The 56103-nt window shown below is 71.1% G+C and carries 51 protein-coding genes (1 of these 51 cut by a window edge); 36 read left to right on the top strand and 15 right to left on the bottom strand.

The genetic code is table 11. The annotated features are described in order from the left end of the window. Window positions 1-1317, top strand: partial view of a coniferyl aldehyde dehydrogenase gene (locus MQC88_RS10710; protein WP_243321836.1) — the 3' portion only. Its footprint begins 105 nt before the window's first position; only the last 1317 of its 1422 coding nucleotides appear in the window; its start codon lies off the left edge, out of view; it ends in the stop codon at window positions 1315-1317. Between the two features lie 6 nt (window positions 1318-1323). On the opposite strand, the gene ltaE is transcribed toward MQC88_RS10710, so the two are convergent. Continuing rightward, window positions 1324-2340 (bottom strand): low-specificity L-threonine aldolase, encoded by a 1017-nt coding sequence (gene ltaE, locus MQC88_RS10705; RefSeq protein ID WP_243321834.1) that lies wholly within the window; start codon window positions 2338-2340, stop codon window positions 1324-1326. An 84-nt stretch (window positions 2341-2424) separates the two neighbouring features. Between ltaE and xth the strand changes: the two genes are divergently transcribed. Beyond that, on the top strand, window positions 2425-3198 hold the full coding sequence (gene xth, locus MQC88_RS10700) for an exodeoxyribonuclease III (protein WP_243321832.1): 774 nt from the start codon (window positions 2425-2427) through the stop codon (window positions 3196-3198). A gap of 96 nt (window positions 3199-3294) precedes the next feature. On the opposite strand, the gene MQC88_RS10695 is transcribed toward xth, so the two are convergent. Continuing rightward, the gene (locus tag MQC88_RS10695) at window positions 3295-3561 is read right to left on the bottom strand and encodes a GlsB/YeaQ/YmgE family stress response membrane protein (protein ID WP_243321920.1); all 267 of its coding nucleotides are present in this window, start codon (window positions 3559-3561) and stop codon (window positions 3295-3297) included. Window positions 3562-3691: 130 nt separating this feature from the next. Further along, complete coding sequence (locus MQC88_RS10690) at window positions 3692-5071, bottom strand: AMP-binding protein (protein WP_243321830.1); 1380 nt, start codon at window positions 5069-5071, stop codon at window positions 3692-3694. A gap of 86 nt (window positions 5072-5157) precedes the next feature. Between MQC88_RS10690 and MQC88_RS10685 the strand changes: the two genes are divergently transcribed. The 10 genes from MQC88_RS10685 to rpmG all read left to right on the top strand — a co-directional run bounded on the left by MQC88_RS10685 (window position 5158) and on the right by rpmG (window position 12182). Beyond that, on the top strand, window positions 5158-5766 hold the full coding sequence (locus MQC88_RS10685) for a 4'-phosphopantetheinyl transferase family protein (RefSeq protein ID WP_243321828.1): 609 nt from the start codon (window positions 5158-5160) through the stop codon (window positions 5764-5766). A 113-nt stretch (window positions 5767-5879) separates the two neighbouring features. Then, window positions 5880-6530, top strand: coding sequence for a 16S rRNA (guanine(527)-N(7))-methyltransferase RsmG (rsmG, locus tag MQC88_RS10680; protein ID WP_243321826.1), 651 nt, complete (start codon window positions 5880-5882; stop codon window positions 6528-6530). 158 nt (window positions 6531-6688) lie between these two features. After that, window positions 6689-7510 (top strand): ParA family protein, encoded by an 822-nt coding sequence (locus MQC88_RS10675; RefSeq protein WP_243321824.1) that lies wholly within the window; start codon window positions 6689-6691, stop codon window positions 7508-7510. Further along, on the top strand, window positions 7507-8439 hold the full coding sequence (locus MQC88_RS10670) for a ParB/RepB/Spo0J family partition protein (protein ID WP_243321822.1): 933 nt from the start codon (window positions 7507-7509) through the stop codon (window positions 8437-8439). Before MQC88_RS10675 ends, MQC88_RS10670 begins: the two co-directional genes overlap by 4 nt. Before the next feature lie 26 nt (window positions 8440-8465). Continuing rightward, window positions 8466-9404 (top strand): class I SAM-dependent methyltransferase, encoded by a 939-nt coding sequence (locus MQC88_RS10665; RefSeq protein WP_243321820.1) that lies wholly within the window; start codon window positions 8466-8468, stop codon window positions 9402-9404. 29 nt (window positions 9405-9433) lie between these two features. Then, window positions 9434-10399, top strand: a complete 966-nt coding sequence (locus MQC88_RS10660; RefSeq protein ID WP_243321819.1) for an NAD-dependent epimerase/dehydratase family protein — start codon at window positions 9434-9436, stop codon at window positions 10397-10399. Next, window positions 10396-11139, top strand: a complete 744-nt coding sequence (locus MQC88_RS10655) for a glycosyltransferase family 2 protein (RefSeq protein WP_243321817.1) — start codon at window positions 10396-10398, stop codon at window positions 11137-11139. The genes MQC88_RS10660 and MQC88_RS10655 overlap by 4 nt, the downstream gene beginning before the upstream one ends. Window positions 11140-11183: 44 nt before the next feature. After that, complete coding sequence (locus tag MQC88_RS10650; protein WP_425491622.1) at window positions 11184-11510, top strand: lipid-A-disaccharide synthase N-terminal domain-containing protein; 327 nt, start codon at window positions 11184-11186, stop codon at window positions 11508-11510. Between the two features lie 260 nt (window positions 11511-11770). After that, a complete protein-coding gene (gene rpmB, locus MQC88_RS10645; RefSeq protein WP_243321812.1) occupies window positions 11771-12007 on the top strand; it encodes a 50S ribosomal protein L28 in 237 nt (78 codons plus the stop codon). Window positions 12008-12017: 10 nt separating this feature from the next. Then, window positions 12018-12182: a 50S ribosomal protein L33 gene (rpmG, locus tag MQC88_RS10640; protein ID WP_117203566.1), complete on the top strand. Its 165-nt coding sequence runs from the start codon at window positions 12018-12020 to the stop codon at window positions 12180-12182. Window positions 12183-12471: 289 nt separating this feature from the next. Here rpmG and acs read toward each other — a convergent pair whose 3' ends face one another. Beyond that, window positions 12472-14376, bottom strand: a complete 1905-nt coding sequence (gene acs, locus MQC88_RS10635; protein WP_256451772.1) for an acetate--CoA ligase — start codon at window positions 14374-14376, stop codon at window positions 12472-12474. Between the two features lie 152 nt (window positions 14377-14528). On the opposite strand from acs, the gene MQC88_RS10630 reads away from it, so the two are divergent. Next, a complete protein-coding gene (locus tag MQC88_RS10630; RefSeq protein ID WP_243321810.1) occupies window positions 14529-16625 on the top strand; it encodes a M13 family metallopeptidase in 2097 nt (698 codons plus the stop codon). 216 nt (window positions 16626-16841) lie between these two features. Here the strand turns inward: MQC88_RS10630 and MQC88_RS10625 are convergent, their stop codons facing one another. From MQC88_RS10625 to MQC88_RS10610, 4 genes are all read right to left on the bottom strand, one after another. Further along, complete coding sequence (locus MQC88_RS10625; RefSeq protein ID WP_243321808.1) at window positions 16842-17207, bottom strand: EF-hand domain-containing protein; 366 nt, start codon at window positions 17205-17207, stop codon at window positions 16842-16844. A gap of 5 nt (window positions 17208-17212) precedes the next feature. Further along, entirely contained in the window at window positions 17213-18436 is a 1224-nt protein-coding gene (locus MQC88_RS10620) for a DesA family fatty acid desaturase (RefSeq protein WP_243321806.1), read from the bottom strand. A gap of 258 nt (window positions 18437-18694) precedes the next feature. After that, complete coding sequence (locus MQC88_RS10615) at window positions 18695-20050, bottom strand: hypothetical protein (RefSeq protein ID WP_243321804.1); 1356 nt, start codon at window positions 20048-20050, stop codon at window positions 18695-18697. A gap of 58 nt (window positions 20051-20108) precedes the next feature. After that, a complete protein-coding gene (locus tag MQC88_RS10610) occupies window positions 20109-21209 on the bottom strand; it encodes a serine hydrolase domain-containing protein (RefSeq protein ID WP_243321803.1) in 1101 nt (366 codons plus the stop codon). A 114-nt stretch (window positions 21210-21323) separates the two neighbouring features. Here MQC88_RS10610 and mutM point away from each other — a divergent pair, with 114 nt between their 5' ends. From mutM to MQC88_RS10595, 3 genes are all read left to right on the top strand, one after another. Then, the gene (mutM, locus tag MQC88_RS10605; RefSeq protein WP_243321801.1) at window positions 21324-22190 is read left to right on the top strand and encodes a bifunctional DNA-formamidopyrimidine glycosylase/DNA-(apurinic or apyrimidinic site) lyase; all 867 of its coding nucleotides are present in this window, start codon (window positions 21324-21326) and stop codon (window positions 22188-22190) included. A 64-nt stretch (window positions 22191-22254) separates the two neighbouring features. Continuing rightward, window positions 22255-22827, top strand: coding sequence for an ECF-type sigma factor (locus MQC88_RS10600; protein WP_243321799.1), 573 nt, complete (start codon window positions 22255-22257; stop codon window positions 22825-22827). A 172-nt stretch (window positions 22828-22999) separates the two neighbouring features. Beyond that, the gene (locus MQC88_RS10595; protein ID WP_243321797.1) at window positions 23000-25804 is read left to right on the top strand and encodes a serine/threonine-protein kinase; all 2805 of its coding nucleotides are present in this window, start codon (window positions 23000-23002) and stop codon (window positions 25802-25804) included. On the opposite strand, the gene MQC88_RS10590 is transcribed toward MQC88_RS10595, so the two are convergent. Continuing rightward, on the bottom strand, window positions 25801-26436 hold the full coding sequence (locus MQC88_RS10590) for a thymidine kinase (RefSeq protein WP_243321796.1): 636 nt from the start codon (window positions 26434-26436) through the stop codon (window positions 25801-25803). The genes MQC88_RS10595 and MQC88_RS10590 overlap by 4 nt on opposite strands. Before the next feature lie 67 nt (window positions 26437-26503). Here MQC88_RS10590 and MQC88_RS10585 point away from each other — a divergent pair, with 67 nt between their 5' ends. The 4 genes from MQC88_RS10585 (at window position 26504) to plsB (ending at window position 33825) form a co-directional block, all read left to right on the top strand. After that, window positions 26504-28483: a UvrD-helicase domain-containing protein gene (locus tag MQC88_RS10585; RefSeq protein WP_243321795.1), complete on the top strand. Its 1980-nt coding sequence runs from the start codon at window positions 26504-26506 to the stop codon at window positions 28481-28483. Between the two features lie 70 nt (window positions 28484-28553). Beyond that, entirely contained in the window at window positions 28554-29450 is an 897-nt protein-coding gene (locus MQC88_RS10580) for a 5'-nucleotidase, lipoprotein e(P4) family (protein ID WP_243321792.1), read from the top strand. 662 nt (window positions 29451-30112) lie between these two features. Beyond that, window positions 30113-31063, top strand: coding sequence for a hypothetical protein (locus MQC88_RS10575; protein ID WP_243321790.1), 951 nt, complete (start codon window positions 30113-30115; stop codon window positions 31061-31063). Then, complete coding sequence (gene plsB, locus MQC88_RS10570) at window positions 31063-33825, top strand: glycerol-3-phosphate 1-O-acyltransferase PlsB (protein WP_243321788.1); 2763 nt, start codon at window positions 31063-31065, stop codon at window positions 33823-33825. The genes MQC88_RS10575 and plsB overlap by 1 nt, the downstream gene beginning before the upstream one ends. A gap of 8 nt (window positions 33826-33833) precedes the next feature. Here plsB and MQC88_RS10565 read toward each other — a convergent pair whose 3' ends face one another. Next, window positions 33834-34052 carry a YdcH family protein gene (locus MQC88_RS10565; RefSeq protein WP_243321786.1) on the bottom strand — a complete coding sequence of 73 codons (219 nt, stop codon included), beginning with the start codon at window positions 34050-34052 and terminating at the stop codon, window positions 33834-33836. Between the two features lie 197 nt (window positions 34053-34249). On the opposite strand from MQC88_RS10565, the gene ttcA reads away from it, so the two are divergent. From ttcA to MQC88_RS10545, 4 genes are all read left to right on the top strand, one after another. Beyond that, window positions 34250-35131: a tRNA 2-thiocytidine(32) synthetase TtcA gene (ttcA, locus tag MQC88_RS10560; RefSeq protein WP_243321785.1), complete on the top strand. Its 882-nt coding sequence runs from the start codon at window positions 34250-34252 to the stop codon at window positions 35129-35131. 202 nt (window positions 35132-35333) lie between these two features. Beyond that, complete coding sequence (locus MQC88_RS10555) at window positions 35334-36263, top strand: recombination-associated protein RdgC (RefSeq protein ID WP_243321784.1); 930 nt, start codon at window positions 35334-35336, stop codon at window positions 36261-36263. Between the two features lie 175 nt (window positions 36264-36438). Then, entirely contained in the window at window positions 36439-37215 is a 777-nt protein-coding gene (locus MQC88_RS10550) for a M48 family metallopeptidase (RefSeq protein WP_243321782.1), read from the top strand. A gap of 25 nt (window positions 37216-37240) precedes the next feature. Continuing rightward, window positions 37241-37378: a hypothetical protein gene (locus tag MQC88_RS10545; protein WP_243321781.1), complete on the top strand. Its 138-nt coding sequence runs from the start codon at window positions 37241-37243 to the stop codon at window positions 37376-37378. Window positions 37379-37568: 190 nt separating this feature from the next. On the opposite strand, the gene MQC88_RS10540 is transcribed toward MQC88_RS10545, so the two are convergent. After that, on the bottom strand, window positions 37569-38447 hold the full coding sequence (locus tag MQC88_RS10540; RefSeq protein WP_425491621.1) for an alpha/beta fold hydrolase: 879 nt from the start codon (window positions 38445-38447) through the stop codon (window positions 37569-37571). Window positions 38448-38464: 17 nt separating this feature from the next. Continuing rightward, window positions 38465-39457 carry a ferrochelatase gene (gene hemH, locus MQC88_RS10535; RefSeq protein ID WP_243321776.1) on the bottom strand — a complete coding sequence of 331 codons (993 nt, stop codon included), beginning with the start codon at window positions 39455-39457 and terminating at the stop codon, window positions 38465-38467. 210 nt (window positions 39458-39667) lie between these two features. On the opposite strand from hemH, the gene MQC88_RS10530 reads away from it, so the two are divergent. From MQC88_RS10530 to MQC88_RS10510, 5 genes are all read left to right on the top strand, one after another. After that, window positions 39668-40600: a lipid-binding SYLF domain-containing protein gene (locus MQC88_RS10530; RefSeq protein WP_243321774.1), complete on the top strand. Its 933-nt coding sequence runs from the start codon at window positions 39668-39670 to the stop codon at window positions 40598-40600. Window positions 40601-40681: 81 nt separating this feature from the next. Next, the gene (gene tatA, locus MQC88_RS12995) at window positions 40682-40939 is read left to right on the top strand and encodes a Sec-independent protein translocase subunit TatA (RefSeq protein WP_256451771.1); all 258 of its coding nucleotides are present in this window, start codon (window positions 40682-40684) and stop codon (window positions 40937-40939) included. Between the two features lie 25 nt (window positions 40940-40964). Further along, window positions 40965-41321 carry a Sec-independent protein translocase protein TatB gene (gene tatB, locus MQC88_RS10520; protein ID WP_425491617.1) on the top strand — a complete coding sequence of 119 codons (357 nt, stop codon included), beginning with the start codon at window positions 40965-40967 and terminating at the stop codon, window positions 41319-41321. Next, on the top strand, window positions 41311-42072 hold the full coding sequence (tatC, locus tag MQC88_RS10515) for a twin-arginine translocase subunit TatC (RefSeq protein ID WP_243321772.1): 762 nt from the start codon (window positions 41311-41313) through the stop codon (window positions 42070-42072). Before tatB ends, tatC begins: the two co-directional genes overlap by 11 nt. Before the next feature lie 37 nt (window positions 42073-42109). Further along, window positions 42110-42808, top strand: a complete 699-nt coding sequence (locus MQC88_RS10510; RefSeq protein ID WP_243321770.1) for an RDD family protein — start codon at window positions 42110-42112, stop codon at window positions 42806-42808. Here MQC88_RS10510 and MQC88_RS10505 read toward each other — a convergent pair. Then, complete coding sequence (locus MQC88_RS10505) at window positions 42805-43671, bottom strand: BPSS1780 family membrane protein (protein WP_243321767.1); 867 nt, start codon at window positions 43669-43671, stop codon at window positions 42805-42807. The genes MQC88_RS10510 and MQC88_RS10505 overlap by 4 nt on opposite strands. Window positions 43672-43693: 22 nt before the next feature. Continuing rightward, window positions 43694-44410 (bottom strand): glutamine amidotransferase, encoded by a 717-nt coding sequence (locus MQC88_RS10500; protein WP_315857097.1) that lies wholly within the window; start codon window positions 44408-44410, stop codon window positions 43694-43696. A gap of 175 nt (window positions 44411-44585) precedes the next feature. On the opposite strand from MQC88_RS10500, the gene glyQ reads away from it, so the two are divergent. From glyQ to MQC88_RS10475, 5 genes are all read left to right on the top strand, one after another. Beyond that, the gene (gene glyQ / locus MQC88_RS10495; RefSeq protein WP_243321765.1) at window positions 44586-45488 is read left to right on the top strand and encodes a glycine--tRNA ligase subunit alpha; all 903 of its coding nucleotides are present in this window, start codon (window positions 44586-44588) and stop codon (window positions 45486-45488) included. After that, on the top strand, window positions 45485-45820 hold the full coding sequence (locus tag MQC88_RS10490) for a cupin domain-containing protein (protein ID WP_243321763.1): 336 nt from the start codon (window positions 45485-45487) through the stop codon (window positions 45818-45820). The genes glyQ and MQC88_RS10490 overlap by 4 nt, the downstream gene beginning before the upstream one ends. A gap of 19 nt (window positions 45821-45839) precedes the next feature. Continuing rightward, window positions 45840-48026, top strand: a complete 2187-nt coding sequence (glyS, locus tag MQC88_RS10485; RefSeq protein ID WP_243321761.1) for a glycine--tRNA ligase subunit beta — start codon at window positions 45840-45842, stop codon at window positions 48024-48026. 155 nt (window positions 48027-48181) lie between these two features. Then, window positions 48182-49939 (top strand): autotransporter assembly complex protein TamA, encoded by a 1758-nt coding sequence (locus tag MQC88_RS10480; protein ID WP_243321759.1) that lies wholly within the window; start codon window positions 48182-48184, stop codon window positions 49937-49939. A gap of 86 nt (window positions 49940-50025) precedes the next feature. Then, on the top strand, window positions 50026-53916 hold the full coding sequence (locus MQC88_RS10475) for a translocation/assembly module TamB domain-containing protein (protein ID WP_425491620.1): 3891 nt from the start codon (window positions 50026-50028) through the stop codon (window positions 53914-53916). Between the two features lie 154 nt (window positions 53917-54070). On the opposite strand, the gene MQC88_RS10470 is transcribed toward MQC88_RS10475, so the two are convergent. Beyond that, window positions 54071-55033, bottom strand: coding sequence for an integron integrase (locus MQC88_RS10470; RefSeq protein WP_243321916.1), 963 nt, complete (start codon window positions 55031-55033; stop codon window positions 54071-54073). A gap of 260 nt (window positions 55034-55293) precedes the next feature. Between MQC88_RS10470 and MQC88_RS10465 the strand changes: the two genes are divergently transcribed. Together MQC88_RS10465 and MQC88_RS10460 are read left to right on the top strand one after the other, a co-directional pair. Then, window positions 55294-55608 (top strand): hypothetical protein, encoded by a 315-nt coding sequence (locus MQC88_RS10465; RefSeq protein WP_243321754.1) that lies wholly within the window; start codon window positions 55294-55296, stop codon window positions 55606-55608. A gap of 256 nt (window positions 55609-55864) precedes the next feature. After that, the coding region (locus tag MQC88_RS10460) for a DUF4160 domain-containing protein (RefSeq protein WP_243321752.1) at window positions 55865-56103 on the top strand (239 nt) is incomplete at its 3' end.

Genomic DNA, 56103 nt, shown 5'->3' with positions numbered 1-56103 from the left:
GACCTGCAACGGTTGCGGGCCGCCTTCGCCGCGCGGATCGATTCGATGGACGCCGCGATCCGCGCCGACTTCGGCCATCGCTCCACCCACGAGAACCTCGTTTCCGAGGCGATGATCGTGCTCGCCGAGCTCGACCACGCGCTGCGCCACCTGCGCCGCTGGGCACGGCCGCGGCGGGTGGGCGTCGGCTGGCGCTTCTGGCCGGCGCGGGCGCAGGTGCGGCCGCAGCCGGTCGGCGTGGTCGGCATCATCGCGCCGTGGAACTATCCGGTGAACCTGGCGCTGGTACCGCTGGTCTCGGCGATCGCCGCCGGCAACCACGCCTACGTCAAGCCGTCCGAACATGCCCCGCGCACCGCGCTGTGGTTGCGCGAGCTGCTGGCCGACGTCTTCCCCGGCGATCGCGTCGCGACCGCGCTCGGCGGGCCCGAGGTCGGCGCCGCGTTCGCCGCGCTGCCGTTCGACCACCTGCTGTTCACTGGCTCCACCGCGGTCGGCCGCAAGGTGATGGCTGCGGCCGCGCCCAACCTGACACCGGTGACGCTGGAACTGGGGGGCAAGGCGCCGGCGATCGTGTGTCCGGATTTCCCGCTGGACAGCGCCGCCGCGCGCATCGCCAGCGGCAAGTGGTTCAACGCTGGCCAGACCTGCATCGGCGTCGACTACGCCCTCATCGACGCACCGCGCCGCGATGCCTTCGTCGCCGCGCTGCGGGCCCAGGTCGCGGCGCGCTACGGCGATTTCGCCGTCGCCGACGATTACACCCGGATCATCAACGACGCGCAGTTCGCGCGCCTGCACGGCTACCTCGACGAGGCCCGCGCCCGCGGTTGCGACGTGCTCGAGCTGGCCACCATCGATCCGCAGCGCGCGCAGCGCGAACGCCTGCTGCCTCCGACCCTGGTACTGGACCCGCCGGACGATTCGGCACTGATGCGCGAGGAGATCTTCGGGCCGATCCTGCCGATCCGGGGCTACCGCACGCTCGACCAGGCGCTGGCGCTGGTCAATGCGCAGCCACGGCCGCTGGCGCTGTATCCGTTCTCGCGCGACCGCGCCACGGTCGAGCGCATCCTTGCGCAGACCTCGTCCGGCGGCGTCACCGTCAACGACACCCTGGTGCATTTCGGCGTCCACGACCTGCCCTTCGGCGGCATCGGCCCCAGCGGCATGGGCGCGATCCACGGCAAGGCCGGCTTCGATGCCTTCAGCAAGCAGTTGCCGGTCTTCCGGCAGTCGCGGCTGGCCGCCAGCGACTGGATCAAGCCGCCCTACCGCGGCTGGGTCGACCGGCTGGTGCGGTCGCTGGCGCGCTAGCCCGATTCAGCCGGCCGCCCACGCGCGGAACCCGTCGACCACGCGTTGCGCGCCGGCGTCATCCACGTCCAGGTGCAGCACCAGCCGCAATTGCGGCGCATCGCCGATCGACAGCCGCACCCGCCGCGACTCCATTCCCGCACGCAGGGCCGGCAAACGCTCGCGCGCCACTTCGACGAACACCATGTTGGTGTGCTGCGCGACCGCCGTGACGCCCGCCACGCCGCGCAACGCATCGGCAAGCCGCGCCGCGCGCGCATGGTCGTCGGCCAGGCGCGCGACGTGGTGGTCGAGCGCATGCAGGCCGGCGGCGGCGAGGATCCCGGCCTGGCGCATGCCCCCACCGACCACCTTGCGCCAGCGTCGCGCGACCTCCACCAGCGCGCCACTGCCCACCAGCACCGACCCCACCGGCGCGCCCAGGCCCTTGGACAGGCACACCGAGACGCTGTCGAAATGGCGGGTGATGTCGCGCGCGGGCACCTTGCCGGCGACCGCGGCGTTGTACAGGCGCGCGCCATCCAGGTGCAGCGCCAGGCCATGGCGGTCGCACAGCGCGCGGGCAGCGGCCAGGTAATCCAGCGGCAGCGGCCGCCCGTGCCAGGTGTCTTCCAGGCACAGCAGCCGGGTACGGGCGAAGTGCGGGTCGTCGGGCTTGATCGCGCGTTCGACCGCGTCCAGCGGCAGGGTGCCGTCGTCCGCCTGCGGGATCGGCTGCGGCTGGATCGAGCCCAGCACCGCCGCGCCGCCGCCTTCGTACTTGTAGGTATGCGCATCCATGCCGACGATGTACTCGTCGCCGCGCGCGCAGTGCGCCATCAGCGCGACCAGGTTCGACTGGGTGCCGCTGGGCAGGAACAGGCCGGCGGCGAAGCCGAGCTCGTCCGCCAGCCGCGCCTGCAGCGCGTTGACGGTCGGATCGTCGCCGTAGACATCGTCGCCGACCTGCGCGTCGAGCATCGCCGCGCGCATCGCGGAGGTGGGGCGGGTGACGGTGTCGCTGCGCAGGTCGATCCAGTCCATCGGTGCATGGTAATGCGAGTGGACGGCATTACACTCGCGGCACGCCGGGCCCGCCCGGGAAGGCCCGCCGACACGGGATCACCGATGAAGATCGCCAGCTGGAACGTCAACTCCCTCAACGTCCGCCTGCCGCACCTCACGCAGTGGCTGCGCGACTTCGGCCCGGACGTGGTCGGGTTGCAGGAAACCAAGCTGGAGGACCACAAGTTCCCGGACGACGTCCTCGCCGGGCTTGGCTACCGCAGCGTGTTCGCCGGGCAGAAGACCTACAACGGCGTCGCCCTGCTCGCCCGCGACCGCGCGATCGCGGAGGTGCAGGCCGGCATCCCCGGGTTCGACGACGAGCAGAAGCGCGTGATCGCCGCGACCGTGGACGGCGTGCGCATCGTCAACCTGTACGTGGTCAACGGCCAGGACGTGGGCACCGAGAAGTACGCCTACAAGCTGCGCTGGCTGGAGGCGGTGCGCGGCTGGCTGGCGGAGGAACTGCGCGCGCACCCGCGGCTGGTGGTGCTGGGCGACTTCAACATCGCCCCCGACGACCGCGACGTGCACGATCCGGCGGTCTGGAACGACGGCCATATCCTGACCTCGAGCGACGAACGCGCCGCGCTGCAGCGCCTGTACGCCCTCGGCCTGCACGATGGCTATCGCCTGCACCACGCCGATGCCGGGGTGTTCAGCTGGTGGGACTACCGGCAGGCGGCGTTCCGGCGCAACCTGGGCCTGCGCATCGACCTGACCCTGGTGTCGGACGCGCTGCGCGGCGCGACGGCCGCGGCCGGGATCGACCGCACCCCGCGCACCTGGGAGCGCGCCAGCGACCACGCCCCGGCGTGGGTGCAGGTCGGCGACTGAAGGAAACGCGCGGGAAGGCGCCACGCGCAAGGCAAACAATGAAGGCCCGGCGATACCGGGCCTTCATCGTTGCCGCGGACTACCGCGGCGTGCGCGTCAGCGCACGCGGCCGCGCCGGAACAGATTGATGATCGCCAGCAGGATGATCGCGCCGATCAGGGCGGCGATGAAGCCCATGATGTCGAAACCACCGGTGCCGGTGGAACCGCCGATCAGCGGTGCGATCAGCCAGCCACCGATCAGCGCGCCGATGATGCCGACCACGACGTTCAGGATGATGCCCTGCTGGCCATCGGTTTTCATGATCATGCTGGCCAGCCAACCGATGATGCCGCCTACGATCAGCCAAATGATGAGACCCATCATGTTGTTTCTCCTTGGACTGTGAATGCCTGGACCCGCTCCCCTCGTGGGGCAGCGCCAGTCTGTCCAGACCGGCGTGATGGCGGCGTCAGGGATGAATGCGGTTCGATGGCCGCATTTCCAAGAAGAATCAGTCGTTTGCGCCGTTCAGCAGGGCGAGCAGCGCCGCCCGCGGCAGCTTGCCGGTGGCGTTGCGCGGCAACGCCGGCACGCACTTGAGCGGGCGCGGCAGGAATACCGGGTCGATGCTGCAGCGCAGTGCCTGCAGGATCGCCGGCGCGTCCAGCTGCGGCGCGACCGCCAGCGCGGCGATCCGTCCAATCCCGTTGCCGGCGCCGGGCTCGAGTTGGAACACCGCGCCGTCGAGCACCCCCGGCACCGCCTGCAGCTTGCGGGTGAGGTCCCCGAGCGAGGCGCGCTTGCCGGCGATCTCGAGCAGGTCGGCGTTGCGGCCACGCAGGACGAAGCGGCCCTGCGCGTCGACGATCTCCACCAGGTCCGCCAGCGCCACCGGCGCCGGAAGGTGCGGCGCGTGCACCAGGCTGCCATCGGGTTGCGGCTGCACGCGTACCCCCGGCAGCGGCGTCCACGCCTGCTCGCGCGCGCTGCGCCGGCGCGCGATCACGCAGGTCTCGGTGGAGCCGAACAGCTCGCGTACCTCGCAGCCGAAGCGCGCTTCCGCGGCGGCGGCGAGTTCGGACGGCAATGGCGCGGTCGCCGACACGATCCCGGCCAGTGGCGGCAAGGCGATGCCCGGATCCGCCGCGCAGGCTTCGACAAGCGCGCGCAGGTGCACTGGCGTGCTCACCAGCAGTCGCGGCGCCGGCGCGTCGTGCAGGGCGCGGACGATGTCGTGCGGGAAGAACGGCCGCGCCGCGTGCACGGCGACATCGGCCAGCAGCGGCAGCAACACAGACAGTTCCATCCCGTACATGTGCTGCGGCGGGACCGTGGCCACCAGGTGCACGCTTGCGTCCGCGGGCCACAGGTCGCGCAAGGCGGCCAGGTTCTGCGCGGTGCTGGCGCGCAAGCCGGCCCAGGCCTTGGGGTTCGGCACGGGCTCGCCGGTGCTGCCGGAGGTGAAACCGATCGCGGCCAGTGCCGCCGCATCGACCTGCAACGCGGCGCCGTCGCTTTCGGGCAACGACTCCGGCAACCGTCGGTAGCGCGGCGGTTGCGGCTCCAGCGCCTCGTCGCCCAGACAATAGCTGTCGGCGTGGCGCTGCAGTTCGTCGACGATCACCGCCGGCGCGCGCGAGGGCGGCAGCAACGTCACCTGGCCGCGCACCGCGACCGCGCAGAACGCCACCAGGAACCGGTAGCGGTCCTCGCACAGGTTGATCGCGTGGCGGCCCTCGGGCAGCCAGGCTGCGAGCGCGCGCACCTGGCGCAGGAAGGTGTGCAGGCCGATCGGGCCGGCGGGGCCGAACGCAATCGTGCGCGCCGCCGTGCCCCCGGCCAGCGCCGTCGCGTCGATCGTGCCCGCACCGTCTTCGATGACTGCCGACATGGCGTCCCTGTCGTTGTGTGGCGACCGCAGCGCCCCCAGCGGTTACTTTACGCTGGCCACCTCGCGCCAGGCCAAACCCCGCCTTCATGTCCCTGTCCGCCCCCGTCCCCGCCGCGCCGCAGTGGCACTGGTTGCCGTGGCAACCCGGTGCGCCGGCCGAGGAAGCGGCGCGGCGCTGGCTCGCGCCGCAATTGCAATGCGCGCCGCAGGCGATCCCGCTGCTGCGCGACCTGCACGGACGACCGCGGCTGGCGCTGTCGCCGGATGCCGACGTCGGCTGGAGCCACAGCGGCGAAGGCCTGCTGCTGGCGTTCGGCCGCGGGATGACGGTCGGCGTCGACCTGGAACGCGAGCGCCCGCGACCACGGGCCCTCGACCTGGCGCGGCGCTTCTTCGACCTCAGCGAGGCGCAATGGCTGGAAGCACAGGTCGACGAAGGCACCCGCGCGGCGGCCTTCGTGCGCCTGTGGTGCGCCAAGGAAGCGGTGCTGAAGGCGCATGGCCGCGGCCTGGCGTTCGGCCTGCACCGGCTGGTGTTCGCCGAGCGCGACGGCGTGCTGCGACTCGTCCACGGCGACCCCGCGCTCGGCGCCGCCAGCCAATGGCAACTGCGCGAATTCGTGCCGCACCCGGGCTACCGCGCGGCCCTGGCCTGGCGCCCGCTGTGGCCGCGGCCAGCAGCCGATCGCCAGTAGCCGCGGTCCTGTGGGAGCGGCTTCAGCCGCGAGCTTCCCTCCGCGGCAGGCCAGCAGGAGCAAGAGCTCGCGGCTGAAGCCGCTCCCACAAGGTTCTTCCTACAATTGCCGCCATGACCGACGCCCTGCCCGATGCCGTGCATGCCCAACTCGACGCGGGTCTGGACGCGCTCGGGCTGGCGCGCGACCACGCCGTGCCGCTGCTGGCCTACCTGGGGCTGTTGCTGCGCTGGAACCGCGCCTACAACCTGACCGCGATTCGCGATCCGCGGGAGATGGTCGGCAAGCACCTGCTCGATTCGCTGGCGATGCATGCCAGCGTCGATGCAATCGCCGCGGCCGGCGGCAGCCTTGCCGACCTCGGCACCGGCGCCGGCCTGCCCGGGATCCCGCTGGCGATCGTCAAGCCGGGCCTGCAGGTGACGCTGGTCGAAGCCAACGGCAAGAAGGCGCGCTTCCTGCGCGAAGTGGTGCGCACGCTGCCGCTGGCCAACGCGAGGGTGGTCGAGTCCCGGATCGAAGCCCTGGACGCGCCCGCGGCCTTCGATGCCATCACCGCGCGCGCGCTGGCGACGCTGCCGTTGATCCTCGAACTCGGCGGCCACCTGCTCAAGCCCGGCGGCGTGCTGCTGGCGATGAAGGGCGCGCTGCCGTCGCAGGAGATCGCCGCGCTGCCCGCCGGCTGGCGGCTGCAGGACGTGCGCCCGCTCACGGTTCCCGGGCTGGCGGCCGAGCGGCACCTGGTGGTGGTGGGCCGGGAATAGCACCGCCAGGTAGGTTTTCCCGGGGCACGGGCACGGCGAGCGGCGGCGCGTTGCAGACCGACCGCAAGCGCGCCTTTCCCTTGCGCGGCATAATCCCTGTCCGCCCCGGCGCGCCCGCGCGCTGCGGGGACCACTCCCAACGAGGCACGCCGAGCCGCATGGCCCGCATCATCGCTGTCGCCAACCAGAAGGGCGGGGTCGGCAAGACCACCACCGCGGTCAACCTGGCCGCGGCGCTGGCGCGCACGCCCAAGCGCGTGCTGCTGGTCGACCTCGACGCCCAGGGCAACGCCACCATGGGCAGCGGCATCGACAAGCACGACCTCGCTGCCTCCAGCTGCGACGTGTTGCTGGAAGAACAACACGCCGACGCCGCGATCGTGGCCACGCCGGAAGGCTTCGACCTGCTGCCGGGCAACACCGACCTGACCGCGGCCGAGATCGAACTGATGGACGAGGAGGGCCGCGAGCAGCGGCTCAAGCGCGCGCTCGACCCGCTGCGCGCGAAGTACGACTTCATCATCGTCGACTGCCCGCCGGCGCTGTCGCTGCTCACGCTCAACGCGCTGACCGCCGCCGACAGCGTGCTGGTGCCGATGCAGTGCGAGTACTACGCGCTGGAAGGCCTGACGTCGCTGCTGCGCACGATCGACGCGCTGAAGGCGAAATTGAACCCGCAGCTGGAGATCGAAGGCGTGCTGCGGACCATGTTCGACGTGCGCAACAACCTCGCCAACGCGGTCTCAGCCGAGTTGACCCATCATTTCGGCGACAAGGTGTTCCGCACCATCGTGCCGCGCAACGTGCGCCTGGCCGAGGCGCCGAGCCACGGCCAGAGCATCGTCGGATACGACCGCGGCAGCCGCGGCGCGGTGGCCTACCTCGGCCTGGCCGGCGAGGTGCTGCGACGCCAGCGCGAACGCGAACAGGACAGGAAGGAACGCAAACCCATGAACGATCCCGCCGGGACCCCGGCATGAGCACCGCCAAGAACGCCGCCAAGAAGCGCGGCCTCGGCCGCGGCCTGGAAGCCCTGCTCGGGCCCAAGGCCGCCGCGCAGGCGCCGGTGCTGGAAGCGACGCCCGGCGACGCGCTGCGCACGCTGCCGGTGGACGCGCTGGCGCCGGGCCGGTACCAGCCGCGCAAGACGATGGACGACGCCAAGCTCGCCGAACTGGCCGAGTCGATCCGCGCCCAGGGCGTGATCCAGCCGATCGTGGTCCGCGACCTGGGCCGGCCGTCGAAGGGCGGCGGCCCGCGTTACGAGATCATCGCCGGCGAGCGCCGCTGGCGCGCGACCCGGCTGGCCGGGCTGGCCGAGATCCCGGCGGTGGTGCGCGAAGTCGACGACCGCACCGTGGTGGCGATGGCGTTGATCGAGAACATCCAGCGCGAGGACCTCAACCCGCTGGAAGAAGCCACCGCGCTGCAACGGCTGATCGACGAGTTCGACCTCACCCATGCCCAGGCCGCCGAAGCGGTCGGCCGCTCGCGCGCGGCGGTCTCCAACCTGCTGCGCCTGCTGGAACTGCCGGCCGACATCCGCACCCTGGTGGAGACCCGTGCGCTGGAGATGGGCCACGCCCGCGCGCTGTTGACGCTGGCACCGGTGGCGGCGATCGCGCTGGCGCGCCAGGCTGCCGAGCACGGCTGGTCGGTGCGCGAGGTCGAACACCGCGTGCAGCAGTTGTCGGCGGGCAAGCTGCCGGCCGGCAACGGCAAGGCCAAGGCGCCGAAGACCAAGCCGCAGGCCGACATCGCCACGCTGGAGCGCGAATTGTCCGAATCCCTCGGCACCCGGGTCGCGGTGCTGCACGGCCGCGCCGGCAAGGGCCGGCTGGTGATCCATTATTCGGACCTGGACACGCTCGAAGGCGTGCTCGAGAAGCTGCGCCCGGGCGCGCGCTAGCCATGCCGTCGTCCGCGCACATCCGCATGCGCAATGCGGTCCGCGACCTGCTGCCCATGGGCGTGCGCCGGCTGCTGCGCCGGGCCCGTACGGCCGCCCAGCAGGGACGGATGGCGATCGACCACCAGCGGCTCGCGTGGCGCGCGGCACGCACCGCGTGGCGTCCGCTGGTGCGGACCGGGGAGCAGCCGTTCCAGTGCAACCTGTGCGGCGCCCATGGCAGCGCCGCGCCGGAGCGCCTGGGCGATCGCGAAGCCGCCACCTGCCGCGTCTGCGGCTCCAGCCTGCGTCATCGCGCCTTGGTCGCGGCGCTGCAGCGGCGGCTGTGGGGCGAGGTCAGGCCGCTGCGCACGCTGCGACGGGACCGGCGCCGCACCGGCCTGGGCATGAGCGACGTGCACGTGTACGCGCAGTGGCTGCAGCGCAGGCTCGGCTACACCAACACCTTCTTCCACCAGGCGCCACGGCTGGACATCCAGGACCCCGACCGCGATTTCCTCGGCCGCCACGACTTCGTCATCAGCTCCGACGTGCTCGAGCACGTGGCGCCGCCGGTGGCGACCGCGTTCGGCAACCTGCACGGGCTGCTCAAGCCCGGTGGCGTGCTGGCGTTCACCGTGCCCTATGCGGCGGAAGGCGAAACCCGCGAATACTTCCCGGAACTGCATGCATTCCGCATCGAGGGCGAAGGCCGCGGCCGCCGCCTGCTGAACACGACCCGCGACGGCCGCCTGCAGGCATTCGACAACCTGTGCTTCCACGGCGGCGACGGCGCGACCCTGGAGATGCGGATCTTCGCCCTGCCCGACCTGCTCCGGCAGCTTGCCGCCGCCGGGTTCCGCGACATCCAGGTCCACGACCAGCCGCTGCCGCAGTGGGGCATCGTCCCGGACAGCGCCTGCTCGTTGCCGATCACGGCGGTCGCCGGGCCGCGCACGGCCGCCGCCGCGGCACCGGTGCAATAATCCTTCGCTTCCCCCTCTGACCGGACTCCATGACGATCCTCGTCACCGGCGCGGCCGGGTTCATCGGCACCTACGCCTGTCGCGCGCTGCAGGCGCGCGGCGAGCCGGTGGTTGGCCTCGACAGCTACAACGCCTATTACGACCCGCAACTCAAGCGTGATCGCGTCGCCGCGCTGTGCCCGGACGTCGACATCCGTGTACTGGACCTCGTCGACCGGGATGGCCTTTCGGCGTTGTTCGAGGAGGTCCGGCCGCAACGCGTGATCCACCTCGCCGCGCAGGCCGGCGTGCGCTATTCGCTGGAAAACCCGTACGCCTACGTCGACAGCAACCTGGTGGGCTTCGTCAACCTGCTGGAACTGTGCCGGCATCGCGGGGTGGCGCATTTCGTCTATGCCAGTTCGTCCTCCGTGTACGGCGATTCGGCGGTGCCGCCGTTTTCCGAGGACCAGCGCATCGACCGGCCACGCTCGCTGTACGCGGCGACCAAGGCCGCCAACGAACTGATGGCGCACACCTACGCCCACCTGTACGGCCTGCATGCAACGGGGTTGCGCTTCTTCACCGTGTACGGGCCGTGGGGGCGGCCGGACATGGCCCCGCTGCTGTTCTCGCGTGCGGTGCTTGCCGGGCGTCCGATCCGGGTGTTCAACCACGGCGCGATGCGCCGCGACTTCACCCACGTCGACGACATCGTGGCCGGCGTGCTCGGCGCGCTGGACCAACCGTCGCCGGACGAACCGCCACATCGGGTCTTCAACCTCGGCAACCACGCGCCGGTGGAACTGGAGCGGTTCATCGCGGTGATCGAGCAGGCCGCCGGCAGGAAGGCCGAGAAGGTCTACCAGCCGCTGCAGCCCGGCGACATGGTCGAGACCATGGCCGATACCGCGCGCGCGCGCGCCGCGTTCGGCTTCGAACCGGCAACCACGATTGAAGCCGGGATGCCGGAAGTGGTGCAATGGTGCCGCGCCTATTTCGGAGCCAATGCATGACGGCCACGCCCGCCCTGTCCGTCGTCGTCCCGGTGTTCAACGAGCAGGACAACGTCGCGCCGCTGGTCGGCGAGGTCGTCGCGGCCCTGCGCGGCAACCCGCTGCTCGGCGCCGACGGATTCGAGATCGTGTACGTCGACGACCATTCGCGCGACGCGACCCTGGCGACGCTGCAGGGGCTCAAGGCGCAGGTGCCGGAACTGCGCGTGATCCACCACGTCGAGCAGAGCGGCCAGAGCACCGCGATCCGCAATGGCGTCAAGGCCGCCCGCGGCGCCTGGATCGCGACCCTCGACGGCGACGGCCAGAACGATCCGGCCGACATCCCGAAACTGCTCGCGCAACGCGCCCAGGCCGATGCCACCGTCAAGCTGTTCGCCGGCTGGCGCGTCAACCGCCAGGATTCGGGCAGCAAGCGCTGGGCCAGCAAGTGGGCCAACGCGATCCGTTCGCGGATGCTGCGCGACGACACCCCCGACACCGGCTGCGGCATCAAGCTGTTCGAGCGCGCCGCGTTCCTGGAGTTGCCGCACTTCAACCACATGCACCGCTACCTGCCCGCGCTGATGCAGCGCGCGGGATTCGCGACGGTCAGCGTGCCGGTCAACCACCGCCATCGCACCGCGGGCGTGTCCAAGTACAACAATCTCAATCGCGCCCTGGTCGGCATCGCCGACCTGCGCGGGGTGGCCTGGCTGATCCGGCGCGGCAAGGTCACCGCAGTGGAGGAACTGCCATGAGCCTGCTGCTGCAGGCCGCGGCCGCGGCCCCCGCGGCCGACTTCATGAACGAGTCGATCGCCTGGCTGGAATGGACCGGGCTGTACCTGTCGCCATGGAAGCTGATCGGCCTGGTCGGGGCGCTGATGTTCGGCGGCCGCTGGCTGGTGCAGTTCCTGGCCTCGCGCAAGCAGGGCAAGCCGGTGATCCCGCGACTGTTCTGGTACATGAGCCTGGTCGGCAGCGTGATGACCCTGAGCTACTTCGTGTTTTCGCAGAAGCAGGACTCGGTCGGCGTGGTGCAGAACCTGTTCCCGGCCTTCACCGCCGCCTACAGCCTGTACCTGGACATCCGCCACCGCGGCTGGCACCGCGATCGCGCCGGGCACTAGCGCTCCCGGCCGGCGGCCGCAGGCGCGTTCAGGTTCGCCGCGCGCGGCGGTGCGTTGCCCCGCGCCGGGCTGGCACGGATCCCCTTGGCGCGGCATAATGCGCGGCTCGCTGTGTCCAGGCCCCTGGCCCGGGCCGGGCCGGAATGCGATTCCGCCCGCCCGCACGACGAGTTTCCCTTCCCGAATCGCATGGCGGCCGCTGCCGCCGGGGCCGATGACTTCCGGGCCACGGAAGCCGACCATTACCATCGAGGTGCGTTATGTCCCGCGTATGCCAAGTCACCGGCAAGGGCGTGCAGACCGGCAACAACGTCTCGCACGCCAACAACAAGACCCGTCGCCGCTTCCTGCCCAACCTGCACGAGCGCCGCTTCTGGGTCGCCAGCGAGAACCGCTGGGTCAAGCTGAAGGTTTCCGCGCAGGCCATGCGCACCATCGACAAGAACGGCATCGACGGCGTTCTGGCCGAGCTGCGCGCCCGCGGCGAAAAGGTCTGAGGAGGACGACATGGCAACCAAGCGCGACAAGATCCGCCTGATCTCCTCGGCCAACACCGGCCACTTCTACACCACCGACAAGAACAAGAAGAACACGCCGAACAAGATGGAGGTCAAGAAGTACGACCCCGTCGTCCGGAAGCACGTGATCTACAAGGAAGGCAAGATCAAGTAGCTGGTCTCGCCTGATCGAAAGGCCCGCTTCGGCGGGCCTTTTTTTGTTGGTCGTTCCGCGATTTGCGATCCGCGGCTCGCGACTCGCGGCTCGCGAACTCTCCAGTTTGCGGGGCCGGAAGCGGGTGCCCCGGGGTGCGAATGTCCCCCGGCTACGGCCTGCGGCCTTCGCCTCCTCCTTGATTTCGCACCCCGGGGCACCCGCCTCCGGCTTTCCCGTCTCGTGCTGCCGCGAACGTTGGCAGGATCCTGCCGGCGATCTGGCGGGAGGCGGGAGCGGCGGTGACGCGTCAGGCGTTCCTGCGGTTGGCGACCAGCGATTCGACCACCGACGGGTCCGCCAGGGTCGAGGTGTCGCCCAGCTGGTCTGGCGCGTCCTCCGCGATCTTGCGCAGGATCCGCCGCATGATCTTGCCGCTGCGGGTCTTCGGCAGCGCCGGCGCCCACTGGATGTGGTCGGGGGTCGCGGTCGGCCCGATGTCGCTGCGCACCTGCTGTACCAGCTCGCTGCGCAACGCCTCGGTGGGCGCGACGCCTTCCTTCAGCGTCACGTAGGCGTAGATGCCCTGGCCCTTGATGTCGTGCGGGAAGCCGACCACCGCCGCCTCGGTCACGCCGTTGTGGCCGACCAGCGCGCTTTCGATCTCGGCGGTGCCGATGCGGTGGCCGCTGACGTTGATCACGTCGTCGACGCGGCCGGTGATCCACCAGTCGCCGTCGGCATCGCGGCGCGCGCCGTCGCCGGTGAAGTACAGCCCCCGATAGGCCTTGAAGTACGTGTCGATGAAACGCTGGTGGTCGCCGTACACGCTGCGCATCTGCCCCGGCCAGGAATCCAGCAGCACCAGGTTGCCTTCGGCCTCGCCCTCCAGGAACCGGCCCTCGGCGTCGACCAGCGCCGGCCGCACGCCGAAGAACGGCAGCATGGCCGCGCCCGGCTTGGGATCGGCGACGACGCCGGGCAGCGGCGCGATCAGGATGCCGCCGGTCTCGGTCTGCCACCAGGTGTCCACCACCGCGCAGCGCGCGTCGCCGACCACGTCGTGGTACCAGCGCCAGGCCTCCGGGTTGATCGGCTCGCCGACGCTGCCCAGCAGCCGCAGCGACTTGCGCGAGGTGCCCGCGACCCGCGCGTCGCCTTCGCGCATCAGTGCGCGTATCGCGGTCGGCGCGGTATAGAAGATGGTGACCTGGTGCTTGTCGACCACCTGCCAGAAGCGCGACGCGTCCGGCCAGGTCGGCACGCCTTCGAACACCAGCGCGGTGGCGCCGTTGGCCAGCGGCCCGTAGACGATGTAGCTGTGGCCGGTGACCCAGCCGATGTCGGCGGTGCACCAGTAGACGTCGTCCTCGCGCAGGTCGAACACGAGCTCGTGCGTGTACGCGCAGAACACCAGGTAGCCGCCGGTGGTGTGCAGCACGCCCTTGGGCTTGCCGGTGCTGCCGGACGTGTAGAGGATGAACAGCGGGTCCTCGGCGTTCATGCGCTCGGGTTCGCAACTTTCGGGCTGGCCCTCGACCACCGCGTCGTACCAGCGGTCGCGGGGCATCTGCATGTCGACCGCGCCGCGGGTATGGCGCACCACCAGCACGGTCTCGACGCTGTTGGTGCCGGGCAGCTTCAGCGCCGCGTCGACATTGGCCTTGAGCGCGACGCGCTTGCCGGCGCGGCAGCCCTCGTCGGCGGTGATCACCAGCTTGCTGCCGCAGTCGGCGATGCGGTCGGCGATCGAATGCGGGGCGAAGCCGCCAAACACCACCATGTGCACCGCGCCGATCCGCGCGCAGGCCAGCATCGCCACCACCGCCTCGGGGATCATCGGCAGGTAGATGGTGACGCGGTCGCCCTTGCCGATGCCGAGGTTGCGCAGCGCGTTGGCCAGGCGGCAGACGCGCGCGTGCAGTTCGCGGTAGCTGATTCGCTGCGACGGTTGCGACGGATCGTCGGGCTCGAACACGATCGCGGCCTTGTCGCCGCGCGTGGCCAGGTGCCGGTCCAGGCACTCGACGCTGGCGTTGAGCTCGCCGTCGGCATACCAGCGGATGCGGAAGTCGGCGGGATCGAAACTGGTGTCCTTCACCTGCGTCGGTGGCCGCATCCAGTCCAGGCGCCCGGCGGCGGCGGCCCAGAAGACATCGGGATCGCGGATCGACTCGGCGTGGAGGCGTGCGTATCCGGCGGCATCCAGGGTCATGGGCGGCTCCTCGGGGGCGGCTCCAGGCAGGGCCGACGGCCCCAGTGTGCCGCAAGCCGGGTCCGGCGGCGTCGCGGTGGTGACTTCCTGCCTATGCCGGGCTCACGCCGCCGGGTTCATGATGGCGGCTCCTCCCCGATCCGGTGACTGCCATGCGCGTATCGCGCCCGACCCTGCTGGCGATGGCCCTCTGCGCCTGCGTTGCGTGCAACCGCACGCCCACGCCCTCCGCCAACGACACCGCCGCGCCTCCTGCCGCCGCCGCGCCGGCGGCGCCGCTCATCGGCATCGACCTGGCCGGCATCGACAAATCGGTGCAGCCGGGCGACGACTTCAATGGCTACGCCAATGGCGGCTGGCTGAAGACGGCGGTGATCCCGGAGGATCGTTCCAGCACCGGCATCTTCCTGCAGGTGTTCCAGAAGGCCGAGCAGCGCAACGCCGACCTGGTGAAGGAAATCGCGGCGTCCAATCCCGCCGCCGGCAGCGACGAGCGCCGCATCGCCGATTACTACGCCGCGTTCATGGACGAGGCCGCGATCGAGCAGGCCGGGCTGAAGCCGGTGCAGGCGCAGATCGACGAGGCCAACGCCATCGCCGACAAGGTCGCGCTGGCGCAGGTGCTGGGTGCCGGCCTGCGGGCCGACGTCGATCCGCTCAACGCCACCAACTACTACACCGACCGCCTGTTCGGCCTGTTCGTGACCCAGGGGCTGGAAGATCCGGCACACAACACCGCCTACCTGCTGCAGGGCGGCCTGGGCATGCCCAACCGCGACTACTACCTGTCCAGCGACAAGGAAATGGCCGCGATCCGCGACAAGTACAAGGCCTACGTCGCGGCGATCCTCACCCAGGCCGGCGTCGCCGATGCCGATGCCAAGGCCAGGGAGATCTACGCGCTGGAAGAGAAGATCGCCAGGGCGCAGGCCTCGATCATCGACACCGAGAACGTGCACAACGCGCGTGCCTGGAGCATGGACGACTTCGCCAGGAAGGCGCCGGGGCTGGACTGGGCGGCGTACTTCAAGGCCGCCGGCCTCGAAGGCCAGCAGACCATCACCGCCTGGCAGCCCGACGCGATCAGCAAGCTGTCGGCGCTGACCGCCAGCCAGCCACTGCAGGCGTGGAAGGACTGGCTGGTATTCCACGCCATCAACCGCCATGCCGGGCTGCTGCCCAAGGCCTACGCCGACCTCTCGTTCGGCTTCTACGGCACCACCCTGAGCGGCACCCCGCAGCAGCGCGAGCGCTGGAAGCGCGCACTGGGCGCGGTCAACAACGCGCTCGGTGATGCGGTCGGCAAGATCTACGTGCAGAAATACTTCCCGGCGTCCTCGCGCGAGCAGGTGCAGCAGCTGGTATCCAACCTGCTGGCGGTGTTCCCGGAGCGGATCGACAAGCTCGAATGGATGGACGACGCCACCAAGGCCAAGGCCAAGGCCAAGGTTGCCTCGATGAAGGTCGGGGTCGGCTATCCGGACACGTGGCGCGATTACGCCTCGTTCGAGGTCAAGCCCGACGACGCGCTGGGCAACGCCGAGCGCGCCGAACTGGTCGAATACCGCCACCAGTTGGCCAAACTGGGCCAGGCGCCCGACCACGGCGAGTGGTGGATGACGCCGCAGACGGTGAACGCAGTCAACCTGCCGCTGCAGAACGCGCTCAACTTCCCGGCCGCCATCCTGGAACCGCCGTTCTTCGACCCGAAGGCGGACGCCGCCGCCAACTATGGTTCGATCGGCGCGGTGATCGGCCACGAGATCAGCCACAGCTTCGACAACCTGGGCTCCGAGTTCGACGCGCAGGGCAAGCTGCAGAACTGGTGGACGCCGGAGGACGCCGCGCACTTCAAGGCCGCGAGCCAGAAGCTGGTCGAGCAGTACGACGCCTACGAGCCGCTGCCGGGACTGCATATCAACGGCGAGCAGACGCTGGGCGAGAACATCGCCGACCTCGCCGGCCTGGAGGTCGCGTACGAGGCCTACGTCAAGTCGCTTGGCGGCAAGCCGGCGCCCGTGATCGACGGCCTCACCGGCGACCAGCGCTTCTTCCTCGCCTTCGCCCAGAGCTGGCGCAGCAAGACCCGCGACGCCGCGCTGCGCGCGCAGGTGATCGGCGACGGCCACTCACCGGGTGCCTTCCGCGCCCAGACCGTGCGCAACATCGACGCCTGGTACGACGCCTTCGGCGCCAAGGACGGACAGAAGCTGTACCTGGCGCCGGAATCACGCGTGCGCATCTGGTAAGCCGGACGCGGGCGACCGGTTCGCGACGAAGCGACGGCCCGGACCGGGCCGTCGCTTTTTTTGTCGCCCTGCCTGGGAGTGCCGGACGCAGGGGGTGCCCCTTGTCCGGGACGCCTGGTGGATGCGTCCATGCAGGAACGCCTGTTTCCGTGCGGGACGCTGGTGACCCGCCTCGCGCGTCAAGCCGCATGGACGTGGCCGTCCGCTGCGCTGGGCTCAACGCGGCGGCGCGGCGAGCTCGCGGGCATCGAGGCTGCCGTCGCCGTTGCGGTCCTGGCGGCCGAACGCGGCGGCGAGGCGTTCGCGGTGCTGGCTGCGCGTGACCGGCTGGCCGCGACCGCCAGGCAGTTCGGACACGGCCAGCACGCCGTCGTGGTCGCGATCCATGGCATCGAAGGCGTAGGCCATCCACGCTTGGTATTCGGGCAGCGAAACACGGCCATCGTGGTCGCCGTCCATGCGCGCCAGGTAATCCGTGCTTTGCTGCAGCTGCGCCTGCGCGGCCCATGGCAGCAGCACCGGCAACAGCAAGCCCGGCCAGCAGCGGCCGGGCGTGTGGCGTGGCATTGCGGTGCCTTGCATGTCGCCTAGGCGTGCGCGCCCTGCAGCGAATAACCCTTCAGCCGCGCCGAGAACTCCTGCAACGCGCGGATGCCGCTGGCTTCGGCCTCGTGGCACCAGGCCTGCAACGCGTGCAGCCGGTCGGCGGCGTCCTGGCTGCGCGACTCCAGCACCGCGGCCAGGCGGCGGCGATGCTCGACCAAGGTGCCGATCCGCGGGCGCTCGGCGACGAACGCCTGCAACTGCTGGCGCGCATCCGGCTTGAGCCAGCGGCCGTCGTCGGCGAGGCCGCGACGCAGCTTGCGGGGCAACAGCGAACGCAGCTTCGCCCCGGCCGCACGCGCTTCCTCGCGCAGCGCCGGCTTGAGCACGTTGCGCTGGTAGTCGGTCATGGCCTGGAAGCGGATCGCCAGCAAGGCCTTCAGGGTGTCGGCATCGGGCACGTTGATGTTGGGGCGCACGTTGAGCGCCGGCGCGGTGCGCAGCACCTTGGCCAGGCCCACGCGTTCGAGCCCGCGGATCACGCCCCAGCCGATGTCCACTTCCCACTTGCGCAGCGCGAACTTGGCCGACGACGGGAAGGCGTGGTGGTTGTTGTGCAGCTCCTCGCCGCCGATCCACAGGCCCCAGGGGGTGAGGTTGGTGGCGGTGTCGTCGGTCTCGAAGTTGCGGTAGCCCCACCAGTGGCCCAGGCCATTCACCACGCCGGCGGCCCAGAACGGGATCCACAACATCTGGATCGCCCAGACGGCGACGCCGGCGAAGCCGAACAGGGCGAAGCTGATGAACAGCAGCGCGGTCGGTCCCATCGTGGCGTGCGGGGTATAGAGGTGGCGCTCGATCCAGTCGTCGGGGCAGCCCTTGCCGTACTTCTCGATGTCGGCGCGCATGCCGCGCGCCTCGCGGTAGAGTTCGACGCCGCGCCAGAACACGGTGCCGATGCCCTTCTTCATCGGGCTGTGCGGGTCTTCCTCGGTCTCGCACTTGGCGTGGTGCTTGCGGTGGATGGCGACCCACTCGCGGGTGATCATCGAGGTGGTCAGCCACGACCAGAACCGGAACACGTGCGCGATCGCCGGATGGAAGTCGACGCCGCGATGGGCCTGGCTGCGGTGCAGGTACAGGGTCACCGAAAAGATGGTGAGCTGGGTAGCGGCCAGCAGGTACAGGGCAAGCTCGCCCCAGCCGGGTTGCAGAAGGCCGCCGGACAGGAAATCCAGCAGTGAGGCGTCGAGCGGTAGAACGGGCATCACGGGCTCCGGGAAGGCTCCGGGACGGCCCCGGAGCAGCGCGGGCCCGGCAGCGGACCCGCGGGCCATGATGACAGCTCGGGCGGGCCCGATCACCCCTTGCGCGGGTGCCCGGAAGTCCGCGTTCAGCCCCGGCGGCCCCGCCCCGGGCCTTCAGGATCGACGCGGGGGCGCCGCCAGCATGTACCCGCCTGCGCTGGCGCGGTCGCCGCGCGATCGCGGCCGTGGTGCGGCGTCGCCTTCACGCGCGCCTGCACTTTATTCGTCGATCCCGGGCGGCTGCCAGAGCCCGGTGTCGACCCGGAAAACCCCCTCGCTGATCGGCGGCGTGGTGTCGGTCTCGAGCAGGTAGCGGTTGTAGTAGAGGTAAGGCCCGTTCGCCGTGATGAAATACTCCGGGTCGCGGCGGACGCGTATGGGTTCGGTGGCGGATGTCAGCATCCGCAGGTCGTCGACTTCCGGGATGATTCCGGTCATCGCGATCCGGCTGGGCTGGGTGAAGTTGCGGCCGTTGGGATCCGAGCTCAGGGAGAAGAAGACCCAGGACCTGCCCTTGTACACGAACGGTTCCGGTGAACTGACGTAGGGCGTCTCGGCCGGCATGGTGATCGTCTTCACGACCGTCCATGCCATGCCGCCGTCATCGGTCGGCAGCTTGCGGTAGATCTGCAGGCGAGTGGTGCCCACCATCGCGACGAACACCTTCTCGTTGTTGAATTCCGGCGCGGTCCACATGAAGGCCCAGTACTTGTTGACGTTGTCGAACGTCAGCTGCTCCATGGTGGCAGTGGCCGTGTGGTACAGGAACACCTGCCGCCAGCTGGGTTCCTGGGCGGGCACGGTGCTGGCGCTCGGCGTGACGGCCGCGGCCGAGACGGTGATGATGATGTCGCGCGTGCCTGGGACCCAGCGCCGCGTCGCGCCCGCCTTGTTGCTGGTGACCGGGACCGCCTGCTCGACTGCGCCGGGATACGCGCCGCGCCAGAACAGGCTGGTGGTGCGCGATTGCAGGGTGAAACTCTGGTAGCTCTGCAATGCGTTCGGTGCGTTCAGGTTTTCCGTTCCGATCGGAAGCACGCGACCTTCGCTGCCGGCAACCGGGCCGGCCACCCAGGAGTCGCCGCCGGCGCGCGCAAACCCGAGCACCAGGTTCGGGACCGTGTGCGGCTTGCCGTCGGTCCAGCGGGTGTAGGCCAGTTGCGAGCCGAGCTGCGAGTTCAACCACTCCGGGCCATTGCCGATCTCCGTGGCCGTGGTCGTGTTCGTGTCCACCAGCACGCCTTTGCCATCGGGCGGGAAGAAGTAGCCGTTGGCGGGGTCGACGAAACCGACCCAGAGGTTGTGGCTTGAATCGATGTACGCCAGCCGTGCATTGCCGGCGCCAAAGTTGCAGGTCGGACAAACCACGCCGTCGCGGCCCCATTCAAACTCGTAATCCTTGATCTCGTGGGTGCCTACCTGGACTTCCTCCGGCAATGCCTGCGCCGCTGCCGCGTGCGGCAGGACCCCCAGCAATCCGCCCAGGACCAGCGCGCGGGCGAGCCCTGCGATCCGCGGCGGCGGCCCGCGGTTGTCCCGGGCCTGCCCCGCGATCAATCGACTCGTGTTGTCCATGGTCCTGCTCCCGGAACTCAGTCGGGTGGGGGCGCCGTCGCTTCGCCCGCGGATTGCTTCAGGGCGTGCACCCGACGGGGGCGCCGATGACGTCGGCGACGACATCCCACAACTGCCGCAAGTCTTCCCGCAGCTGCGGGTTGAGGGTCTGCTTGTAGGTCAGGAACACCGCCGCGATGCCGTTGTCGTAGTCGACCCACGGCGAGGTACCGAGGATCCCGGTGCTCGAGATCCGGGTCGCGACGCCGTCGCAGTCGACGACGTTGCGCCACTGGCCGTAGCCGTAACCGTAGGCTTCCGGATAAGGATCCGACTCGGGATCCGCCGGCACGCCGTGGGTCTGGTCCAGTTGCATCTCGGCGATGCTGGTGGACGCCAGGTAACGCTCGCCGTCGAGCATCCCGCGCTGCAGCAGCATCTGCACGACCCGCGCATAATCGGGCAGCACGGTACGCGCGCCGCCGGCGATGATCGGGTTGCTGAACGGCGTGCCGTCGTCGTTGAGGCCGTAGTCGGTGCGCGCCAGGCCGAGCGGCGTGGTCAGTTCCGACTCGAGCAGCTGCGCCCAGGTCTTGCCGGTGATCCGCTGCGCCATCGCACCTGCGACCTGCATCGAGTTCTCGCCGTACGCGAACAGCGTTCCCGGGGTCCAGCTCAGCGGAGTACCGAGGATCGACAGTGCACACTTGTCCATCGACATGTTGCGGTAGGCGTAGGTGAGGCAGGGGTTGTTGACGACCGTCATCCCCGACGTGTGGCTGAACAGCTGGCCGAGCGTGATCGCCCCGGTTTCCGGATCCGCGTCCGGATAATCGGTACCGAAATAGTCGGCCACCGTGTCGTCCCAGTGCATCGTCCCGTTTTCCACCAGGCGCTCGATCACCAAGGCCGAGAGCAGCTTGCTGGCCGAGGCGATTGGCACTTTCGGACCGGTACCCACGTAGCTGCCGAAATGGTGCTGGTAGATCGGCCTGCCGTTTTGCATCACGACCAGCACGGCGCCATCAAGCAGGTCCTCCTGGGACGCGCCGACGAAGCCGTTGACGAAGGTCGTGACCGGGCGGAAGTCGTAGCCCCGGTGGCGGACGCTGGCGCCGGGCTCCCCGGCCCACACCGGAGCGACGAGCAACGCAAGAAGAAACGGCAGAACGCGGCGCATGTTGCCCCCTGGCATGTCCCTGTCCAACTCAACGCGCGCAGATCACCAAACCGGACACCCGCAAAACCCGCGGCCACCCGCATCGGCCAGCCGCCGCCTGCAATACTTGCCGCCATGCCCGAACTGCCCGAAGTCGAGACCACCCGCCGCGGCCTCGCCCCCCATCTGGAAGGCAGGCGCGTTTCCGCGGTGACACTGCGCCGCGCCAACCTGCGTTGGCCGATCCCGGCCGAAGTCCCGGCGCTGTTGCCGGGCCAGCGGATCGAGGCGATCCGCCGCCGCGCGAAGTACCTGCTGCTGGACACCGCCGCGGGCAGTGCACTGCTGCACCTGGGCATGTCCGGCAGCCTGCGCGTGCTGCCGGCCGATACCCCGGTGGGGCCGCACGACCATGTCGACCTCGCGCTCGACGCTGCCGGCCGCGGTCGCGGGCAAGTCCTGCGTTTCACCGATCCGCGCCGCTTCGGCTGCCTGCTGTGGCAGCCGCCGGGCACCACCCACGCCTTGCTGCGCGGACTCGGCCCGGAACCGCTGGCATCGACCTGCACGGCGCCCGACGGATCGGCCTTCGACGGGCCGGCCTTCGACGGGGATTACCTGTTCGCCCGCAGCCGCGGCCGCAAGGCGCCGGTCAAGAACTTCCTGATGGACCAGCGGATCGTGGTCGGGGTCGGCAACATCTATGCGGCCGAGGCGCTGTTCGCCGCCGGGATCTCGCCGCTGCGCGCGGCCGGGCGGGTGTCGAGCGAACGCTACCAGCGGCTCGCCGACGCGGTCCGGTCGATCCTGTCGCACGCGATCGACCGCGGTGGCACCACCCTGCGCGATTTCATCAGTCCCGACGGCACCCCCGGCTACTTCGAGCAGGAGCTGTCGGCCTACGGCCGCGGCGGCGCCCCCTGCCCGAACTGCGGGCGCGCGCTGAAGCAGGCCTGGATCGGCCAGCGCGCGAGCGTCTGGTGCGGTCACTGCCAGCGCTGATCGCGGCCGCGGTCACACTTCAGGCAGGCGAAAGGCTATATTTGGCCGGCCTTCGGGGGAGAAGATGGCCGACACCGCCGAGATCACCCAGTGGCTGGATGCCGCACGCGACGGCGACCGCGGCGCGCTCGATCGCGTGCTCGCCACGCTCTACCAGGAGCTGCACTCGATGGCGCGGCGCCAGCTCGCCGGCCAGCACGGGCAGACGCTGGATGCCACCGCGCTGGTGCACGAGGCCTACCTGAAGCTGATCGGCCGCAACACCGCCCAGTTCGACGACCGCGCGCACTTCTTCGCCTATGCCGCCTCGGCGATGCGCAGCGTGGTGGTCGACTACGCCCGCCAGCGCATGGCGCAGAAGCGCGGCGGCGACCTGCACCGCGTCACCGAGCTGCCCGAGGAAGTCGAAGGCGCGCTGCGCCTGGACGAGGAGACGCTGGGCCTGGACACCGCGCTGACCAAGCTGGCCGGGGTCGACGAGCGCCTGGCCCAGGTGGTGGAACTGCGGTACTTCGCCGGGCTCTCGGAACTGGAGATCGCGGCACTGCTCAAGCGCTCGGAGCGCAGCATCCGCCGCGACTGGCAGAAAGCGCGGCTGTTCCTGCTGGCGTCGTTGAAGGATGCGCCGGATCAGTAGCCAGTCCGTGCGTGCGCCGCTTCCCTTTCCGCGCGCAAGCGGGACGAAGGCGCCGACGGTGCTGCGCGCGCGCGCGCGCCGCATGGCCGACCGCCACGCGCGCACCGCGACACCCGTGATCGAAGTCGATCGCCGCCGCGATCGCCGTGTTGCGCGCGACGCGGGCATCTAGGTGGACGCCGAACGCTGGCAGCGCCTGTCGCCGCTGCTCGACGCGATGTTCGAGCTGGATGCGGCGACCCGTGCGCGCAGCCTGCAGCTGCTGAGCGAGGAAGACCCGCAACTGGGCGCCGACCTCGCCGAGCTGATGGCGCTGGAGGAGGATCGCGACGATTTCCTGTCGCAGCCGCTGGTCGCGCCGCTGCCCGGCGCCCGCCCCGGCACCCTGGTCGGCCCCTACCGGCTGGAGCGGCTGCTGGGCGAGGGCGGCATGGGCCAGGTCTGGCTCGCCGCCCGCGCCGACGGCCTGTACCAGCGTCGGGTGGCGCTGAAGCTGCTGCGTCCCGGCCTGGCCGATCCCAACCTGCGCCTGCGCTTCACCCGCGAACGCCAGATCCTGGCGCGGCTCGCGCACCCGCACATCGCACGCCTGCTCGACGCCGGCGTCACCGGCGACGGCCAGCCCTACCTGGCGCTGGAATATGTCGAGGGCGAGCCGATCACCGACTGGTGCCGCGGCCGCGAGCTGCCGCTGGATGCGCGCCTGCGGCTGTTCGTGCAGACCTGCGACGCGGTCAGCCACGCCCACGCCAACCTGATCGTGCACCGCGACCTGAAGCCGTCCAACATCCTGGTCACGCCGCTGGACGAGGTGCGCCTGCTCGACTTCGGCATCGCCAAGCTGCTCGACACCGAGGAGTTGTCGCCCGACCACACCGGTACCGGCCTGCGCGCGTTCACGCTGCACTACGCCGCGCCGGAACAGATCCGCGGCGAGCCGGTCACCACCATGACCGACGTCTATTCGCTGGGCGTGGTGCTGTACGAACTGCTCACGGGGATGAAGCCGTATCGGCTCAAGCGCCAGACCGATGCGGAATGGGAGGAGGCGATCCTCGGCGCCGATCCCCTGCGGCCGTCGCTGATGGTGCAGCGCGGCGGCGACGCCGAAGGCGATCCGCAACCGCATCGCCGGCTGGCGCGCGAACTGTCCGGCGACCTCGACAACATCGTGCTCAAGGCGCTGGCCAAGCGTCCCGAGCAGCGCTATGCGTCGGTCGAGGCGATGGCGCTGGACCTGGCCCGCTACCGCGACGGCAAGCCGGTGCTGGCGCGCGCGCAGAGCATCGGCTACCGCGTGCGCAAGTACCTGTACCGGCACCGCTGGGTGCTGGCGACGGCGGGGCTGGTGGCGCTGGTGCTGTCCAGCGCGCTGGTGATCGTCGCCTGGCAGGCGCGGCAGGCGGTGCAGGAAGCCAGCCGCGCGCAGGCGCTGCAGGATTTCGTGGTCGGCCTGTTCGAGCATGCCGGCAACGGCAGCGACGACGGCCCGCTGGACGTCAGGCGGCTGCTCGATGCCGGGGTGGAGCGCGGCAACCGCGAACTGGGGCGGCAGCCGGCGGCGCGCGCGGAGCTGTTCGGGGTGATCGCGCGCCTGCGCATGGGCCTGGGCGACTATGCGCCGGCGCTGCAACTGCTGGAACGGCAATCGCTGATCGTCGACGCGCTCGACGGCGACGCGCCGCCGAGCCTGCGGCTGGAATCGGCCACCGACCGTGGCCGCGCGCAACTGCTGCTGGGCAACGAGCGCGCCTGCCTGCAGGCGATGGAACCGCGGCAGTCGCTGGCGCAACGCGAGCAGACCCAGTTGCCGGTGCAGGTGGCGGAGTTCTGGTCGCAACTAGGCCGCTGCCAGCGCGCGGCCGGGGCCGCCGACGCGGCGCGGCCGCTGTTCCAGCGCTCGCTGGCGCTGCGCCGCGACCAGCTGCACGACGATGCCGGCATGGTCGAGAACCTGGCCGACCTTGCCAGCCTGCAAGCCGATGCCGGCGACGTCGCCAAGGCGCGCAGCGGCTACCGCGATGCGCTGCGCCAGCTGCGCGAGCGCGTGGGCGCGCGCCATCCGCTGTCGATCGACCTGCTGCGCAGCCTGTGCGCGCTGCAACGCGAAGCCGGGGACACCGTCGGCGCGCAACGCGATTGCGGCAGCGCGCTGGCGCTGGCGCGGGAACTGCATGGCGAGCACCACCCGGCGACGATCGACGCGCGCCGCCAACTGGCCGCGATCCAGGTCGACATTGGCCGCTACGCCGAGGCCGAAGCCGCGTTGCGCGAAAGCCGCACCTGGCTGCTGGCACGGCTCGGGCCCAACCACGACAACGTCGCCCGCGACGACAACAGCCTGGGCATCATCGCCTGGGAACGCGGCGACGCCGCCGCGGCGCTGGCCGCGCTGGACCGCTCGATCGGGATCCGCCGCCGCAACGGCAATCCCGTCGCCCTGGCCGGGGTGCTGTTCAACAAGGCGATGGTGCTGCACGACCTGCAGCGCGACGCACAGGCGCGGCCGCTGCTGGTGGAGGCGCGGCGCCTGCGCAGCAAGCGCCTGGGACCGACGCATCCGCTGGTCGGCGACAGCGATCGCCTGCTCGGCGAGGTCGACGCCGCGCTCGGCGACTCGACCCGCGCGCTGGCCGAACTGCGCGCGGCGGTGCAAGCCACGCGCGCCGGCTACGGCGCCGCGCATCCGCACACGCGGCGCGCGGAACTGTCGCTGGCCGCGTTCCAGGCCGCGCGCGGCGACGCCACCGCGCTGGCGCGCCTGGATGCGCTGGCCGCGCTGCCGCAAAGCGAGATCGAATTGCGCAAGGTGGCGTGGCTCGCCGGTGCGACCGCAGCGGCGCAGCGTTGCCATGGCCCGCAGGGCGCGCATGCCGTGGCCACGCTGCAGGCCCTGCAGGCCGAAGTCCGCAACGCGCAGCCCGAAGGCGGCACGATCGCTCGCCAGGTCGCCGCCGCGCGCGCGTCCTGCCGCTAACCGCGGCGCGGCGGCAGCGGCAACGGCGCCTGCAGCGGCGTGATCTCGCCCTCGCCGCGCATGACCTTCTTGAACTCGGCGCGCGACACCGACACGTAGCGTTCGTTGCCGCCGATCTCCACCTGCGGCCCGGCCTGCAGTGCGCGCCCGCGGTCGTCCACGCGCACGGTCATGGTCGCCTTGCTGCCGCTGTGGCAGATGGTCTTGATCTCCTGCAGTGCGTCGGCCCAGGCCAGCAGGTACTGGCTGCCCTCGAACAGCTCGCCGCGGAAGTCGGTGCGCAAGCCGTAGCACAGCACCGGGATGCGCAACTGGTCGACGACTTCGGTCAGCTGCCAGGCCTGGGCGCGGGTCAGGAACTGGGCCTCGTCCACCAGCACGCAATGCAGCGGCCCATGGTGGTCGACGCTGGCGCGGACCATGCGCTCGAGATCGTCGTCGCGGCCGAACGCGGTGCCGTCGGCGCGCAGCCCGATCCGCGAGGCGACCATGCCGCTGCCGTCGCGGTGGTCCAGGGCCGGCGTCAGGATCGCCACGCGCATGCCGCGCTCGCGATAGTTGTGCGCCGACTGCAGCAGGGTCGTGGTCTTGCCCGCGTTCATCGCGGAATAATAGAAATAGAGCTTGGCCATGGCGCGAAGTCTAGCCGAGCGCGGCGCGGGCTCCGGGTAGAATGCGGCTCCGCCTCCCGGTCGTCCCATGCACGGTCTCAATCCCCCCCAGCGCGCCGCGGTATTGCACGTCGACGGCCCGCTGCTGGTGCTGGCCGGCGCCGGCAGCGGCAAGACCCGGGTGATCGTCGAGAAGATCGCCCACCTGGTGGCCTCGGGCCGGATGCCGGCGCGGCGGATCGCGGCGATCACCTTCACCAACAAGTCCGCGCGCGAGATGCGCGAGCGGGTCGCCCGCCGGCTCAAGGGCGATGCCGCCGACGGCCTGACCTTGTGCACCTTCCATGCGCTGGGGCTGAAGCTGCTGCAGGTCGAACACGCGAAGCTCGGCCTGCGCCGCGGCTTTTCGATCTTCGATTCCGAGGACAGCGCCGGGCAGTTCAAGGACCTGCTGCCGCCGGGCAGCAAGCCCGACGTCATCGACGCGGCGCGGCAGCTGGTATCGCGCGCCAAGAACGCCTGCCTGTCGCCGGAGCAGGCCGCACAGGCGGCCACCAGCGCGCGCGAGCGCGAGGCCGCGGCGTTGTACAAGCGCTACCAGCAACGACTGGCGACCTTCAACGCGGTCGATTTCGACGACCTGATCCGCTTGCCGGTGCAGTTGCTGGAAGCCGACCCCGATTGCGTGGCCGCCTGGCGCGAGCGCATCGGCTACCTGCTGGTCGACGAATGCCAGGACACCAACGATGCCCAGTACCGGCTGCTGAAGGCGCTGGCCGGGCCGCGCGGCGACTTCACCTGCGTCGGCGACGACGACCAGTCGATCTACGCCTGGCGCGGCGCCAATCCCGACAACCTGCTGCAGCTCGGCAGCGATTACCCGCAGCTCAGGATCGTCAAGCTGGAACAGAACTACCGCTGCAGCAACCGGGTGCTGCGCGCGGCCAACGCGCTGATCGCGCACAACCCGCACGAGCATCCCAAGAGCCTGTGGAGCGAGCAGGCCGACGGCGAACGCATCCGCGTGTGGGAGTGCAAGGACGCCGCGCACGAGGCCGAGAAGGTCGCGAGCGAGATCCAGTTCCTGAACCAGTTGCGCGGCGCGCCGTGGAGCGACTTTTGCGTGCTGTTCCGCGGCAACCACCAGTCGCGCGCGCTGGAGAAGGCGCTGCAGCTGCTGCGCGTGCCCTACCACCTCAGCGGCGGCACCGCGTTCCTGGACCGCGGCGAGGTCAAGGACGCGATGGCGTGGCTGCGGCTGGTCGCCAACCCCGACGACGACGCGGCGTTCCTGCGCGCGGTGGCGTCGCCGTCGCGCGGGGTCGGCGGCACCACCCTGGCCAGGCTCGCCGAACTGGCGCAGCACGCGCACCTGCCGCTGGCCCGCGCGGCCGAATCGATCGCGCTGCTGAAACAGCTGCCGCCACGCTCGGGCAACGCCCTGCAGGAGTTCGCCGGCATCATCCGCGGCCTGCGCACCGACGCGGCGAAACTGGCGCCGGCCGAACTGGTGCGCAGGCTCAACGAGCGCAGCGGCCTGCTGGCGATGCTGCGCGCGCAGTGCAAGGACGAGGCGCAGTTCCAGGCGCGCCGGCGCAACCTGGACGAACTGGCCGACTGGTTCGACGGCGGCCGCAACGCCGGCCCCGGCGACCTCGCCGCGGCGCTGGCATTGCTGTCGCACGCCGACAAGGGCGACGCCGGCAACCAGGTGCGTTTGATGAGCCTGCACGCGGCCAAGGGCCTGGAATTCCGCTACGTGTTCATCGTCGGCGTCGAGGACGGCAACCTGCCGCACGAGGCCAGCATCGAGGAAGGCCGCCTGGACGAGGAGCGACGGCTGCTCTACGTCGGCATCACCCGCGCCAAGGAAGCGCTGTGGCTGTCGCACGCGCGCGAAGCGTCGCGGTGGGGCGAGCGGCTGCGGTTGTCGCCGAGCCGCTTCCTCGACGAACTGCCGGCGGCCGAGCTGCAACGCGACGGCGCCGACCCGGTGGCCGACGCCGCGCGCAAGCAGGAGCGCGCCAGCGCCGGGTTCGCGGCGATCAAGGCGTTGCTCGACGCCTGAGCGCGCGCCAGCGCGGAACGGCAGCGGTGCTTCGCTACACTCCGCGGCATCCTTCCCGCCGGACATCGCCATGCGCGCCTTGCTGCCCGCCACCACCGTCCTCGCCGTCGTCCTGCTCGCCGGCTGCGCCAGCCTCTCGATCGCGCCGCCCGCGCCGGTCGTCCAGGTCACGCAGCAGGCGCAGGTGCCGCCGCCCGACGACACGCTCAACGCCACCGCGTGGTTCCAGACCTCGGTCGAACGCGACCTGGTGTTCCGCGAGATCTACCGCGCGGCCGGCGAGAAGCTGGCCACGGCGCTCGCCGACAAGGGCTGGGACGCGCTGCCCAGGGACGACCGCGACAACGATCCGCGCGCGCTGCCGCCGGCGATCATCGTCGATGTCGACGAAACCGTGCTCGACAACTCGCCCAACCAGGTGCGGCAGATCCGCGGCGGTGGAGAGTTCAACGACGCGGACTGGGACCGGTGGGTGCAGCAGCGCGACGCCAGGGCCCTGCCTGGAGCGCGCGAATTCCTGGAGCGCGCCGCGGCGCAGGGCGTCACCGTGTTCTACATCAGCAACCGCGACGCCGGCCAGGCCGCAGCCACGTTCGACAACCTGCGCCACGCGGGCTTTCCGATCGCCGGCACCCGCCAGTTCCTGGGCAAGGGGACGGTGGTCGCCGGCTGCGTGGCCAGGGGTTCGGACAAGGGCTGCCGCCGGCGATCGGTCGGCCGCGAGTACCGGGTGCTGATGCAGTTCGGCGACCAGGTCGGCGATTTCGTCGACATCGCCAGCAATACCCGCGACGGCCGCCGTGCCGCGATCGCGCCGTACCTGGACTGGGTCGGCGAGCGCTGGTGGACGCTGCCCAACCCGGTCTACGGCTCGTGGGAACCGGCCCTGTTCGACAACGACTGGCGCCAGCCGGCCGCCGCGAGACGGGCCGCCAAGGAAGCGGCGCTGGACGATGCTCGTAAATAAAATCAACTACTTGTGTCTTATCAATTCAGGTATTGCATCAGCTTTGGGCCTGCGCTAGCCTGACCGCATCCGGCCACGGCCGGAGCCATGCCACAACTGACTGTCCTCCGGCATCGCCGGACTTGAGGAGGCCACCCGGCCTCCTTTTCTTTGGCTTTTCCTGCCGATCGATGGGCGCCACGCCTTGATCCGTGCGCAGGATGCAGGCGTTCGTCGGAGCGCTGAGGACGACATTCGTCGGGGCGCCGGATACGGACCCGGCGTTGCGGGTTGCGCAGCAGCCGTACAAGCAAGCAAGAGCGAAGCTTGGCTTTTCGGCAAGCGCGTAATCCGACGTCCCGGTGTGGCCGGTAGTCCTTCGGGGCGAAATCAAGGAGGAGGCCGCAGGCCGGGGGACATTCGTCCCGAAGGGCTGGCGGTCACGCCGGGGCTGTCAGATCGCAGCGAAGGCAGGCAATCAGGCACGAATCTCCCGGGTAGTTGGGCGAAAACCCTTTTCCCCGCGTGCTGCCGAGATCGAGGACCACGATCCGGAATCGCGTGGGTGCATTTCAGGGTCATCGCCTCTCGATCCCGCGCGAAATCGCGACCGGCATCCTTGCCCGCACCGGGCATGGCGGCCAAGATGCGGCTGCGCCGGGGAGGGCGCCCCCCGAATGGCCATGACCGCCCTGCGACCCGCGAGCCTGCTGCTGCTGTGTGCCTGCCTGCTGATGCCAGGCTGCCGCCAGGAGCAGGCGCCCGCTGCCGCCCCGGACGCGGCGCCCGCGACCTCGAAACCGGCGCAGGCCGTGCGGCACCTGACCGCGCAGCTGCGCGACAACCAGTTGCAGGCCTTCGCCCGCGACGCCGTCCCGCCGGACCTGCACGCCCGGCTGGAAACGGCCTGGCGCGAAGGCCGCACGCGCTGGCCGCTGGACGAGCTGCCGTTCGGCCGGCGCCTGCCCGGGCTGCTGAAGTCGCTGGCCGCGTCAGGCTCGGAAGCAAGGCTGCAGCAGGTCTTCGACCGCCAGTTCGCCGGCGCCGACCGCGAACTGCACGGTGCCGCCCGCTCGCTGGGCTTGTTCGGCGCGCAGTACCTCGAGCATGAAGGCGACTACAGCGACGACGAACGCCAGCACTACGCGCAACTGATCGCCGCGGCCAGCCGCTGGGGCGCCTCGGCGCCGCTGGGCGACCGCCAGCGTGCGCGGCAGGCGATCGCCCGCTTGGCGCAGGCCGCGCGGCGCACCGGCCTGACCTCGGAAGCGGCCTTCCGCGAGGCCGGGATGGAGGCCAGCCTGCAGCGGATGGGCCCCTTCGCCGCCGCCTTCAAGCAGGCGCTGGCCGCCTATGGCCTGGACCTGGATGCCGGCCTGGCCACGCTGGACGCCAGTCTGCAACAACAGACCGGCGACCGCGCCCGCGTGCGGATGCGTTACCGGCTCGGCGACCAGGACATCGATACCGTGGTCTCGCTGCGCCGGATCGAGGGGCGCTGGTACCTGGCCGATTACCTGCGCAACGCCGAAGCGGCGCTGGCGCGCCCGCCGGCGCCGACGGCAGCCGGGGCTGCACCGGCAGACAGGGCCGCCGCGGCCGCCGCGGCCCCGGCGGCACGCGCTCGGCGATAATGCCGGCGATGCCGACCCAACCGACCCTTCCCTTCCACGACGCCCTGGACCCGCCGGCGACGCCACAGGCGCCCGCCACGGCAGCCCGGGATCCCGCGTTCGAGTCGGCCCCGGCGCCGGGGCAGGACCCCGGCGACGACGTTCCCGCCCAGGCCGAACTGCCGATGGCCGCCGATCCCCGCGACCGCCCGCCACCGCGGCCCGCCGCGCGCAGCCGCCAACCCTGGTGGGCTCGATTGCTGGGCAAGCTGCTGGAACCCTGGATCGGGCTGAAGGTCGAGCCGGCCGCGGGCCCCCGGGTCGACGACCGCCCGATCTGCTACGTGCTCGAAGACTACGGCCTGTCCAACGCCCTGATCCTGGATCGCGCCTGCCGCGAGGCCGGCCTGCCGTCGCCGCTGCGTCCGTTGCCCGGCGATCCGCTCGGACGCAAGCGCGCCTACGTCGCGCTGTCGCGGCGCAACGCCGGCAGCGCGGTCAGCCGCGCCACCCAGTTGGCCACCGGCAAGCCCATGCCCCCGCCGAAGACCCACTCGGGTTCGCTGGCGCGCCTGCTGGAGGCGCACCGCGCCGACCCGGCGCTGGACGTGCAGTTGCTGCCGGTGTCGATCTTCGTCGGCCGCTCGCCGGACAAGCAGAGCGGCTGGTTCTCGGTGCTGTTCTCGGAAAACTGGACCCTGGTCGGGCGCTTCCGCCGGCTGCTGGCGATCCTGCTCAACGGCCGCGACACCCTGGTGCAGTTCGCCCCGGCGGTGGACCTGCGCGCGATCGTCGCCGAGGACCTGTCGCCCGAGCGCACCGTGCGCAAGCTGTCGCGGGTGCTGCGCACGCACTTCCACCGCATCCGCGAGGCGATCATCGGCCCGGACCTGTCGACCCGGCGCCTGCTGGTCGACAAGGTGCTGGCCGCGGAGACGGTCAAGGACGCGATCGCCGACCAGGCGCGCCGCGACGGCCGCAGCAACAAGGGCGGCGAGGACGCGTGGAAGAAGGCGCACGGCTACGCCTACGAGATCGCGGCCGACTACTCGCCACCGGTGGTGCGCTCGGCCTCGTTCCTGCTGACCTCGGTCTGGAACCGGATCTACCGCGGCGTGCTGGTGCACCACCTGGACGCGCTCAAGCAGGCCGCGCCCGGCCATGAAGTCGTCTACGTGCCCTGCCACCGCAGCCACATGGACTACCTGCTGCTGAGCTACCTGCTGTACACCCGCGGCATCGTGCCGCCGCACATCGTCGCCGGCATCAACCTCAACCTGCCGGTGATCGGCACCCTGCTGCGCAAGGGCGGCGCCTTCTTCATCCGCCGCAGCATCCGCGGCAGCGCGCTGTATTCGGCGGTGCTGGGCGAATACGTCGCGCAGCTGGTGGCCGGCGGCTACTCGCTGGAGTACTTCATCGAAGGCGGGCGCTCGCGCACCGGGCGGCTGCTGCAGCCCAAGGGCGGGATGCTGTCGATGACGATCCGCGCGTTCCTGCGCCAGCCCACGCGCCCGGTGCTGTTCCAGCCGGTCTACATCGGCTACGAGAAGTTGATGGAAGGCGGCAGCTACCTCGACGAGCTCAGCGGCAAGCCCAAGGAAGGCGAATCGATCTGGGCGCTGCTGTGGGGCATTCCCAAGGTGCTGCGCAAGAACTACGGCCAGGTCGTGGTCAACTTCGGCACGCCGGTGCCGCTGGCCGACATGCTGGCCGCGCACGCGCCGCAATGGGACGGCACCGCGCTCGACGACGACGACCGCCCGGACTGGCTGTCGGCCACGGTCGACGCCACCGCGCAGAAGATCCAGGTCGAGATCAACCGCGCCGCCGACGTCAACCCGGTCAACCTGCTGGCGCTGGCGCTTCTGTCCACGCCCAAGCACGCGATGGGCGAAGCCGACCTGCTGGCGCAGATCGCGCTGTCGAAGACGCTGCTGGCCGAAGTGCCCTACGGCGAGCGCGTCACGGTGACGCCGCACACGCCCGAGCAGATCGTCGCCCACGGCGAGGAGATCGCGATGCTGTCGCGCACCGCGCATCCGCTGGGCGACGTGCTCGGCGTCGACGGCGACACCGCGGTGCTGCTGAGCTACTTCCGCAACAACGTGCTGCACCTGTTCACCGCCTCGAGCTGGATCGCCTGCTGCTTCCAGCACAACCGGCGGATGCCGCGGCAGGCGGTGCTGCAGCTGGGCCGGACCATGTACCCGTTCCTCAAGGCCGAGCTGTTCCTGCCCTGGGACGACGACGAGTTCGGGCGGCGGCTGGACCGCACCATCGACGTGTTCGTGCGCGAAGGCCTGCTGGAGATCCTCGACAACGGCGCGGGCGGCGACGATGGCGACGGCGGCGTGCTCGCCCGCAACGCCGGCCAGAGCGACGAGGTGTTCCGGCTGCGCGCGATCGGGCATCCGTTGCAGCAGGCGTTCGAGCGCTATTACATCGCGATCTCGGTGCTGGCCAAGAACGGCCCCGGCACGCTGGGCGCCGGCGAGCTGGAAAGCCTGTGCCAGCTCGCCGCGCAACGGCTGTCGCTGCTGTACGCGCCCGCGGCGCCGGAATTCTTCGACAAGGCGCTGTTCCGCGGTTTCATCCAGAAGCTGCGCGAATTGCGGCTGGTGTGGCCGGACGAGAACAGCAAGCTGGTGTTCGACGAGCGGCTGTCGGCGTGGGCGCGGGACGCCAAGGTGATCCTGGGCCGCGAACTGCGGCACACGATCGAGAAGGTGAGCCCCGAAGCCGCCAAGCCGGCAGCGGCCGCGCCGGCGGCCGCCGGCTGAACACCGGCCTAGGCCGGCTCGTCCGGGATCAGCGCGCTTTCCAGCCGCGCGATGCAGTCCTTGAGGTGCAGCTTGCGCTTCTTCAGGCGCTTGACCGCCAGCTCGTCGGCGTCGATGTCGACCTGCAGGCGCGCGATCGCGATGTCGAGGTCGCGATGTTCCTGCTTCAGCAGGGCCACGCGCTGGGCGATGCGCGCAAGCTCGGCGGGATCGGTCGGCTGGTTCACGCGTCGAGCTTAAACCCGGAGCTGGCGCGGTGCATGGGCAGGATGCGGCGGGCTCCGCGATGGCCGGGCAACAGCAGGCACGCGAGTCCCGTAGCGCGCGGCGGCGCGCTGGAATTCCACCGGATCCAGGTTGCGTCCTGCGCGGCGCGACGCAACGGCGACGCTAGAATGGCCGGCCCGATCCCGCCTTCCCCCGCATGAACGTCCTGCCCCTGGCCGAACCCCCGCCGCGCGCCGACCAGCGCCGGCGCGAGCAGCACAAGCTCGGCAAGCGCCTGCGCCACCAGGTCGGCCGCGCGATCGCCGACTTCGGCATGATCGAGGACGGCGACAAGGTGATGGTGTGCCTGTCCGGCGGCAAGGATAGCTACACCCTGCTCGACATCCTGCTGCAGCTGCAGAAGAAGGCGCCGGTGGCGTTCTCGATCACCGCGGTCAACCTCGACCAGAAACAGCCAGGCTTCCCCGCGCACGTGCTGCCCGACTACCTGCGCTCGCTGGGCGTGGACTTCCACGTCATCGAGCAGGACACCTATTCGGTGGTGTCGCGGGTGATCCCGGAAGGCAAGACCATGTGCTCGCTGTGCTCGCGCCTGCGCCGCGGCGCGCTGTACACCTACGCCGCGCAGCACGGGTTCACCAAGATCGCGCTCGGCCACCATCGCGACGACCTGGTCGCCACCTTCTTCCTCAACCTGTTCTTCCACGCCAAGCTTTCGGGCATGCCGCCCAAGCTGCTCAGCGACGACGGCAGGCACGTGGTGATCCGGCCGCTGGCCTACGTGCGCGAGGACGACATCGCCGCCCATGCCGAGGCGAGGGCCTTCCCGATCATCCCCTGCAACCTGTGCGGCTCGCAGGAAAACCTGCAGCGCAAGCAGGTGATGAAGATGCTGGACGCCTGGGAACGCGAATCGCCCGGCCGCGTCGAGACCATCGCCCGCGCCCTAGGCGACATCCGCCCCTCGCAGCTAAGCGACCCGAAGCTGTTCGATTTCCTCGCGCTCGGCGCGCGCGACGGTGCGCTGCCGGATGCGCATGCGTGGCTGGGCGGGGAAACGCACGACCGCGCAACGTGAGTTCGTGACTTCGGGCAGGGGCACGGCGCTGTGGCCGGGCTGCGCTGCGGCGCGAAGTCCGCGTCCAGCTGCCACGCGCCGGCGCGCGCCATCCATGGCGCGCTCAACCCAGCCCGGCCACAGCGCCACGCCCGTCGCGGCTCGATAATTCCCGACTTCGTTCAGCACAAGCAACAAGCCCACTCTTTCAACTGGATCATCGATGTTCTTTCGCAATTTGACCCTGTTCCGCTTCCCCACTTCGCTCGACCTCTCCGGGCTCGACACCCACCTCGCGCAATGCGCGCTCAAGCCGGTCGGCGCGCTGGAGCTGTCGTCGCGCGGATTCATTCCACCGTTCGGCTCCCTCCGACAGGCTCAGGACGATCGGCAGTCCGAAGCGCTGTCGCACCGCATCGCCGACGCGATCTGGCTCAGCGTCGGCAGCGAGGACCGGCTGCTGCCCGGCGCGGTGGTCAACGACCTGCTGCAGAAGAAGCTCGCCGAGATGGAGCAGAAGGAAGGCCGTCGCCCCGGCGGCCGCGCGCGCAAGCGGCTGAAGGAAGACCTGGTGCACGAACTGCTGCCGCGCGCGTTCGTGCGCCCCGGCCGCACCGACGCCATCCTCGACCTGGAACACGGGCTCTGCGTGGTCGACAGTTCCTCGCGCAAGCAGGCCGAGAACGTCGTCTCGGAGATCCGCCGCGCGCTGGGCAGCTTCCCGGCGCTGCCGTTGAATGCGGAAGTCGCGCCACGCGCGGTGCTGACCGGCTGGATCGCCGGCGAGCCGCTGCCCGAGGGCCTGGCGCTCGGCGACGAATGCGAACTCAAGGACGCCGCCGACAAGGGCGCGGTGGTCAAGTGCCAGCGCCAGGAACTCACCGGCGAGGAGATCGCCAAGCACCTGGAATCCGGCAAGCAGGTGACGCGGCTGGCGCTCACGCTCGACGACCACGCCTCCTTCGTGCTCGGCGAGGACCTGGTGCTGCGCAAGTTCAAGCTGCTCGAGGGTGCCGTCGACGGCCTCGAGTCGAGCGAACGCGACGACCTGCGCGCGGAACTGGACGCGCGCTTCGCGCTGATGGCCGGCGAACTCAAGCGCCTGTTCAGCGTGCTGGCACCGGCGCTGAAGCTCAGCAGCGCGGACGCGTGAACGCGGTTGTTGGCGCGGGCCTTCGCCTCCGGATTCGACTACGCGCGGGTGCAGGCTTCGGCCGCGAGCGGATGGTGATCGTCGCGATCGGGGAAGAGCTCGCGGCTGAAGCCGCTCCTGCAAGAGCCGCTTCCAGGAGGGCCGTTCCTGCGAGCCCGCTCCTACAATAGGCCCCATGCCCAGTCCCTTCCGCCTGCTGGCGCCACGGCCGCGCACGATCCAGCGCGACGCGGTCGAACTCGCGCTGGCCGATGGCCGTTGCGTGCAGGTCGCGCGCGTGCGCGACCCGCGCGCGCGCCGGCTCAAGCTCAGCGTCGACGAACGCGGGGCACGGTTGACCTTGCCGGTGCGCGCCAGCCTGGCCGCGGGCGAACGCTTCCTCGCCGAGCACCGCGACTGGCTGGCGGCGCAACTCGCCCATTGCGCAAGCGATGCGCAGCAGCCGTTGCGGCGCGGCGAGACCGCGACCTTGCCGCTGCGCGGCGCCTGCCTGCCGCTGCGCTGGGAAGCCGGCCGCTATGCGCGGCTGCAGTGCGATGGCGGCACGCTGGCATTCGCGGCGCCGGCGGGCGCCAGCGATGCCGCGCTGCAGCGCGCACTGCGCGACTTCTATGCCAGCCAGGCGCGCATCGACCTCGGCCGCTGGCTGCCGCGGCAGCTGCCGTCGCTGCCGCGCCCACCGCGGCGCGTGCAGTTCAAGGTGATGTCGTCGCAGTGGGGCTCGCTGGCGCCCGACGGCAGCGTCGCGCTGGACCTGTCGCTGGTGCTGGCGCGGCCATCGGCGTTCGAGTACGTGCTGGTGCACGAGCTGTGCCACCTGGTGCGCGCCGACCATTCGCGCGCGTTCTGGCGGGAAGTGGAAGCACGCTTCCCGGCGTGGCGCGACGAGCGCGACTATTTCCACGCCGAAGGCCGGCGGCTGAAGGCGACGTTGCGCGCGCTGCTGGGCTGATTCCGCCGGCTGCCGGATGTCCGGCATGTGGATGCCATCGCGCGCGGCGGCGCGTTGTGGACCCCCGTTTGCGGATGCCGACCTTGCGCGGCGCGACGAGCGCGACTATTTCCACGCCGAAGGCCGGCGGCTGAAGGCGACGTTGCGCGCGCTGCTGGGGTGATTTGCCCGGCAGGCGGACGTCGGCACGTGGATGTCGCAGCGCGCGGCGGCGCGTCGTGGATGCCCGGTTTCCGGGTGGCCAGCTTGCGCGGCGCGACGAGCGCGACTGCTTCCACGGCGAAGGCCTGCGTCCGAAGCCAACGCTGCGCGCGCTGCCGGGCTGGGCGACCGGAAACCGCGGCCCGCGCCGACTACTCCCCGGCGACGAAGAAGTCGCCGATCGCCGCGGCGACCTCGCGCGGCTGCTCCATGTGCAGGTGGTGGCCCCCCGGCAACACGACCAGGTCGCCGCGCGGCAGCAGTGCCGCGCGTTCGCGGCGCAGGGCCTCGGGCAGGTAGGGCTGCGCCGGATCGGCGTGGATCACCCGCGTGGGGCAGGCAATCGCACGCACCAGGTCGCGGACCTGCGGTTCGGTCATGCGCACCATCGTCGGCAGGGTCAGGCGCGGATCGCTGCTCCAGGCGTAACCGGCAGGGTGCTGGCCGTCGGCCTGCACCGGCACCAGGCCGCGCTCCACCAGCAGCCGCGCCACCGGTTCGCTCAGGTCGTTGGCCTGCATCCGCGCGCGCGCCGCGCTGGCGATGTCGGGGAACACGCGCAGGCGCTTGGCCGGCAACGCGCGGGTTGCGGCGATCGCCTCGCGCAGGCGTTGGCTGGTGCGTTCTGGCACTTCCGACAACGCCCCCAGCGCCTCGATCGCGACGAAGCGCGACACGCGTTGCGGGCACGCGGCCGCGAGCAGGCTGCCGATGCCGGCGCCCATCGAATGCCCGAGCAGGGCGAAGCGTTCCCAACCCAGCGCATCGGCGATGTCGAGCGCCGCGTTGACCGCGCCGGCGAAGGAATAGTCGGCGCCCGGCGCCAGGTGCGCGCTGCGGCCATGGCCGGGCAGGTCCGGCGCGACCAGGTCGATGTCCGCGCCGATGCGGTCGAACTCCGCCGCCAGCGGCACGAAGCTGGCGGCGTTGTCGAGCCAGCCGTGCAGCGCCAGCACCTTCGGCGCGTCGGCCGCGCGGGCGCGCAGCCCGGCGATGCGGCCCAGCGGCGTATCGAGCACGAACTCCCGCATCGCCGGCGCGGGTGCCGTCATGCCGCGTCCAGCGCGCGCTGCACCCGCGCCGCGAGCAGGTCGGCGTGCGCGGGCGAGGCGTTCAGGCAGGGGATGTAGCGCAGGGCGCCGCCGCGCGCCGCAAAGCGCTCGGCCAGCATCATGGCGATCTCTTCCAGCGTCTCCAGGCAATCGACGGCGAAGCCGGGACAGACGACGTCGACGCTGCCCACCCCGCGCGCGGCCAGCGCATCGAGGGTGTCGCTGGTGGCCGGCTGCAGCCAGCGTTCGCTGCCGAAACGCGACTGGTAGGCCAGGCTCCAGGCATCGTCGCGCAGCCCGAGCGCGGCCGCGATCGCCTGCCCGCTGGCCTGGCATTGGGCCGCATAGGGGTCGCCGCCATCGACCAGGCGCTGCGGCAGGCCGTGGAAGGACAGCAGCAGGTGCTCGCCGGGGCCGTGCGCGTGCCAGTACGCCCGGATCGAGTCGGCGACGGCCGCGATCCATGCCGGATCGTCGTGGTACTCGGGCAACATCCGGGTCGGCATGCTTCGGGCGCTCTTGACGATGTCGGCGACCGATTCGGTGGTGGTGGTCGAGTACTGCGGGTACAGCGGCAGCACCAGCACCCGCCCGACCCGCTGTTGCCGCAGCGCGACGAACGCGCCCTCCAGCGACGGCTCGCCGTAGCGCATCGCGTGCATCACCTGCAGGCCCGGCAGCCGCTGCTGCACGGCGGTGGCGAGGTCGCGCGTGTGCACCGCCAGCGGCGACCCGCCCGGCAGCCAGACCGCGGCGTACTTGCGCGCGACCTTGCGGCCACGCAACGGCAGGATCAGGAAGTGCAGCAGCGGGCACCACAGCCAGCGCGTGAGCTGGACCACGCGGTAGTCGTGCAGGAACTGGGCCAGGTAACGTCGCACCGCGGGCGGCGTCGGTGCGTCGGGGGTGCCGAGGTTGACCAGCAGCAGCGCGGTCGCCGCGGCATCGCCGGCCGCGGCGCCGGAAACGGGTTCGGGTTCGGTCGTCATCGGCATAGGGTAAGCGAGCCCGCGGCCGATGCGCCGGCGGGCCTGCGGCAATCCCGCGGCAGCATTCGCGTTGCGTCGCCTGCACCGGCGCAACTCATTCGCGATTCATGCCGGCGCGACTAGCCTGAACCGCGACTGTCGTGCATTGTCGCGCCATCGATCCCGCGCCGCGGCGATCGCGCCCCGCCCACCGATCCGCCGGAGCCCGCCATGTCCGTCCCGCGTCCTGCCCCCCGCCTGCTGCGCCTGACCGCGCTGCTGCTGCTCGCCGCCTCCGGCGCCGCCTTCGCCGGCGCCGACGAGGACGCCCGCGCCCAGAACGCGGTGCGCGTGCTGACCGACATCCAGGCGATCCCGGAATCGGCGATCCCGGACAAGCTGCTCGACGAGGCGCACGCGATCGTGGTGGTGCCCGACAGCATCAAGGCCGGGCTGGTGATCGGCGGCCGCCGCGGCCACGGCCTGCTCGCGGTCAAGCGCGCCGACGGCACCTGGTCCAATCCCAGCTTCGTCACCCTGACCGGCGGCAGCATCGGCTTCCAGGCCGGCGTGCAGTCGGCCGACATCGTGCTGGTGTTCCGCAACGACCGCGGCCTGGAATCGATCGTCAACGGCAAGTTCACCCTCGGCGCCGATGCCGGCGTCGCCGCCGGCCCGGTCGGCCGCAACGCCTCGGCTTCGACCGACGGCGAGATGAAGGCCGAGATCTGGTCGTGGTCGCGCGCCCGTGGCCTGTTCGCCGGCGTCGCCCTGGACGGCGCGGTGCTGTCGATCGACGATGCCGCCAACGAGGCCGTGTACGGTCGCGATACCACGCCGCGGATGATCTTCGAGGATCGCGCCGGGCAGCGGCCGTCCACCGCGGTGGTCGCGTTCCGCGACGAACTCGAGGAAGCCACCGCCGCCGCGCGCGCCGCGCGCCGCGACGACGACGCCCCGCGGCCGCCGGCAGTGCCCGCGCCAGCGGCAGCCGTCGATACCGCCGCCACGCCGGCCACGCCGGCCACGCCGGCCACGCCGGCCGAACCGAGCCTGCCGGCGACCACCGTCACCGCGCCGCAGCCGGAGGCGCCGCAACCGGGCGCCTTCGAGCCGGTCGGCGACAACCCGGCCACCACCGAACCGCTGCCGGCCACCCCGTAACCCGGCCTGGCCGGCGCGGGAAACGCGGCGCGCCGGGCGCTGCGTTATCCTGTCGCCCTTCCCCGCAACAGGCGAACGCACATGGGCGGTCTGAGTCTCTGGCACTGGCTGATCGTGCTGGTGATCGTGGTGCTGGTGTTCGGCACCAAGCGCCTGAAGAACGTCGGCCAGGACCTGGGCGAGGCGGTCAAGGGCTTCAAGAAGGGCATGCAGGACGAGGACGACAATCCGTCCGCGGCCAGCCAGCCGCTGCCGCCGCCATCGACGCCGCAGGACGCGGCCGCCACCCCGAGCGCCGGCAACTCCGACGACGACCGCAATCCGCCGGTCGCGCGCTGAGGCCGCCGCACGCGGGTCGCCGTAGATGTTCGACGTCGGTTTTTCCGAACTGCTGGTGATCGCGGTGGTCGCGCTGCTGGTGCTCGGCCCGGAACGCCTGCCCAAGGCCGCGCGCTTCGCCGGGTTGTGGGTGCGGCGCGCGCGCGCGCAATGGCATTCGGTCAAGGCCGAACTGGAACACGACCTCGCCGCCGAGGACCTCAGGCGCAGCCTGCAGGACACCGGCGCGGCGATGCGCGAGGCGCAGGCGGCGCTGCGCGAGGCCGGCGGCGACGCGCAACGCGCGCTCGAAAGCCAGCCGCTGATGCGCGGCAGCTCGCCGCCCCCCGCCGCGCCGGACAGCGGGCCCACACGCCCCGACGACGACGCCCGTGGCGGCTGACAGCGACAACGCCAGCGCGACCCTGCTCGACCACCTGGTCGAGTTGCGCGCGCGCCTGCTGCGCGCGGTCGCCGGGCTGCTGCTGCTGTTCGTGGCGCTGCTGCCGTTCGCCAACCGGTTGTACGCCTGGCTGGCGCAGCCGCTGCTGGACAAGCTGCCCGCCGGTGGCCAGCTGATCGCGGTGGAGGTGGCCTCGCCGTTCTTCGCGCCGCTCAAGCTCGCGTTCTTCGTCGCGGTGGTGGTGGCGATGCCGTGGCTGCTGTACCAGGCGTGGGCATTCGTCGCGCCGGGCCTGTACAAGCGCGAGAAGCGGCTGGCGCTGCCGCTGCTGGCGTCGGCGCTGGCGCTGTTCTACGCCGGTTGCGCGTTCGCCTACTTCATCGTGCTGCCGGCGGTGTTCGCGTTCCTGCAGAAGGTGACGCCGGCGGGCGTGGCGATGATGACCGACATCAACGCGTACCTAGACTTCGTGCTGGTGATCTTCCTGGCCTTCGGCGCCAGCTTCGAACTGCCGGTGGCGCTGGTGATCCTGGTGCTGCTGGGCTGGGTGACGCCGGCGCAGCTGCGCGAATGGCGCGGCTACGCGATCGTCGGCATCTTCGTGGTCGCGGCGGTGATCACGCCGCCGGACGTGGTCTCGCAACTGCTGCTGGCACTGCCGATGGTGGCGCTGTACGAAGTGGGGATCCTCGCCGCGCGCGCGGTGGCGCGGCCGCAGGCCTCGCGGCGCGACGATGCGGCGCCGCGATGAACGCTTTGGCGATGCGCGACGTCGCGACACGGCGACCATGAACGACGCCGTCGTGCTGCCGCCGGCCGGCTTCTGGCGTCGCTACGCGGCGTGGTCGCTGGACTTCGCCGTGCTCGCCGCGCTCGCACTGGTACTGGCCTGGTCGCCCTGGCAGGCCGGCTGGCGCGCGGTCACCAGCGGTGCGGCGCAACTGTCCGCGCGCGCCGGCCAGGCGCTGGCCGACGCGCTGATGTCCGGCGCGCCGCCACCGGTGCTCGCGCAATCGCTGTTGCACGATCCCGGCCTGCATGCCGCGGCGGCCGCGGTCCAGGCCGGCCTGTGGCGGATGCTGTGGCCGTGGCTGCTGGCCTACGCGCTGCTGGCCGCGGCCTGGCACATCGGCGGCGAACTGTCGCGCTGGCAGGGTTCGCCGGGCAAGCGCGCCCTGCGGCTGGTCGCGACCGACCTGGCCGGACAGCCGCTGGCGCCGGCGCGGGCGGCGTCGCGGCACTTCGCCGGGCTGGCGTCGTGGCTCACGCTCAACCTCGGCCATGCGATGGCGGCGGTGCCGCCGCAGAAGCGCGCGCTGCACGATTACCTCGCCGGCACGCGCATCGCGTGCGCCGATGGCGACCCGCGGATGCCGGGCTGGGCCTCGGCATGGATCGCATTGCAGGTCGCGGCCGGCGTCGCGCTGCTGGCGTGGGGCTTGCTGCGCTACGTCGCGGCGTTGCAGGCCGCGACGCTCGCCGGCTAGGCCTCGAACCCGGTCGCCGGCGCCGCCACGGCGGCCGTGTCGCCCGCGGACAGCATCTGCTTCCAGGCGAAATACATGGCGCCGGTCACCACCGGCATGAACACCGCCATCGCCAGCACCTGCACCACCACCTGCATCGCCATCTCCCCCAGCGCCAGCCTGGCGACCAGGCCCACGAGCATGATCGCGATGTAGATCGCGATCACCGCGATCACCAGCAGCACCAGGAACACCACCAGCGCCGGCAGGTTGCGCACGCAGGCGCGGAAGCTGCGCTGCATCGCCGCCAGCGCGCTGCTGTCGGTGAACATGATCTCCGGCGTGGCGACGAAGGTGAAGAAGCTGGCGACGACGCCGACCACCAGCACCAGCAGGAACCACAGCATCAACCGCCCCAGCGGCAGCGACGCGAACAACGCCGGGTCCGGCTTGGCCTGCGCGCCGGCCTGCTCCATGGCCTGCGCGATCTGCGCCAGCGCCGCCGGACCGACCAGCAGCACCAGCAGCAACGCACACAGCAGCAGCGCCAGCATCTGCGGCAACAGCGTCGCCAGCAAGCGCGTGGTGCGACCGCTGCGCACGCCCTGCAGCAACTGTCCCGGCTCGGCCCGGCCGCCAGCGTCGACGCTGCGCGCGGCGTACACGAAGCCGCCCAGCAGCAGCGGCCCGGCCAGCACCAGCGCCAGCTCCAGCAGCATGAACACGCCCATGTCGCGTTGCGCGCTCATCCCCATCAGCAGCGCCAGCACGCCATACAACGAGCCCAGCAGGCCCAGGCCCAGCGGCGCCTTGCGCAGCAGCCCGAACCCGCCCAGCAACCATTCCGCGCCGGCGGAAGCCGGCACCTTGCGTACGTCGTTCATGGCATCCCCGATGGTGTCGTGGTCAAAGTGTACGGGCGTGGCGCACGAAGCGCCGCAGCACGCGGCGCGCGTGCGGCGTGGCGGTGATGCCGGCGGCCACCTGCCGCGCGCTGCGGCCCTCGCGCGCGAGCGCGTCGCGGCGGGCGCGGACGTAGCCATGCATGTGGGTGGTGCCGAACTCGGGGTGGAACTGCACGCCCCAGGCCGACGCGCCCCAGCGGAAGGCGTGGCAGGCATCGTGCGCCGAGCTTGCCAGCACGGTCGCGCCCGCCGGCGCGCGCAGCACCGACTGCAGGTGCGTGGCCTGCGCCGGGAACCGCTGCGGCAGGCCGGCGAACAGCGGATCGTCGGCCGCCTGCGGCTGCAATTGCAGTTCGACCGTGCCCATCTCGCGCCCGCCCGGGTTGTCGCCGACCTCGCCGCCGAGCGCATGCGCCAGCAACTGGTGGCCGTAGCAGATGCCCAGCAACGGCAGGCCGGCATGCGCGGCGTCGCGCAGCCACTGCGCCGAGCGTTCGCTCCAGTCGTGGCGATCGGTGACCATCGCCGCCGAACCGGTGACGATGGCGCCGGCGAAACGCCCGCCCTGCGGCAAGGCTGCGCCGTGTTCGACATCGACCACGTGCGCCGCGTCGGCCGCAAGCCCGGCGGCGACGCGGATCCAGTGCGGGAAACCGCGGTGGCGGCGCATCGAGGCGACCGGTTGGCCGGTCTCCAGGATCAGGAAGGGCAAGGTCACTTCAGCGGTTGCCAAGATTCTCTCGTTGTCGCGGACGCCGCGCGGGAGCGGCTGTGTTGCGCCCCTTGCGAACAGGTTCGGCGCCGCGCGCCGGTCGCCGCCGCGGGCGCGGCATGGCCAAGGGCCGTCGCTATACTAGCCCGCTTTCCGACGCCCAGAAACGGACCGCCGCACGATGCCCGGCCCCACCTTCCAGGAACTGATCCAGCGCCTCAACGCCTACTGGGCGGCGCAGGGTTGCGTGCTGGTGCAGCCGCTGGACCTGGAAGTCGGCGCCGGCACCTTCCACCCGGCGACGTTCCTGCGCTCGATCGGGCCGGAGCCGTGGGCCGCTGCCTACGTGCAGCCCTGCCGCCGTCCCACCGACGGCCGCTACGGCGACAACCCCAACCGCCTGCAGCGCTACTACCAGTACCAGGTGGTGATGAAGCCCAGCCCCGACGACATCGTCGAGCGCTACTTCGAATCGCTGAAGTCGCTGGGCATCGACCCGCTGGTGCACGACCTGCGGCTGGTCGAGGACAACTGGGAAAGCCCGACCCTGGGCGCCTGGGGCCTGGGCTGGGAAGTGTGGTTGAACGGCATGGAAGTCACCCAGTTCACCTACTTCCAGCAGGCCGGCGGGCTGGAATGCAGGCCGGTGCTCGGCGAGATCACCTACGGCCTCGAGCGCCTGTGCATGTACCTGCAGAACGTCGACGACGTGTTCGACCTGGTCTGGACCCACGGCCCCGACGGCACGGCAGTGACCTACCGCGACGTCTACCACCAGAACGAAGTGGAGCAGAGCGCTTACAACTTCGAGCACGCCGACGTCGCCGAGCTGCTGCACCGCTTCGACGCCTGCGAAGCCGAGGCGCTGAAGCTGGTCGAACTGGGGCTGCCGCTGCCGGCCTACGAGCAGGTGACCAAGGCCTCGCACAGCTTCAACCTGCTCGACGCGCGCCGCGCGATCAGCGTCACCGAACGCCAGCGCTACATCCTGCGCGTGCGGCGGCTGTCGCAGGCGGTGGCCGAAAGCTATTTCGCGCAGCGCGAGAAACTCGGTTTCCCGGGGCTGAAGCGCGCGCCGGCATGATCCCGCAACGCCTCACCCCCGCAGCCGCATTGCAGGCGCTGGCCAGCGAGCCGCTGGGCATGCGCTTCCGGCAGCTGTTCCAGCACGGCAGCCTGCAGGTCGAGATCTACAAGCCGGTCAGCCGCGACCTGCAGGTCGCGCATGCGCGCGACGAGGTCTACGTGGTGATCGCCGGCCACGGCGAGTTCGTGAGCCCGGGCAGGCGCCACGATGTCGTCCCCGGCGAGCTGTTGTTCGCGGCGGCCGGTGTCGAGCACCACTTCGAGAATTTCAGCGACGACTTCTGCACCTGGGTCCTGTTCTACGGCCCGGATGGCGGCGAACCAGGATGAGGGGCTCCCCGTGCAAGCGATGAAACCGTTGTTGGTCGAACTGGGCACCGAAGAGCTGCCGGTGGTCGCGCTGCCGGGCCTGGCGCAGGCGCTGCTGGACGGCGTCGTCGACGGCCTGGTCCGGCGCGGCGTCGCGGTCGAGCGCGGCGACGCCAAGCCGCTGTACAGCCCGCGGCGGCTGGCGGTGCTGCTGCCGGGCGTGGCCGACGAACAGCCGGAGCAGCATTCCGAAATCCCCGGCCCCTACCTCAACATCGCGCTGGACGCCGACGGCCAGCCGACGCGAGCGCTGCAGGGATTCGCGCAGAAGGCCGGCGTCGACTGGACGCAACTGGCGCGCACCAGCGACAACAAGGGCGAGCGCTTCGTGCACCGCGCCAGCACGCCCGGCGCGCGCACCGCGGCGCTGCTGCCGGAGATCCTGCGCGAGGCGGTGGCGGCGATGCCGATCCCGCGGCCGATGCGCTGGGGCGACCACGAGCACGCCTTCGCGCGCCCGCTGCACTGGCTGGTGCTGCTGCACGGCAAGGACGTGGTCGACGGCGAAGTGCTGGGGGTCGCTTCCGGGCGCAACAGCCGCGGCCACCGCTTCATGCACGACAAGCCGGTGTGGATCGACAGCGCCGGCGACTACGTCGACGCGCTGCGCGGGGCCAGGGTGCTGGTGGATCCGGACGAGCGCCGCGAGCGCATCGTGCGCGAGGTCGAACACGCGGCGCAGGCCGCCGGCGGCGTCGCCCGGATCGAGCCGGGAAACCTCGATCAGGTCAACTGCCTGGTCGAATGGCCGGCGGCGGTGTCGTGCAGCTTCGACGAGGGCTTCCTCGCGGTGCCGGCCGAGGCGCTGGTCGCGACCATGGAGGCGAACCAGAAGTTCTTCCCGGTGCTGGATGGCGACGGCCGGCTGGGCGCGCATTTCGTCGGCATCGCCAACATCGAGTCGAAGGACCCGGCCGAGATCCGCAAGGGCTACGAACGCGTGATCCGGCCGCGCTTCGCCGACGCCCGGTTCTTCTTCGTCGAGGACATGAAGCAGGGGCTGGCGGCGATGAACGCCGGCCTGGCACAGGTCACCTACCAGGCCAGGCTCGGCAGCGTCGCCGACAAGGTCGACCGCGTCGCCGCGCTGGCCGAGGCGGTCGCGCGCGACACCGGCGTCGATGCCGCGCTGGCGCGGCGCGCCGCGGAACTGTCCAAGGCCGACCTGCAATCGCGGCTGGTGGGCGAGTTCCCGGAACTGCAGGGCATCGCCGGCCGCCATTACGCGATGCAGGACGGCGCATTGGCCGACCTGTCGCACGAACAGCGCGTTGCCGTGGCCAACGCCATCGACGAAGCCTGGCAGCCGCGCCACGCCAGCGACGACATCGCGTTGTCGCCGCTGGGCAAGGTGCTGGCGATCGCCGAGCGGCTGGACACGCTGGCGGGAGGCTTCGCGGCCGGGTTGAAGCCCACCGGCAACAAGGATCCGTTCGCGCTGCGGCGCAATGCGCTGGGGTTGGCACGGACGATCATCGAATCGGGCCTGGACCTGGATGTTCCGCAGCTGCTGCGCACCGCCAGCACGCAGGCGACCGCGGCGCTGGCGCCGGCGGCGCAGCCGCGCGACGCGGCGGGCGATGCCGGCACCCAGGCGGCGTCGCCCGCTGGCAAGCCGGCGCGCGCCCACGCCGCGCCGGATGCGGAGGCGCTGGCCGGCGAAGTCCACGACTTCATCCTCGAGCGCCTGCGCGGCTACTACGCCGATCGCGGCGTGCCGGTGCAGCACTTCAACGCGGTCGCCGAGTTGCGGCTGCCGTCGCTGTACGACTTCGACCGCCGCATCGACGCCATCGGCAGTTTCGCCGCGCTGCCGGAAGCCGACGCGCTGGCCGCCGCCAACAAGCGCATCCGCAACATCCTGAAGAAGGCCGAAGCCGGGATCCCGGCCGCGGTCGACCCGGCCTTGCTGCAGGCACCGGCGGAGCGCGCGCTGGCCGAGGCGGTCGAGGCCGCCCAGGGCGACACCGGACCGGCGCTGGCGCAACGCGACTACGTCGCCGTGCTCGGGCGGCTGGCGCGGTTGCGGCCGCAGGTCGATGCGTTCTTCGACCAGGTGATGGTCAACGTCGACGACGCGGCGCTGCGCGGCAATCGCCTCGCCCTGCTGCAGCGGCTCGCCGCGCGCCTGGGCAGCGTGGCCGCGATCGAGCACCTCTCGGGCTGACGCGGCGCCATGCTGTCCCTTCTCCCCGCCAGCGGGGAGAAGGTGCCCGAAGGGCGGATGAGGGGCCGGCGCGCCCAGGCGCGATGCGGTTGCCGCGTGCGCGAGGTCGCGCCGTGCGTCAATCGGCGTTGACGCGCGCCGGTTATGCTCGCGGCATGCGCCCGGTCCCCCGCCTGTTCGCCGTCGCGGCTTCGTGCCTGCTTGCCATCGGCGCCGCGCAGGCCGCGGTGGTGCAGCGCGTGGACGTCGTCGGGCTCGACGAGGCGATGACCCGCAACGTGCGCGGTTCGCTGTCGCTGGTCGACGCGATCGGCCGCGACGTCTCCGCCCGGCGCATGGCCTACCTGGTGCGCGAGGCCGAGGCCGAAACCCGCGAGGCGCTGGAACCCTTCGGCTACTACTCGCCGCGGATCGGCGTGGTGCGCGACCGCGACGCCGGCACCGTCACCATCACGGTCACCCCGGGCACCCCGGTGCGGGTGCGCGACAGCCACGTCGCGATCGCGGGCGAAGGCGCGCGCGACCGCTACCTGAAGCAGGAAATCGCCGCGTTCACGCCCGCGCCGGGCGCCGTGTTCGACCACGAGATCTACGAAGCCAGCAAGGCGCGGATCACCCGGCGGCTGGCCGAGCGCGGTTACTTCGATGCCGACTTCCTCAGCCGCCGGGTCGAGGTCACCCGCGCCGACAACGCCGCCGACATCGACCTGCAATGGAACAGCGGCGAGCGCCATGACATGGGCCCGATCAGTTTCGTGCAGGCGCCGGAACAGATCATCCGCCCCGGCCTGTTCGACAAGCTGGTGTACTGGGACGAGGGCAGCTACTACCACCAGGGCAAGCTCGACCGCCTGCGCAAGTCGCTGGTGGCGCTGGACTACTTCAGCCGCATCGAGATCGAGCCGCAGCCGGAGCAGGCGAGCGCCGACAAGCGCGTACCGGTCAGCGTCACGCTGACGCCGGCCAAGCGCAGCATCTACACCGCCGGCCTCAGCTACGGCAGCGACAGCGGCGGCGGCGTGCGGCTCGGGGTCGAGCGCCGCTACCTCAACGCGCGCGGGCACAAGGCGCTGGCGCAGGTGGATTACGCCGAACGCAGGAAGACGCTGACGCTGCAGTACCGGATCCCGGCGTTCGCCTGGCTCGACGGCTGGTACACCGCCAGCCTGCAGGCAGCCGACGAACAGACCGACTACATCGACACGCGCCGGGTCGAGTTCGTGGCCAGCCGCAGCGGCGAGGTCAACAGCCACCTCACCGCGATCGCGTCGCTGCACGTGCTGCGCGAGCGCTGGGCCTACACGGGCGACATCGACCATCCCGGCTACCGCTACGCCAGCTTCACCTTCCCCTCGCTGCGCGCCGAATACATCGACGCCGACGACCGCCTGTACCCGCGCGACGCCCTCGGTGGCTCGCTGGAACTGCGCGGCGCCGGCGCCGGGCTGGGCTCGGAGGCCAGCTTCCTGCAGCTGCATGTACGCGCCAGCTGGTTCCAAGGCCTGGGCGCGCGCGACCGCGTGATCGTGCGCGGCGAACTCGGCCACACCTTCACCAACGCGCTGGTGGAGATGCCGCCGTCGCTGCGCTTCTACGCCGGTGGCGACCGCAGCATCCGCGGCTACAACTACCGCGAGGTCGGGCCGCGGCTCGGCGACTTCGGGCTCGGCGCCAAGAATGTGATCACCGCCAGCGGCGAGTACGAACACTACTTCAACGACAGCTGGGGCATGGCCGCGTTCGTCGACAGCGGCAGCGCCTTCGACGGACGCACGCCCGACTGGCGCACCGGCGTCGGCGTCGGCCTGCGCTGGCGCTCGCCGGTGGGGCCGGTGCGGATCGACATCGGGCACGGGCTCGACCACCCCGATTCGCCGTTCACCGTGCACCTGAACATCGGCGCCGACCTGTGAACTGGCGCGAACGCTACCGCCGTTACCGCCGCTACGGCCTGGAGCCGTTGCCGGCGGACGCCGACGCGCAGGCGCGCGAGGCGCGGATCGCCGAGCTGCGCACGCTGCGGCGCAAGCGGCAACGCAGGATCGCGATCCGCGGCGGCATCGGCACCGTGGCGCTGGTGCTGGCCGCGGCGGTGCTGCTGTGGTGGCTGCTCACCAGCATCGGCGGCCGCGACCTGCTGCTGCGGCAGATCGTGGCGCGGCTGCCGGCCGGGACCACGCTGTCGTGGGAGCGCGCCGAAGGCCCGGCGTCCGGGCCGATGACGCTGCACGGCGTGCGCTTCTCGATGCCGCGCCAGCTCGACGCCGATTGCGTGGCGACCGCCACGGCACGCTGCGCGACGGGCCGGATCACCTTCCGTGCGCGCACCATCGTCATCGACCCCGCGATCCGGCCGCTGCTGGGCAAGCGCCTGCGTCTGGATGCGCTGGATGTGCGCGACGCCAGCCTCGACCTGCCGCGCAGCGCTACCCCGTTCAAGCTGCCGCGCTGGCCGGAATCGCTGCCGCAGATCGCGCCGCCGCTGGCGCTGCAGGCCGACACGATCCGGATCGACCAACTGGTGGTCACGCGCGACACGCAACCGCTGGTGACGATCCGCAGCGCGCGCGGCGGGCTGGATGCGTCCGACGGCCGCCTGCACGTCGAGCACCTGGCCGTCGACAGCGACCGCGGCCGCTTCAGCGCGCACGGCGACTACGCGCCGCGCGACCACTACCGCAGCGACCTGGTCGCGACCGCGGTGCTGCCGGCGCCGGCAGGCCGCGCAGCGCCGCGGCTGGGGCTGGTGGCGCGCGGCGACCTGGCACGGATGCAGGTGGCGCTCGCCGGCAATGCACCGGCGCCGTTGCAGGCGACGCTGGTGCTGCACGATCCCCGCGCCGGCGCCGCGCCGCGCTGGTCGCTGCGCGCACGGTCCGATGCGCTGGATCCGGGGTTGCTGGCCGGCAGCGGGGAGCCGGGCACGCCGCTCAAGTTCGCGCTGCACGCCAACGGCGACGGCGGCGATGCGCGCCTGCGCGGCCGGATCGAGCGCAATGGCGTGGCCGCCACGATCCAGCCCTCGCGCGTACAACTGGCCGAGCAGGTGCTGAGGCTGCAGCCGCTGGTGGTGGATGTGCTCGGCGGCCGCGTCAGCGCGCGTGGCCACGCCGACCTGCGCGACCGCGCCGCGTCGGCCGCGAGCCACGGCAAGCCCGCGATCGAGCTTGCGATCAACGCGCGCGGCCTGCGCTGGGGCGGCGCCGATGGCGCGCCCGCGGTCACGGCCGACGCCGCCCTCGGCATCGCCGGCCAGCCCGACGCCTGGGCCGCGATCGGCACGACCACGCTGCTGCGCGACCGCCAGCGCGCGCGCCTGCGCTTCGACGCCCGCGGCGACCGCGCGCACGCCGCGATCCGGCAGCTGCACGCGACCATGCCCACGGGCACGCTCGACGCGCGCGGCCACGCGCGCTGGTCGCCGGCGCTGGCGTGGGACCTGGACGCAACGCTGGCCGGCTTCGACCCCGGCTACTTCCTGCCCGACTGGGACGGCGCCATCGATGGCCGCCTCAGCAGCCACGGCGCCGCGCGCGCCGATGGCGGGCTGGATGCCACGTTCGACGCCGGGAACTTCGGCGGCCGCCTGCGCGGCCGCACGCTCGCCGGCCACGGCCGCCTGGCGCTGCGCACCGCGGGCAAGGCCGCCACGCCGACGCGTTACGAAGGCGAACTCGCGCTCAGCCTCGGCGGCAGCCGCCTCGAGGCGCGCGGCACCGTCGCCGACACCCTGGCCATCGACGCGCGCTTCGCGCCGCTGCAACTGCGCGACCTGCTGCCGACCGGCGCCGGCACCCTGCGCGGCACGCTGGCGCTACGCGGCGCGCGCAACGCGCCGGACCTCGACGCCAACCTCGACGGCAGCCGCCTGCGCTACGGCAACTACCGCGCCGACCGCCTGCACGCGCGCGGCCGGCTGCCGTGGCGCGGCAGCGGCGGCGCGCTGGTGGTCGACGCCAGCGGCGTGGAGGCGGGCATCGCCGTCGACCGCCTGCACGTCGACGCCCGCGGCGCGGTCGAGCAGCTGCAGCTCGACGCCAATGCCGACGGCCCGCTCGGCCAGCTCGCACTGGGCGGCAGCGCCGCGCGCCGCAACGGCCGCTGGCAAGGCACGCTGGCGACGCTGCAGCTGCAGCCCGCGCGCGGCGATGCGTGGCGATTGCAGGCACCGGCGCGCTACGCGCAGGCGGGCGGGGGCTGGACGCTGGACCGCAGCTGCCTGGCCGCCAGCGATGGCGGCGAACTGTGCGCGAGCGGCGACTGGCCACGCCGCGGCCTGGACGTCCACGGCCGCGGCCTGCCCCTGGCGCTGGCGACGCCGTGGCTGCCCGCGCGCAGCGATGGCCTGCCGTGGCTGCTGCACGGCGAGATCGCGCTGGACGCCAACGTGCGCGCGGCCGGCAGCGGCTGGCGCGGCAACGCCAGGCTCACGTCCGCGCAGGGCGGGCTGAAGAACAGCGCGCGCGCGCGCAACGATCTCGTGGCCTACCGGCAGCTGGCGCTCGATGCGCGCTTCGATCCGCAACGCTTCGACGCCACCCTGCGCGCCGCGCTCAACGGCGACGGCCGCATCGACGCGCATGTCGCCAGCGGCTGGGATGCGCATGCGCCGCTGTCCGGCGAGATCGCGCTGGATACCGACGAGCTGACCTGGATGGAACTGCTGTCGCCGGACATCGTCGAGCCGACCGGCAGGCTCGCAGGCCGCGTCACCCTGGGCGGCAGCCGCGCGCAACCATCGCTGGGCGGCAGCGCGCACCTCTCCGCGTTCCACACCGAGCTGCCGGCACTGGCGATCACGCTGGACGATGGCGACGTGCGCATGGACGCGCAGGCCGACGGTACGGCGCGCATCCACGGCTCGCTGCGCTCCGGCGACGGCACCCTCGACCTCGACGGCACGCTGGGCTGGCGCAGCAACGACCCTTCGACAAGCTCAGGGCAGGCCAAGCCGCTAGTGCTCAACGTACGCGGACGCAACGTGCTGGCGTCCGACACCCGCGACCTGCACGCGGTGATCGATCCCGACGTGGTGGTGCGCTACGCCGCCGGCCAGCCGCTCGCCGTCAGCGGCACCGTCGGCGTGCCCAGCGCGCGGATCGACCTGGAACGCCTCGACCAGGGCGTGTCGACCTCGCCCGACGTGGTGGTGCTGGATCCGGTCGACCCCGAGCGCGGCGTCGCCACGCCGCTGCAGCTGGACCTCACCCTGGCACTGGGCGACGACGTGCGCCTGGACGGCTTCGGCCTGGACGGCACCCTCGGCGGCAGCCTGCGCGTGCGCACGCGCCCGGGCAGCGAGATGCTAGCCAGCGGCACGCTCGAAGTCGGCGGCCGCTACCGCGCCTACGGCCAGAAGCTCGAGATCACGCGCGGGCGGCTGGTGTGGACCGGCAGCCCGATCGCCGATCCGCTGCTCGACATCCGCGCGCAGCGCGAGGTCGGCGACGTCACCGCCGGCATCGATGTCAGCGGCCGCGCGTCACGGCCGCAGGCGGAAGTTTGGACCGACCCGCCGACCGACCAGTCCGAGGCGCTGGCGTGGCTCGCGCTCGGGCGGCCGCTGGCCAGCGCCAGCGGCGACGAAAGCCGCCAGCTCGATGCCGCCTCGGCCGCGTTGTCCGCCGGCGGCAGCCTGCTGGCCTCGCAGCTGGGCGCGCGGATCGGCCTCGACGACGCCGGGGTGATGGAGTCGCGCGCGCTCGGCGGCAGCGTGCTGGGCGTGGGCAAGTACCTGTCGCCGAAACTCTACGTGGGCTACGGCGTGTCGCTGCTCGGCACCGGCCAGGTGCTGACGCTGAAGTACCTGCTGCGCAAGGGCTTCGACATCGAGATCGAATCCAGCACGGTCGAGAACCGCGCCTCGGTCAACTGGCGCAAGGAGCGTTGAGGCGCTGCCGGCGCAGGCGTTCGACGTTTTGTCGTTGCGCCACCCTTGTCGATCCGGATGTCGCCTGCTGGTACCGGACTGGCGGATGGCGCGCGACGCGATGGCTGCAGTCAAGCGTGTGACGCAGCGCGCGGCGGCGCGTCGTGATTTCGATTCAAGCGCGTCCCGTCCCTGCGCTGTCCAGCGGGCTCAGCACGCCGCCACCGCCGCGGTTGAGGACATGCGTATAGACCTGGGTCGTGGCCAGGTCCTTGTGCCCGAGCAGTTCCTGGATGGTGCGGATGTCGTAACCGGCCTCGAGCAGGTGGGTGGCGAACGAATGCCGCAGCGTGTGCGCGCTGACCGGCTTGGCGATGCCGGCGCGCACGCAGGCGCGCTTGAGCGCGCGCGACAGCACGCCATCGTCGAAATGATGACGACGCTCGCTGCCGTCGCGCGGGTCGCGCGAGCGCGAACGCGCCGCGAACACGTACTGCCAGCCGAACTCGCGCCCCGCATTGGGGTACTTGCGGCCCAGCGCATGCGGCAGCCAGACCTCGCCGAAGCCTGCGGCGAGATCCTCGCGGTGCACCGTCCGCGCCCGCTCGACCTCGCGCTGCAGTGGCTCGATCAAGGTCCGCGGCAACACCGTGCGCCGGTCCTTGCCGCCCTTGCCGTTGCGCACCATGATCTCGTTGCGCGCGAAGTCCACGTCCTTGACCCGCAGCCGCAGGCATTCCATCAGGCGCAGGCCGGTGCCGTACAGCACACTGGCGATCAGCCACGGCCGCCCCTCCATCCGCGCCAGCAGCGACTGCACCTCCAGCACCGACAACACCACCGGCAGGCGCTGCGGCCGCTTGGCCCGGATCACGTCCTCCATCCACGGCAGGTCCAGCCGCAGCACCTCCCGATACAGGAACAGCAGCGCCGACAGCGCCTGGTTCTGGGTGCTGGCCGCGACCTTGCCGCGCGTGGCCAGCACCGTCAGGAACGCCTCGACCTCCTGCGCGCCCATCTCGCGCGGGTGGCGCTTGCCGTTGGCCAGGATGAACCGGCGTATCCAGCCCACGTAGGCCCGCTCGGTGCGCACGCTGTAGTGCCTGACCCGCAGACGGCGGCGAACGTCGTCGAGCAGGCGCGGTTTGTGCGCGTTGATCGCTTCCGCACCCGCCCCCGATACCGCCTCACTTCGTCCCTGATAAGACATATGCCCGCGTCCGTGCCGGTTGTCCGGCAACAGCGTGGCCATCCGTCAGGCGCGGCAACATCAGCCAAGGCCATGATTGTATGTAGGGGTTTCCTGCTTGACGCACCTGCCGCCGAACATGAATATCCGGTCCATATCCCCGCTTTTGGGGTCTACTAGGTGTTAGGCCGCAACCAGAGCATTCGCTGATGCAAGCACTTCGCCTTAAAAGCATTGCAGTTGTTCTGCTCGTCATTGCTTCAGTCGTATTCGCAGCGCAGCTTTTGTGGTTGCGGCAGGTCAGCCGCCTGGACGTCTCGCCTCTCTTTATCGGATTGTTCGTGCTTGCGCCGCTCGTTGTCTGCGCGAGTTTTTTTGTGGCGTGGTACTTATTCTTGGTTGCAAAGTCCCGGGCCAAGGCAGTCCGGTGGATTTTCTGGGTTGCTTTGGCCTGTTGCGCTACATTCTGGGTCTCGTTCTATTGGGTGTTTGTATTCCGGGCAGCAATGGGCATTGCGGCCTAACAATTCATTCAAGCCGAACCCGTATCGGCGCTCCGTTCAAATGTATGGCAGCGTCGTTTTTCTTAGCTTCCGATCCACGCGTTACGGGTCGGCTTAATTCAAGCGTTAGGCCCCTATGGCGAGTGAATCGTTTTCGGAGCTTGCTAAACGGCTTCAAAGCTCGCTTGGGGTCGTTAAACCTCCAACTGGCGACCCGAGGCCGGGCAGAGGCTTCAATGCGTATCTACTTCGCAGGGTCCAGCGCCTGAAGCTGAAGATGTACCAAGAGAAGGGTCACCCGCTCCCGCACTTGCACGTCGACCACGGCAAGGAGCACCACTCGGCAAGTTTTTCGCTGGATCCACCTAAGCGGCTTGAGGGCCGGCTGGGACTACGCGAGGAGGCAATTGTGCTGGCGTGGATCACCGCGAACAAAGAACAGTTGCTGGCTGCCTGGCAATCGCTACAGGATGGCACTCCAAACATGGCGCTGCTCGCAGAACTCCGGGGCGGGGC

Origin of the sequence: Cognatiluteimonas sedimenti (assembly GCF_022808325.1) — a bacterium.
Taxonomy (GTDB): domain Bacteria; phylum Pseudomonadota; class Gammaproteobacteria; order Xanthomonadales; family Xanthomonadaceae; genus Cognatiluteimonas; species Cognatiluteimonas sedimenti.
This window is presented reverse-complemented; position numbering and strand designations above follow the sequence as displayed.

Excerpts from the sequence above, each read along its gene's own strand:
- MQC88_RS10510 (WP_243321770.1), top strand. The coding sequence starts at position 42,110 with ATGAACGACGCCGTCGTGCTGCCGCCGGCCGGCTTCTGGCGTCGCTAC.
- MQC88_RS10685 (WP_243321828.1), top strand. The coding sequence starts at position 5,158 with ATGTCCCTGTCCGCCCCCGTCCCCGCCGCGCCGCAGTGGCACTGGTTG.
- MQC88_RS10630 (WP_243321810.1), top strand. The coding sequence starts at position 14,529 with ATGCGCGTATCGCGCCCGACCCTGCTGGCGATGGCCCTCTGCGCCTGC.
- mutM (WP_243321801.1), top strand. The coding sequence starts at position 21,324 with ATGCCCGAACTGCCCGAAGTCGAGACCACCCGCCGCGGCCTCGCCCCC.
- plsB (WP_243321788.1), top strand. The coding sequence starts at position 31,063 with ATGCCGGCGATGCCGACCCAACCGACCCTTCCCTTCCACGACGCCCTG.
- MQC88_RS10545 (WP_243321781.1), top strand. The coding sequence starts at position 37,241 with ATGTGGATGCCATCGCGCGCGGCGGCGCGTTGTGGACCCCCGTTTGCG.
- xth (WP_243321832.1), top strand. The coding sequence starts at position 2,425 with ATGAAGATCGCCAGCTGGAACGTCAACTCCCTCAACGTCCGCCTGCCG.
- MQC88_RS10550 (WP_243321782.1), top strand. The coding sequence starts at position 36,439 with ATGCCCAGTCCCTTCCGCCTGCTGGCGCCACGGCCGCGCACGATCCAG.
- MQC88_RS10480 (WP_243321759.1), top strand. The coding sequence starts at position 48,182 with ATGCGCCCGGTCCCCCGCCTGTTCGCCGTCGCGGCTTCGTGCCTGCTT.
- rsmG (WP_243321826.1), top strand. The coding sequence starts at position 5,880 with ATGACCGACGCCCTGCCCGATGCCGTGCATGCCCAACTCGACGCGGGT.
- tatA (WP_256451771.1), top strand. The coding sequence starts at position 40,682 with ATGGGCGGTCTGAGTCTCTGGCACTGGCTGATCGTGCTGGTGATCGTG.
- MQC88_RS10670 (WP_243321822.1), top strand. The coding sequence starts at position 7,507 with ATGAGCACCGCCAAGAACGCCGCCAAGAAGCGCGGCCTCGGCCGCGGC.
- ltaE (WP_243321834.1), bottom strand. The coding sequence starts at position 2,340 with ATGGACTGGATCGACCTGCGCAGCGACACCGTCACCCGCCCCACCTCC.
- MQC88_RS10620 (WP_243321806.1), bottom strand. The coding sequence starts at position 18,436 with ATGCCCGTTCTACCGCTCGACGCCTCACTGCTGGATTTCCTGTCCGGC.
- MQC88_RS10660 (WP_243321819.1), top strand. The coding sequence starts at position 9,434 with ATGACGATCCTCGTCACCGGCGCGGCCGGGTTCATCGGCACCTACGCC.
- MQC88_RS10600 (WP_243321799.1), top strand. The coding sequence starts at position 22,255 with ATGGCCGACACCGCCGAGATCACCCAGTGGCTGGATGCCGCACGCGAC.
- MQC88_RS10530 (WP_243321774.1), top strand. The coding sequence starts at position 39,668 with ATGTCCGTCCCGCGTCCTGCCCCCCGCCTGCTGCGCCTGACCGCGCTG.
- MQC88_RS10465 (WP_243321754.1), top strand. The coding sequence starts at position 55,294 with ATGCAAGCACTTCGCCTTAAAAGCATTGCAGTTGTTCTGCTCGTCATT.
- ttcA (WP_243321785.1), top strand. The coding sequence starts at position 34,250 with ATGAACGTCCTGCCCCTGGCCGAACCCCCGCCGCGCGCCGACCAGCGC.
- MQC88_RS10580 (WP_243321792.1), top strand. The coding sequence starts at position 28,554 with ATGCGCGCCTTGCTGCCCGCCACCACCGTCCTCGCCGTCGTCCTGCTC.
- MQC88_RS10655 (WP_243321817.1), top strand. The coding sequence starts at position 10,396 with ATGACGGCCACGCCCGCCCTGTCCGTCGTCGTCCCGGTGTTCAACGAG.
- rpmG (WP_117203566.1), top strand. The coding sequence starts at position 12,018 with ATGGCAACCAAGCGCGACAAGATCCGCCTGATCTCCTCGGCCAACACC.
- MQC88_RS10650 (WP_425491622.1), top strand. The coding sequence starts at position 11,184 with ATGAACGAGTCGATCGCCTGGCTGGAATGGACCGGGCTGTACCTGTCG.
- MQC88_RS10555 (WP_243321784.1), top strand. The coding sequence starts at position 35,334 with ATGTTCTTTCGCAATTTGACCCTGTTCCGCTTCCCCACTTCGCTCGAC.
- glyQ (WP_243321765.1), top strand. The coding sequence starts at position 44,586 with ATGCCCGGCCCCACCTTCCAGGAACTGATCCAGCGCCTCAACGCCTAC.
- MQC88_RS10695 (WP_243321920.1), bottom strand. The coding sequence starts at position 3,561 with ATGGGTCTCATCATTTGGCTGATCGTAGGCGGCATCATCGGTTGGCTG.
- MQC88_RS10590 (WP_243321796.1), bottom strand. The coding sequence starts at position 26,436 with ATGGCCAAGCTCTATTTCTATTATTCCGCGATGAACGCGGGCAAGACC.
- MQC88_RS10575 (WP_243321790.1), top strand. The coding sequence starts at position 30,113 with ATGACCGCCCTGCGACCCGCGAGCCTGCTGCTGCTGTGTGCCTGCCTG.
- MQC88_RS10675 (WP_243321824.1), top strand. The coding sequence starts at position 6,689 with ATGGCCCGCATCATCGCTGTCGCCAACCAGAAGGGCGGGGTCGGCAAG.
- MQC88_RS10615 (WP_243321804.1), bottom strand. The coding sequence starts at position 20,050 with ATGGACAACACGAGTCGATTGATCGCGGGGCAGGCCCGGGACAACCGC.
- hemH (WP_243321776.1), bottom strand. The coding sequence starts at position 39,457 with ATGACGACCGAACCCGAACCCGTTTCCGGCGCCGCGGCCGGCGATGCC.
- glyS (WP_243321761.1), top strand. The coding sequence starts at position 45,840 with ATGAAACCGTTGTTGGTCGAACTGGGCACCGAAGAGCTGCCGGTGGTC.
- MQC88_RS10625 (WP_243321808.1), bottom strand. The coding sequence starts at position 17,207 with ATGCAAGGCACCGCAATGCCACGCCACACGCCCGGCCGCTGCTGGCCG.
- MQC88_RS10540 (WP_425491621.1), bottom strand. The coding sequence starts at position 38,447 with ATGCGGGAGTTCGTGCTCGATACGCCGCTGGGCCGCATCGCCGGGCTG.
- MQC88_RS10690 (WP_243321830.1), bottom strand. The coding sequence starts at position 5,071 with ATGTCGGCAGTCATCGAAGACGGTGCGGGCACGATCGACGCGACGGCG.
- MQC88_RS10665 (WP_243321820.1), top strand. The coding sequence starts at position 8,466 with ATGCGCAATGCGGTCCGCGACCTGCTGCCCATGGGCGTGCGCCGGCTG.
- tatB (WP_425491617.1), top strand. The coding sequence starts at position 40,965 with ATGTTCGACGTCGGTTTTTCCGAACTGCTGGTGATCGCGGTGGTCGCG.
- MQC88_RS10610 (WP_243321803.1), bottom strand. The coding sequence starts at position 21,209 with ATGCGCCGCGTTCTGCCGTTTCTTCTTGCGTTGCTCGTCGCTCCGGTG.
- MQC88_RS10490 (WP_243321763.1), top strand. The coding sequence starts at position 45,485 with ATGATCCCGCAACGCCTCACCCCCGCAGCCGCATTGCAGGCGCTGGCC.
- MQC88_RS10585 (WP_243321795.1), top strand. The coding sequence starts at position 26,504 with ATGCACGGTCTCAATCCCCCCCAGCGCGCCGCGGTATTGCACGTCGAC.
- acs (WP_256451772.1), bottom strand. The coding sequence starts at position 14,376 with ATGACCCTGGATGCCGCCGGATACGCACGCCTCCACGCCGAGTCGATC.
- MQC88_RS10505 (WP_243321767.1), bottom strand. The coding sequence starts at position 43,671 with ATGAACGACGTACGCAAGGTGCCGGCTTCCGCCGGCGCGGAATGGTTG.
- rpmB (WP_243321812.1), top strand. The coding sequence starts at position 11,771 with ATGTCCCGCGTATGCCAAGTCACCGGCAAGGGCGTGCAGACCGGCAAC.